This is a genomic window from Paraburkholderia yinzeri, assembly GCF_046581065.1.
Taxonomy (GTDB): Bacteria; Pseudomonadota; Gammaproteobacteria; order Burkholderiales; family Burkholderiaceae; genus Paraburkholderia.
Genome location: NZ_JBFOCJ010000003.1, coordinates 284,640 through 342,141, shown reverse-complemented (window position 1 = coordinate 342,141; position 57,502 = coordinate 284,640). Strand labels below are relative to the sequence as shown.

Genomic DNA, 57,502 nt, shown 5'->3' with positions numbered 1-57,502 from the left:
TGCGCACCTTCGCGCGCGGCGGGATCCGTTGCTGCGCCGGCGCTTCGACGCAGGCGCCCGCGCTGTCGAACTTGAGTCCGTGATACATGCAGCGGATGCAATCGCCTTCGCGGCGACCGGCCGAAAGCGGCGCGCCTCGATGACAGCAACGGTCTGCGAGCGCGATGACGCTCCCCTCTTCCTTGCGATACATGACCACCGGGATGCCGGTGATGATCCGCGAAAACAGCGCCTCCGACGCGACTTCGTGCGACCACGCGGCCACATACCACGTATTCCTGATGAACATGGATCGTCTCCTGATGGGTTGTTGGTGTCGTTGTCTGTGCGCCCTGGCGGCGAGGCGCTTGACCGCACGATAGGTTTGCCTCGATCATGCGTCAAGCTAATGGCATTAATAGATTCAATGCACGATATGCATATTCGAGATCTCGACCTGAATCTGCTGGTGGTCTTCGACGCCTTGCTGCGCGAGCGCAGCGTGACCCGCGCCGCGCAAGACATCGGCATCACGCAAGGGGCGATGAGTCACGCGCTCAACCGCCTTCGCGCGTTTTTCGAAGACCCGCTTTTCATCAAGACGCCGGACGGCATGACGCCGACCCCGAAGGGCGAGCAACTCGGCGCGACGATTTCCGAGGTCATCGCGGCGATCCGGCAAAACGTGGTGGTGGAGGCTGGCTTCGATCCGTTGACCGCGCAACGAACCTTCGTGCTGTGCATGACCGACATGGGCGAACTGGTCTTCCTGCCGCCGTTGATCCGGCGACTGAGAAAGCTGGCGCCCCGCTGCACGTTGCGGTCGGTTCAGGTTCCTCTGGAGCAGATCGAAGGCATGCTGTCGTCGGGAGAAGCGGATCTCGCGCTAGGTTCGGTACACGCGGCGCCCGAAGGGCTCTACCAGCAGCAGCTCTTCATGCATTCGTTTGTGACGCTGGTCAGCGTACGGAATCGCAAGATCGGAAAAACGCTCACGCGTGCCCAGTTCGAGTCGATGCCGCAAATCACCGTCTCATTGAGCGGACGCGCGAGTGCGGCCTATGACAGCGCGTTCGACGCCTATGGCGTGAAAAGAAACATCTACCTCACCACCCCGCACTTCCTTGCGGTACCTCACCTGATCGACGCTCAACCCGACCTGATTGCCACGGTTCCTCTTGAGCTTGGGCTGGTGTTCGCGCGGCTCGGCACCGTCAAGTTCGTGCCGCCGCCGGTCGAGCTGCCGCCATTCGCGCTGCGTCAGCTTTGGCATTCCCGCTTCAACGCCGATCCGGCCAACGTCTGGCTGCGCAGTCTCATCAAGGAGACCTTCGAGCACTATCCGGACATCCCGGAGCCGCCGTAATCGAACGAAATAGACAAAGAAAGCAAACTGTCCCGAAAATTAATAAACTGGAAGGAGCCGGTCCTGCTCAAGGGTAGCCTTCACCGGGCGAGCATTCGTCGCCCGCCGGACCCAACTTGAACCGGCAGGGACTCTCGAGGTAAGCATGATGAACAGGCGCAAGGCATGCCAGTTGGTGCTGATTCTGGCGGCGATGGCCACCAGCGGCGCAGCCGTGGCAGGAAGGGGCGGTAGCTGGAGCGGCGGCGGCTCCTATCACGGCGGAGGCTGGGGCGGCGGGGATTACCATGGCGGCTGGGGTGGCGGCTATTACCACGGTGGGTATTACCACGGCGGCTACTATCACTGGGGCGGCGGCTGGGGTTGGGGCTGGGGCGGCGGCGCCTATTTCGGCCCGGGCTTTGCCTGGGGTTACCCGGGCTGGGGCTATCCCTACTCCTGGTACGGATACGGCTCGCCGTACCCGTACTACGCCGGCTACCCTTACGGGCCCGCGCCCGTCGATGCGTACGGGTATACGTCGGGACCAACGCAATACGTCGAGCAGGCCCAGGGCGGACAGGCGGATCCGGGCGGCGGCGCGGCGCCGGACGCAAACTACTGGTATCACTGCACCAAGCCGGAAGGGTATTACCCGTACGTGAAGTCCTGCGCCCGGGGATGGCAGCGGGTGCCGTCCCGGCCGCCGGGCATCTAGGCATCGCGCGACTGAAACGGGCCGCGGCGGCCTGCGAAGATCGCCGCGCCTTTCCTCCCAGAGAGGTCCGCGATGGTCTTTCGCCAGCTCTTCGATCCCGCGTCGTCCACCTACACCTACCTGCTCGGCGACCCCGAAAGCGGCGAAGCGCTGCTGATCGATCCTGTCTACGAGCACGTGCCGCGCGACCTCGCCCTGCTGCAGGAACTGGGCCTGCGGCTACAGGCGACGCTCGACACCCACGTGCACGCCGACCACGTGACGGGGGCGTGGCGCTTGCGGCAACGTTGCGGTAGCGCAATCGCGCTTGCCGAGGTGGTCGGCGCCGCGGACGTGAACCGGCCGCTGCGCCATGGCGAGCGCGTCGCTTTCGGCCGACGCCATCTGGAAGTGCGTGCAACGCCGGGGCACACGAGCGGCTGCCTGACCTATGTGCTGGACGACGAGAGCATGGCTTTCACCGGCGACAGCCTGTTGATTCGCGGCTGCGGCCGCACCGACTTCCAGGGCGGCAGTCCGCAGCAGCTATTCGCCTCCGTGCGCGAGCAGATCCTGACGCTGCCCGACACCTGCCTGCTCTACCCCGCCCACGACTATCGCGGCATCACCGTCACGAGCGTGGCCGAAGAACGGCGTTTCAATCCGCGCCTTGGCGGCGACGTGGATCTTGGCGACTTCGCGGGCTACATGAACAACCTGAATCTGCCGCACCCGAGGCAGATGGCCCTCGCCGTGCCCGCCAACCTGCGGTGCGGGAAGCCGGAAAGCGAAGCCCCCCTGGACGAAACGCCCGACTGGGCGCCGCTCACCCTGCGTTTTAGCGGCGTATGGGAAATCGAACCGATGGCGCTGCTGGAGCATGCGGCAACTCTGCAGATCGTCGACGTGCGGGAAGCGCCGGAATTCATCGATCGTCTTGGCCATCTGCCGGATGCGAAGCTGGTGCCGCTCTCGCAACTGGTGGACCGGCTCGGCGAACTCGACCGCGAACGGCCCGTCGTGGCCGTGTGCCGCTCGGGCGTCCGGTCGGCCCAGGCCAGCGTGCTGCTGACCAAGGCCGGCTTCGGCAAGGTGGCCAACCTCGCCGGCGGCATGCTGCGCTGGAAGGCGGAGGGGTTGCCCGTCGCGTCGGGCAGCGTCTGAAGGCCGGTTCGCAGCGCGTCCCCCGTCACGCGAGCGGGATGTAGATATCGGTCTGCCACTGGTCCTGCGGCGTTTCCGGAAAGACGCTCAGGTAGTGAAAGAACAACGGATGGTCCCGCAGTTCCTCGCCGCTGCCCGGCAGCCAGTCGCGATAGATCGGATAGATGGTCTCGCCGATATGGTCGGTCGAGCCCGTATGCCGAACCACCGCGCATCGGCCGCCCGGAATCGTGAGCGCGCGAACGCCCTGGTCATTCGGCGCGACCGGTTCGGCCATCTCGCCGCAAATGTCGAAGCGAAATGCCTCACCCGGCGTCGTATCGGGATTGTTGCGCGGGATACCGAAAGTCCGGCTCGACGCGAGCGGCGATTGTCCGCTCTGTTTGCGCCAGTCGATGAACTTCCGCACGCTCTCGTTGACGAGTCCGGGCGGTCCGCAGTGTTCGAGCGCGGCGACACGCGTCTCGGCAAAATCCACAATTCGCACTTGCATGGTCAGTTTCCTTGAAAGGTAGGGGACGACGAAGGTCGCACTCCAGATCTCCCAGCCCGGATGCCGCCGGAACGCGCTCGGCGCCCTGCCGAACGCACGCCGGAACGCCCGGCTGAACGCCTCGGGGCTATCGAAGCCCGCGTCCAGCGCGGCATCGAGCACGGTGCAGGGCTCGCGCGCGGCAAGCCGGCGGGCGGCTCGCCGCAGACGCAGCAGTTGCACGTAGCGTGCGACCGGTACGCCCACGTAGGCGGCAAACTGGCGATGAAAATGGAACTTCGAGAAGTTCGCCACGCGGCTCAGCGCGTCGACCGACAAGTCGCCTTCGAGATTCGTGTCGATATAAGCGAGTACGGTATCGAAACGTTTCGTGTAGGCGCGGGCGGCGTCGGTGTGAGCTTGCATGGGCTGGGTGTCTGGATCGTGCAACAGGCGCTATGGTGCCGAGGTTCGGTCGATCCCGCCTAGCCGCGCTTGCTCGATTTCCGCGCATGTCGCGTGGACGATGCCGGCTATTCGAGGCCGGCGCCACCAGCCTGCACGCGCCGCGGCTTCTCCATCACAATCGTTTCGAACAACTCATAGTTTGCCGTCGGCGTCCGATCTGCGCCCGGCGCGTGATAGTAGTTCATCGTAATGGTCGTCTTGCCGCCCGCTATGCCAGGATCGTAGTCGAACACGGCGAGGCCGTAGCCGGTGCCGGTATCGCGGCGCGCCGACCAGATCGCATCTTCCAGCGCGTCGGCCGCCGGGCGCGTATACGTGTCCGCCGTTTTGCCGGGTACCGGACGATTGGGTTTCGTGAAGACCTTCGCCTGAACCTGGCCCGTGGCGGCATCCTTGCCGTAGACGTCCAGCGGTGCGTTCGTCCCGCCCCCGCCCAGAATCAGATGAATCGTTCCCTGGCTCGTGTCGAACGTGGCATCGGCCGGCTCGGCCGCGACGACGGGTCTGGGCTGCAACGTATCGACTACGGCGCCCGTCGTTGCGTCGACACCCGCGTTACGATTGCATCCGCGCACGGGATAGCTGCGCTCGTAGTCGTGATCGTGGCCGCACAGTACCAGGTCCACGCCGTAACGATCGAACAGCGGAAGCCATGCCTCGCGGATCCCTTTGTCGGAGCCGTTGCCGGTCGACGACGAAGAGAGTGCGTCCTGATGCATCTGCACGACGATCCAGTCGATGCCCGGATCGGCCGACGCCCGCAGCAGCGTTTGTTCGAGCCAGCGGGTCTGCTCGCCATGGCTGTAGCCGCGAACGTAGAGCGAGGTGCCGGCCGCGACCGGCGGATTGCCGCTGCGGTTCGCCGGCACGAGGGGATCGGGGCCGGGCACGAAGGCGGCGGCGTCCTGGTAGATCACGTCGTCCGCATCGAGCGACACGAACAATACCGCGCCCACCTGGAAGCTGTACCAATGGCCCGGAAAGCGCGTGCCGTTGTCGGGCAGCGTGTAGCGCGTCAGGTAGGAAGCCAGGCCCTGGTCGCCGTTATGGAATTCGAGTTCGTGATTGCCGGGGCACGGCATCCACGGTCGATTCGCCGCGGAGCCCTGCACGTTGTTGCCGAAGTCGCGCCACACGGACGGTTGCGAGGTGGGGTTCAGGTTCCCGTAGCACAGGTCGCCGTTCAGCAAATGGAAGAGCGGCTTGAACTGCTCCACGGCCGCCACGGCGAACCGGCTTTGCGGGTACGACAGCACCCACTTCGTATTGGGCGTGGCGAGATCGCCGTAACTGGTCCAGCGAAAAGGCGTGCGTCCTCGCGGCGCCGTCTGGAAGTCGGCCGCGAACGGCGCGCCCTTGTTGCCGTCGTTATCCGCCGTGATCTGGTACTGGTAGCGGGTGCCCGGTTGCAGGTCGCGCAGGGCGACGTGGTAGGCGTACACCGTTTCGCCGTTGATGCCGTCCACGTAGCTTCGTTCCTGTGCGGGGTAGACCTGTGCATGCTGCCCCGTTGCGCTTGCCTGCACGCTGACGCGGGGATTGACCGCAGCGGCAGGCGACGCCCACGAAACCACCGCTTCGCGGGACGGATCGCTGCCCCAGGTCAGGTGTATCTGCTCCGGCGTCCCGTCCGGGCTCGCCTCGGCAGCGCGGCCGCTCACGGCCAGCACGCCGGTCCCGGCAGTCAGCCCGGAAGCGCCCGCGAGTTTCAGGAAACCACGGCGCGAAACGCCGGTGCGGGGGTCGCCCGGTTGATCGTTATGGGTGGCACAGCATGCATACGCGGGAGTCTTGTCCATAGTTCAATTTTAGCCATCAAGCTTCGGGGCCATCGCCACGCCCCGAATAGTTCGCATACCAAACCGTCTCGATTCGCGCTTCAACGAAACATCGCTGCGGCATGAGCCATGCCCTCACGCTCCCGCCACATACGCCCCCAAACCCGCAGCCAACGCGTCGAACGCCGCCTTGCAGCGCGGATTGCCGCGCAGATCCTCGTGCATCGTGATCCAGGTCTCGAGCGCGAACGTACAGCCCTGCGCCAGCACCCGCACGAGCCGCGGATCGCGCCGCGCAATGCCGGCCTGGCAGAAGCCGATACCGCAGCCCGCGCGGATCATCGCAAGCTGTGCGAGATCGCTGCTGCTGCGAATCGAGAACGCCTCGCGCCGCCACGCCGGAAACCCCTTCGCCGCGGCGCGCAGGAACGGCGTGGTTTCGTCGAAGCCGATCAGCGCATGATTCGCGAGATCGTCTAGCGTGTTACGGCTCGGGCTATTTGAGTTTGGGCGGGGGGTATTTGTCTCGCGTTCGTCCAGGGCGATTTCCTGAATTTCAGCGTGAGCATCGTGCGATGCGGTGGACATGAGATAGGCCGGTACTCCTCTGTTATCGTGAGACGGCTCTCACACCAGCCCACGAACGCAGAACAGCCCGGCCTATGCTTCGGATCGTACATTCCTTTCTCACGCTCGAACAGCATCTTCGCTCCATCGTCACCACGCCCCAGTCCTATCATCCCGGCCGCTGCCCGCACTGCGGCCGCACGTGCCTGTGGGCGCACGGCTTCTATGAACGCAAGGCCGACCGAAGCGTCACCGGCGCGCTCAATCCGGTGCCCGTGCCACGCTATTGCTGTGCCGCCTGCCGACGTACCTGTTCGCGCCTGCCGCTGTGCATCTGCCCGCTGCGCTGGTACGGCTGGGCGTTGCAGCAACTCGTGCTCTGCCTGATCCTCTCTGGCCTGTCGCTGCGCCGCATCGCAGCCCTGGTCGGCATCGATCGCCACACCGTGCGCCGCTGGTGGCGATGGCTCATGCGCTGCAGTGAGGACTTTGCCTTCGCCCTGCGAAGCCGCTTGCCCGAACTGGGCCGCGCAGCCGACACGGCGACCTTCTGGCGCCCCTGCTTCGCGCTCATGTCGCTGTCGCGTGCGATGGCCTGGCTTGATCTGGATGGCCTCGATGTCCCGTGATCGGCTGAACGCAATTCCACACGAGACGCACTGCCGGACGCGGTAACGGGCAACCCACAGGGTCTGCCCACTGCCGCCTGCACGGCATCAGGCGTTTCATGAGGTCTCTTCCACTTCAACGGAGACTTCATGAACGACATCGACCCCGTGGCGCTGTTCCGGCTGTCCGTGCTCGGCCCCATCGTGAGCCGCGAGCGACTCGAACGCGGCGAGCTGCTACAGCTGTTGCGTCAGCTCGCCCTCAAGGAGTACGCGATCCCGGGCTCGCGCCGGCGTCACATCAGCGAGCGCACGTTGCAGACGTGGTACTACGCCTGGCGACGCGAAGGCATCGCAGGGCTCGCCATCCGGCCGCGCACCGACACGGGTCGCTCGAAGCTGCCCGAGGTCGTGCAGGCTGCGGTGCTCGCCGCCAAACGCGAGAACCCCAGCCGCTCGGTGCGCCAGATCCGGCTGTTGCTGGAGGCCACCGGCATCGTGGCGCGCGGCACACTCTCACGCTGCGCCGTGCACCGCCTGCTCAAGTCTCACGACCTCTCGCGTATCGCCAGCCCTACAGTCGTTGCCCAGGAGAAGCGCAGCTTCGTGGCCGAGTACGCTGGCTCCATCTGGTACGGTGACGTCATGCACGGCCCGACGTTCTCGTTTGGCGGGGCGCGCCGCAAGACCTATCTCGTCTCGCTCATGGACGATGCCTCGCGCCTCGTTGCACACAGCGCCTTCTGTCTGTCCGAGACGGCCCTCGAGATCGAGGGCGTGCTCAAGCAGGCGCTCTTGCGTCGCGGAATTCCAAAGATGCTCGTCGTCGATAACGGCGCGGCCTATCGCGCCGCGAGCCTGCAGACCATCTGCGCAGACCTGGGCGTGCGTCTCGTGCATTGCCAGCCTTACCAGCCCACAAGCAAGGGCAAGCTCGAACGCTGGCACCGTACCGTACGCGAGCAGTTCCTCTCCGAACTGGACACCACACACATCCGCGAGCTGACTGACCTGAACGCGCGGCTGTGGGCGTGGCTCGAACAGGTCTACCACTGCGAGCCACACAGCGCGCTGGGCGAGAACGTGACGCCGCTCTCGCGCTACCGGCAGGACCTGCCGCGCATCCGCGCGCTCGGCTCGCTTGCCCCCAGGCTCGATGAGCTGTTCCTGCACCGCGTCGAGCGACGCGTGCGCCGCGACGGCACCGTCTCGTACGAAGGCGCCGTCTTCGAGGTGCCCTATGAACTCAGCGGCCACTACGTCGTGCTCGTCGTCGATCCGCACGCCGGTACGGTCGTGCGTGTCCAGAGCAGGCAGGGCGCTCCACTGGGCGCGGCCACCGCGCTTGATGCGCTGGCCAACAGCCGGCGCCGGCGCAGCAGGACGCCCGCCGTTGCCGCGACTGCAGCGCCCGCTGCCACAGCCAACCTCATCGAACTCGTCCATCAACATCATTACCGTCGCGAGGACTGACACATGTACCGCCAACACTTCGGCCTGCGTTGCGCGCCGCTGGACACCGACGGCACCGATCTGTGGGACGATGGCGCGCTCGCGCGCCTGTCCGAACGCTTCCAGTGGCTGCTCGACAGCCCCGGCATCGGCCTGCTCACCGGGGAGCCCGGCGTGGGCAAGACCGCCATGCTGCGCCACCTCACGCGCAACCTCAATCCGCACCGCTACCAGACCATCTATCTGTCCGAGACCGAGTTCGGGCGCATCGACCTGTACCGCTCGCTGGCCCGCGAACTCGGGCTCGAACCCAGCTACCGGCGCGCGGACCTGTGGCGCGACATCAAGCAGCGCATCACCGAGCTGGCCAACGGCAAGCAGGTCCTGCCGGTGTGGATCATCGATGAGGCGCAGAACCTGCCGCCGGAGTTCTTCCGCGACTTCCCCTCGTTCCTGAACTTCGCCTTCGACGCCCGCAGTCTCATCACCGTGTGGCTTGCCGGCCATCCGGAGCTGGCCCCGATGCTCGAGCGCAACGCTTACGCCGCGCTCTACAGCCGCATCCAGACCCGCGTGCAACTGCAGCCCGTCACCGAGCACGCCCGCTTCGCACAGCTCATCGCCCACGCGCTCAAGGCCGCCGGCTGCAACCACACGCTGATCTCCGAAACCGGGCTCGAACTGCTGCGCCAGGCTTCGCGCGGATTGCCGCGCAATGCCGGGCGTATCCTGCGCACCGCCATGCAGCTGGCTGTGCCCAAAGGGCTGAACCATCTGCCCGACGAGCTGTTGCAGCAGGCGATTGGGGAAATGCGATGAGCCGCCGCCCTCAGCAGCCAGGTCAGTCACGCACACCGTCCACGCGTATCGGGCCACGACCGCCGCCGCTACCCGCGCTCACCGACGAGGCGGCGGCCCAGATCCAGCAACTGTTGTGCGACTGGCTGCTGTGGTTCAGCAGCGCATACGCAGAGCAGATCCAGCGCAGCAGGCAACCATGGTCCGCCCCGGTGCGGCATCACATCGACGATCCGTTCTGAGCGACGGCCCCGGGCGAGCATCCCGGGGCCGTTGCTCTTGCAGCGCGCGACAACATTGCGCCGGGTGTCGATCTACGTCTCGCGTTCGACTGCGGTTCATTCATTCTCGCTGAGCGCGAGACATCCGCCACTGTCTCAACGCCAAATATCTCGCACTACAGAATACCGTTTAGATCGCGACGGAACAGTCTAGCGTGGCCGGCGTTCCATGCGCGGCGAGGTAGTCGTCGCGCGCATGCAGTCCCACTTCGACGGCGCCGATACGCCGCGCGATCAGCATCTCCTGCACCGGCCGCGTCATGCGGACCGCGATGTCCGCTTCGCGCTGCAGCAGATCCTGCAAGCGATTCGTCGCCACCAACTCGACCACGAGCCCCGGATGCTCGCGCCGCAATTGCGCGATCACGGGCGGCAGCACCTCCACACTGATCACCTCGCTCGCCGAGATCCGCACCACGCCGCGCATCTCCTCGCCCCGGCCGGACGCCGCGCGCTCCAGCGCCGCCGCGGTGCTGCGCATCGCCTCGGCGTAGCCGCGCAGCGCCGTGGCCGCTTCGGTCGGCAGCAGGCCCGTCTGCGAACGCGTGAAGAGCGGCTGGCCGAACGCCGCCTCCAGCGCCTCGACGTGCCGCCCCGCCGTCGGCTGCGTGATGCCGAGCGCGCGCGCGGCCCCCGAAAGCGAGCCTTCGGTCAGCACGGCGAGAAAAGTCCGGTAGAGCTCCCAGCTCAGGTTCGAAGTCATACATAAATGTATAGCCGATCCCTTTTGTTTGCCAATTTATTATGTGCGGCGCCCGTCGCAGAATGTCTCCGTCGAAACCATCGGAACGCAGCGGAGGATCATCATGGCAACCCCATTTTCCGAACGTCAGGGACAGCAGGACCGGTTTGCGCTCGTGCTGGGCGCCACCGGCGGGATAGGCGGCGAAGTGGCGCGCCAGTTGCGCGAGGCGGGCTGGCAGGTGCGCGCGCTGCATCGCCGGGCGGCGGAAGTCGCGAATTCCGGTGATGGCATCGACTGGCGGCAGGGCGACGCCATGGACCGCGAAGCCGTCATGCGCGCGGCGCGCGGTTGCGCCGTGATCGTCCACGCCGTGAACCCGCCCGGCTATCGCAACTGGTCGAAGCTCGTGTTGCCGATGATCGGCAACACCATCGCAGCGGCCCAGGCCGAAGGCGCAACCGTCGTCCTGCCCGGCACGGTCTATAACTACGGGCCCGAGGCGTTCCCGACGCTCACCGAAGACCAGCCGCAGCGGCCGCGCACGCGCAAGGGCGCGATCCGCGTCGAACTCGAGCGGCAATTGCAGGCGGCCGCCGCGCAAGGGGTGCGCACGATCGTCGTGCGGGCCGGCGACTTCTTCGGTCCGCATCTCACCGGCAATAACTGGTTCTCGCAAGGTATCGTGCAAGCGGGCCGGCCCGTTAGCGTCGTCCGCCTGCCCGGCCGCCCCGGCGTGGGCCATCAGTGGGCCTACGTGCCCGACGTGGCCCGCACGATGGTCGAGCTGATCGAACGACGAGCCACGCTGCCGGCGTTCGCGACGTTCCACTTCGGCGGTCACTGGGATGCCGACGGCAAGCAGATGGCGCAAGCCATCTGCCGTGTCGCGCAGCGGCACGGCGCGAAGCCGCGCCAGCGCCGCTTTCCGTGGGCGTTCGTCTACGCGGCCGCGCCGTTCGTCACGACGCTGCGCGAAATGCTGGAGATGCGCTACCTCTGGCGCGAGCCGATCCGGCTCGAGAACGCGCGGGTTGTTGCCACGCTGGGCCGCGAGCCGCACACGCCGCTGGACGTCGCGGTCGCTGCCACGCTGGCCGGGATCGGGTGCCTGAACCGCGGCGCGCAGCAGGCCGAGCCCGCCGCGCTGCACGCGAAATAAGCGAGCCAGGTCCACAAGGCCGACCCGAACCACCCGTTAGCGAATACGCGCACTCACGGCTGCGCGAGCGCCTCGCCCACTACCACGCGGTCGCGTCCGCCCAGCTTCGCGCCGTAAAGGCTCGCGTCGGCCTTCTGCAGCCAGGCGATGTGATTGGGCATGTCCTGCTCGCATTGCGCGATGCCGACGCTGATCGTGCAAGGACACGCGGCGCCGTCGTGCCCCGCCTGGTCGCGCACCGTCGCGACGAGGCGTTCGGCCACGGCGCGCGCCTCGGTGAGCGTCGCGCCGGGCAGCACCACGCCGAACTCCTCGCCGCCGTAACGGCCAATCGGGTCGCTCTCGCGGAAATGCGACTGCAGCATGGCGGCAAAGGCCTGCAGAACCGCATCGCCGGCCGGATGGCCGAGCGTGTCGTTGATGCGCTTGAAGTGATCGAGGTCGACAAGCAACAGCGACGACGCATAACGGCGCTCGCGGCAACGTTCGAATTCCGCGGACAGCTCGTGCTCCCAACTGCGCCGGTTGAGCAGCCCCGTGAGGCCATCGGTGCGGCTCAGCCGCTGGAGGGTACGGGTCTGCTCCCCGAGCTTGCGCGAAATGCGGTAGGTGGCCAACCCCAGCGCAAGCGGATAGATCACGAGAAACGGCAAACAGGCGAGGATCGTCGGCATGCTCGACATCGGCTCGAACAGGAAGCCGAGCGTCAGGATGCCGATGACGAAACCCACCAGATGGGCCAGCACGCCACGCGCGAACAACTGCACACCGCCTGCCGCGATGTTGTCCATGCTGAGCATCACGAGGATCAGCACGCACGGCAGCACGTTCATGCGCATCGCGATCACCCAGAAGCCGCCGAACGCCGCATCGATCAGAAGATTGACGCGTTCGCCACGAAACGGCACTTCGCAGGCCAGCGAGGCGCGCCGCGCAACATGCGGCCAGAGAAAACCGTGAAAGGCAAGCAGCCCCCATAGCACGAAGCCACGGTGCTGCTGCCAGAAAACGGAGGCGACACAGAGGAACCCAAGGCCAAGCCCCGCGATCCTCAGACGATAGACGCGTTCGACGAAACGCTTGCCCTTGCCGGCCATGACATTCGATGCTGCATTCATTGCAATGCGTCTTGGATGTTGTCGCTGCACCGGATGAAAAGGAGGTTAACTTCTATTGTGCCATCGGTCAGCCCTGTTTCGGCTAGTCAAATGGAATGCTGCAACCGCGGGCGGCTCATAGGGTCTCGGCAAATTCGCTGCTTATGTCAGGCATCGCGCAAAAGCCCGGTAACGCAAAAACGCGTGCGGCCTTGAACAAGCCGCACGCGTGAAAGTGAAATACAACGCGGGGCCGGACAAACCGCAGTGGATCAGGTCGCGAGAAACCTCTGCGCGAGACGGACCCAGCATGCCGCGCCCAGCGGCAACACCTGGTCGTTGAAATCGTAACCGGGGTTGTGAACCATGCAGCCGCCGAACTCGCCTTCGCCGTTGCCGAGCAGCAGGTAGCAGCCCGGCACGGCGCCCAGCATCCACGCGAAATCCTCGCTGCCGTTCAAGCCCTTCGGTGCCTGCGTGACCACGTTCTCTTCGCCCACCAGCTCCGCGCAGACCTGTTGCGCGAGCACCGTTTCTTCAGACGTATTGACCATCGGTGGGGTGAGCTGACGATAGTCGATCTGCGCCTCCACGCCATGCGCCTGCGCGGTCAACGCAACGATCTCGCGCACGCGCGCCTCCACGAGCGCGCGCGTCTCGGGCCGCGCCGCGCGCACATTCAGGCCCAGTTGGACCGACTCCGGAATCACGTTGTGCGTCGCGCCGCCGCGAATGTAGCCGATCGACACGACGGCCGTATCGTCCGGCGGCACATTGCGCGCAACCACGGTCTGCAGCGCCGCGATGAGCGCGCCCGCCGCCACGATGGGATCCTTCACGCGGTGCGGCATCGCGCCGTGGCCGCCCACGCCCTTGAGCGTCACGTCGGCCACGTCGGACGAAAGGCTCACCGACCCCGGCAGCACGCGGAACGTGCCCGCCGGCACGCCCGGCATGTTGTGCAGCGCGTAAACGGCGTCGCACGGAAAGCGTTCGAAGAGACCGTCGTCGATCATCGCCTTCGCGCCGCAGAGGTTCTCTTCGTCGGGCTGGAAAATGAGGTTCAGCGTGCCGTTGAAGTCGCGCCGGTCGGCCAGCTCCTTCGCCGCCGCGAGCAGGATCGCCGTGTGGCCGTCGTGCCCACACGCGTGCATCTTGCCGGAGGTCTGGCTCGCATAAGGCAGACCGGTGTTCTCGACGATCGGCAGCGCGTCCATGTCGGCGCGTATGCCGAGGCGCCGCTGGCCGTCGCCCACCTTGAGCTGGCCAACCACGCCGCTACGTCCAATGCCCGTATGCACCTCGTAGCCCCACTTCTCGAGCAGCATGGCGACGAGCTTCGCGGTGGCGCCCACCTCGAAGCCGAGCTCCGGCTGGGCATGGATCTGCCGGCGTATGCCGATGAAGGTCTCGGCGTCGATTTCGATTTGGGGCAGCAGCGTGGGCAACTGTCTGAATGGCATCAAAGCGGGTTCGCGCTTCATGGCAAGGTCGTCCTCCATGATCGAAGAGTTGGGGAAGGTCAGGCAACGCGGTGTTCGCGGATGCTCGCTACCGCGAGCAAAGTCACGCAACTGCACGCGACGAGATAGAGCGCGGGCGTGAGCGGATTGCCCGTTTTCGCGAGCAGCCACGTCACGAGGAATTGCGAGCTGCCGCCGAACACCGTCACGCCTACGCTGTAGATCACCGAAAGCCCGCTTGCGCGCACGCTTTTCGGCAGTATTTCCATGATGATGAGCAGCATCGGCGTCGAGCCGAGGTTGGTGGCCGCCGTCATGATCACCGCCAGCAGCAGCACCAGCGGCACGCTCGGAAAGTGCGTCATCAGCCAGAACGCCGGAACGACGAAGGCGATGTTGAAGAAGATCGCCGCCATCACGATGGGCTTGCGGCGCGCGAAACGGTCCGCCAGCCGCCCCGAAGCGAGCGACGCCACGAGCATCGTGAGCCCGGTCGCGCAGCCCGCGAGCAGCGAGAGCGACGGCGGCATCTTCAGCACGCGGATCATGTAGGTGGGCATGAAGAACACCACGAGGTACATCCCCACCGTGCCCGCGGTCACCGAGAGAATGCCTTGCAGCAGTTTCGTTCCATGCTCGCGCATCAGCGTGCCGAGCGGGCTCGGCACGTCGGGCGCGGCCTCGTGCGTTTCGTCGAGCTTCGAGCGGATGTAGAGGCCCACGGGCGCGATGGCGAGGCCCGCGAGGAACGGCAGGCGCCAGCCCCAGCTTTCGAGCGCGGCGGGCGTGAGAAAGGCGTACAGGAGCGCGCCCGTGAAGGCGCCGAGGAGCGCGGCGATGCCCTGGCTGCCCAGTTGCCAGCTCACGCGAAAGCCGCGCCGGCCCACGGCGCCCGACTCCATCAGCATGGCCGTGGCCGCCCCCACCTCGCCGCCCAGCGAGAAGCCCTGCAACAGGCGCCCCGCGAGAATCACGAACGAGCCGAGCACGCCCGCCTGCGCGTAAGTGGGCGCGAAAGCGATGCACAGCGTGCCGCCCACCATCAGCGCGATGGTCAGCGTCATCGCGGCCTTGCGGCCGCGCCGGTCCGCGTAGCTGCCGATCACGAAGGCGCCGAGCGGACGCATGACGAAGCCGATGCCGAAGGTCGCTACCGCGAGCAGCAGCGAACCATAGGGATTGTCCGAGGGAAAGAAGAGCCGGCCGATCAGGATGGCGAAGAAGCTGTAGACCGTGAAGTCGTACATTTCGAGCGCGTTGCCGATCGAGCAGGCCGCGATGAGCCGGAACTGGCTCGCGCGCGAGGCGGCGGGCGCGGCTACGCCGGCGAGGCGCGGGGAGCCGGCTTCGTCGGCGGCCGTGAGCGTGACGTCATTCATGGCGGATCTCCGCAGGACGGTGTGAACGAAGCGGGCCGGACCGCGCCCTTCGCCTTCGTAGATAAACTGCTTTGGGTAACACATCGCCGGCGCAGAGGAACACCGACCGGATCGAGTTTCAACCCAGCTTCACTTTTGAAAGAAGTGACAAATTTTCATCGCGATAACTGAATGGAATCACTAGCGCGAGAACGACGGCGAATGATGATTTCACAGTCGAGCCACCACGAGCCGGTCGTCAGCTTCTGCTTAACCGGCAACGCCCCTGACAATATTTGACCTTCCTGGGTGCGAGGTATTGATACGATCACCTGGCAACAGGAATCGTCTGGTCATTTCGAAAATCAATAAAAATAATTTTGACCCCATTTATTTCAAAAAGGCCGTTCTTTCTCTCCGCACCGCCCTATTCCTTTCTCTCCGGATATCCGGGAATACCGTCGCGGATCCGGCGTGATAAAAGCAGGCATTACCCCCAAGGCTCGCGCCTTATTCATCAGAAAAACCGTCTGAAACCTGCCGGGAGCGTGAATGATGCGAAACCAGAAAGAGGATTTCCGGTTTCTGGCGGAGAACAGCGCCGACATGGTGTGCCGGGTAGGGTTCGACCTCGTGATGCACTATGCGTCGCCGTCGTGCGAGCGGATTCTCGGCTGGAAACCCGAGGAGATGGTGGGAAAGGGCCCGGACGCCTTTGTCTTTCCGGAAGATTTGCCCACGGTAGCCGCCGCCCACGAGCGGCTCATGCGGGACGGCGTCGATCCCGTGCCGACGGAAGTTCGCATGCAAAGAAAGGATGGAAGCTACGCATGGATGGAGGTCAACGCGCGCAGGGTGCAGGGTGACGGCGGCGCTTCGGGCATCGTCCTCGTCATGCGCGACATTTCCCGGCGCAAGCTGGACGAGGCGGAGAGCAAGGGCATCCTGCCGATCTCCGGCAAGAAATACGCCGTGCCCCTGGCATCACGCAGCGAACACGGACTCGCGCAACACGATGACGATTTGCCCTTCCGCAAGGCATTTCTGATGACCCCGATTCCCATGGTCATCGCTACGTTCGCCGGCTTCACGATCATCGACGTCAACGACGCGTTCATCGCCGCGACCGGTTACGCCCATGACGAACTCCGGGGACGCGGGGCGTCGGAAGTCCGGCTGCTCGACGATCGCACCTGCCGGCATATCGCGACGACGCTTCGCCAATCCCGTAGCCTCAGGAAAATGGAAATCCGGCTCCGCACGCGCGAGGACGCTCACATGGATTGCCTCCTGTCGATCGAGACCGCGACCGTCGACGGCCAGCAATGCGTTCTCGCCGTGTTTCAGGACGTGTCCGAACGCAAGCGTTCCGAAGCCGAACTCATGGAGGCAATCGAGAGCGTCATGAAGGACATGAGCTGGTTTAGCCAGGCGGTCATCGAGAAACTGGCTCAACTGCGTCAGCCGCGCCGCGTGGCCGGCCCGGAAGCGGAACTGTCCGATCTTACGCCGCGCGAACTCGAGGTGCTTGGCCTGATGTGCGAGGGGCGGACCGACGAGGACATTTCCGGCGCGCTCGGGCTATCACGCAATACCGTCCGCAATCACGTCTCGCGGATATACACGAAGATCGGCGTCCACCGGCGAGCCGGCGCGATAGTCTGGGCACGAGCCCGCGGTGTATTGGAGTACGAATTACCTAAAAGGCGCGCACGCCGTGGCCGATGACCGGAAATTCGAACAGGTCCACGGCGTTTACCGAGCGAGCACCGCCTTGACACGGCCATGTCCGGCATTCGTCTCGATCTGCAGGGTTCCCCTCGATGCGGTACACAGATGATGCGCGAGCCGAAGACCGAAACCGGCATCGTGCACGGGATCGAAACCGGCCGGAAATCCGCGCCCTTTGTCTTCGACGACGACTTCCACCTGCCCTGCGTGCCACGCCAATGTCACATCGACGTCGCCGGTGCTGTATTTGACCGCGTTGGTCACCAGTTCGGCCACGATGGAGCCGAGCGATATGAGCGTCTCGCGATCGAGCACGAACGCTTCGCCGGCCGCGAGACGCAACGTGCGCAGGCTGCCGGGGTCCAGCAGCGCGCCGCGCAGGTCGCGCAGAAGGCTGGCCAGATAGTCTCTCGCGGGCTCGCCGCCACGCAGGCCGCTCCCATAAAGATGCTCGTGAATCCGCGCGACGCTGCCGATGCGGCGGGCGGCGGTATCGAGCGCATACCTCGTTTCGGCATTGCTGGACTGGCGTGACTGAAGCTGCAATGTGCAGGCGATCAGATGAAGGCTATTGCGCATGCGATGATGCAATTCCCGTATCTGAAGCGTCTGCACCGACGGTACCTCCCGTTGCGCGGCTTCCCCGGAATCCGGATCTTGAGCGGAAAGTGGTTTCATGGCGAAAGGAAAGAAGGAAGCCCGTTGTCGATGGGCGATCAGCGTGACGCAGCGCCGTCCGGCGGCCTGGCCACCGGATGCGGCCACTGTATCGCCGCCGCCCCGGCACTGAATAGATACCGGCATACCAATCGGCCTGGTTCAACCATACCGACCTGCACTGCCGGACTCTCCATGGGCGCAAGCCCCGAGCGCCGGCCCGGATTCGCACACCTGTCCTTCCGCCAGGTTCGTGACAACGATACCGGATTACCCGGTGCGTACGGCTCTGTTGCCAGGCGCGATGCTTCGCTACATTGAGCCTGTCCCCGCCGTTTCGGCAAGGGACTTTCCCCTCATCGACTGGAGAGCAATCATGGATAACGACCGGATCAAGGGCGCAGCGAAGGAGATCAAAGGCTCGATCAAGGAAGTGGCCGGCAAGGTCACAGGTAATCGGGAAACCGAGGTGGAAGGCAAAGTCGAAAAAGCGACGGGTACGGTCCAGCGCAACATCGGCGAGGCCAAGGACAAGGTCCGCGACAAGCTTGATAAGGATAACTGACGTTATCGTTCCCGGCCGCGTTGAAGATGACCCGGCCGTGGCGATATCCCTGCGTGGCCATTGCGGTCGATTCCACGGTCGCGCGCCCAGATGATAGCCGCCGAACGGCGGTTGACGCCGATCTTGCTGTAGATGGCGGCAACATAATTGCGCACCGTGTTGCGCGACAGGTGCAGCGTTTCTGCAATCTTCGAATCGTCGCTGCCCTCGCACATCAGAACGAGGACTTCGCGCTCGCGCGGGCTCAGGTCCGCGAGCGCCGCGCCTGTCTGGCCTGCGCGCGCGGGATGGCGAATCTCCGCCAGCTTTTCGATCACGGTCCGGCTGAACCACGACGTGTCCTGCATCACCGTCTCGATGGCCGCGATCAACTCCCCTTCGGAACGTTTGCGCTCCGTGATGTCCTGGAGCACGCACAACACGCAGCGCCGCTCATGGATGGTGACCGTCTCGGCAGAAACGAGACAGTCGAGCGTGTCCCCGCTCTTGGTGCACAACTGCATCTCGACATTGCGCACGCTGCCGGCCGATTCGACGTCTTGCCGAAACTGATCGAAAGCCGCGCCGTCCGCCCACAATCCCAGCGACGACGGACTCCGTGCGATCACCTCTTCTGCCTGGTAGCCGGTCACCGCAACGAATGCGTCGTTGATGTCGAGAAACAGCATGTCGTCCAGCGAGCCGACGGTCATCGGCACGGGCGCGAGACGAAAGGCCGTCGAAAAGCGCTCTTCCGTCTGCCGCAGCGCCGCTTCGACTTTCCGCCTCGGTTCGAGGTCCATAAAGGTGAAGAGCATGCAGTTCTCGTCGCCGATCTCGATCGGCTGGCCCGCCACGATCACGAACTTGCTGCCGCCGTCCGCGATGCGCAGCACGCTTTCCATTTGCGGGATCGTGCGGCCTTCGTTCAGGTAGCCGACGGCCTGATCTCTCCTGTCCGACCCGCCGAGCACGTCGAACTCATAGGCCGAGCAACCGATGACTTCGTCCCGCGCGTAGCCGGTCATCTCCAGGAAGCCCTGATTGACCTTCACGTACCGGAGGTCGGACAGCCGGCAGATCACGGCAGGCGCCGGATTGGCGTTGAAGGTTCTTTCGAAGCGCTCTTCGGCCGTGAACCGCTCCGTCACGTCCTGGATCACGAGCACCAGCGACTGCGGCTCGTCGGCGGCGTCGGTCAGCACGAGGCTGCGTATCTGGTGGACACGGCGAAACGTGTCGTCTCCGGGCTTCGTCACCTCGACGATCACGTCGTGAAACACCTCGCCCGCGAGCACGCGCGCGAGCGGATATTGCTCGGGCAGCAGCGCGTGGTTATTGCGGTATTTCAGCGAAAAGCGCTTCTGAAAGCCGGTGGCATCGCCGCCGAAATCCGCGAGCGCATCGACGCCGTGAATCGACAAGGCCGTTTCGTTGGCCCAGACGATCGAGCCGTCGGGATCGGCCAGCACGATGCCCTCGGTGAGTCCGGCCACGATCTGCTGCAACTGCCGCCGGTCGACCTGCGGCCTGGTGGAAGCGGAATCCATCGCGTATCCCCGTTGTTTTGCAGGCCGTACCGGCAGCCGCCCACTCCGCTCATCATGAATGCAAAGCCTCGCAAAGAACAGAGCGAATTGCACAATCTCGCCTGGTAATTTTGTCATGGGTGAGAGATGACGGCCGCCTGTTCGCCTCACGGGAACGGAAACTAGTCCTTTTTTCACCGGTCGTGTAGTGCGAACCGGTCTTTCATCCGCCGGGGCAGTGAAATAAATTCTGACGAATATCGCCTTGCCGCCCGGAAAGAGCATGTTCTGCAAATTTCATATTTCAAGGCCCAGAGTGGTAGAGAAACTGGGGGTGGTCTCTTTTGCGATCATGGACGACCTGGTGCTGAGAGTGGGAACCGTATCGTTCCAGGTCCTGCTCTCGCTCGATCCCGATCGGACTCCCGAAGAATCGTTCGTCCTGAACATGGGGAAGATTCGACATGCGGCCTACCTTGCGTCCCGGAAGACCGCGCAGCCAGCTTTCGTCGACGTGGACCTGGAATGTTTCGCCACGCTTTTGCCCATGCCGTGACCTTGCCGGCAGCACGGGAATACATGCGGAAAGCAGGCAATTACTGCAGGCTTCGATCCATCAGCGCCATGGCCGGCGCTCGCGAGTCCCGCGCCACGCGGCTACGCGACGGCGGCATCGCCAGTCCGTTGCGCGGATCGCCGCGGAACTGCTCGATGGCGAAGTCGATAAAGCACCGCACCTTCATGGTCAGATACCGGCGCCCCGGATAGACGATCGAGATGTCGTGCATGCCGCCGTCCACGTCGTAGCGGTCGAGCACGGCCTGCAGGCTGCCGCGCGCGATGTCGTCGGCAACGAGCGGTTGCGGCAGCAGCGCAATCCCCAGCCCTGCAAGCGCGGCGGCGCGCACGGTGGCGTGACTGCTTGCCGTGAGCGGACCGTGGGCGTGGATGCGCTGCGAGCATCGCGCGTCGCTGAACTCCCACGTGCGCGGGTTATGCGCGACCGATAGCAGTTCGTGCGCCGCAAGATCGGCCGGCGCACGCGGCACGCCGCGTCGCCCGAGATAGGCGGGCGCCGCCACCACGACCTCTTTCACCGGCGTGAGCTTGCGGCAGACGAGCGTTGCGTTGACCTGTTGCCGGTCCGTTGCGAAGCACACGTCGAATCCCCCTTCTATCAGGTCGATCTGCGTGTCGTAGACCGTCACGTCGAAATTCACGCGTGGATTCGCCTCGCGATATGCGCCGAGGAGCGGCGTCAGCCCGCCATTCGCGAACAACGACGGCGCGGCAATGCGCAATATGCCGCCTGGGTCGCGCGTGGCGCGCACGAGGTCCGACTCCACTTCGTCGAGCTTTTCGATCACCACGCGGCAGCCATCCAGATAGAGGCGCCCTGCATCGGTCAAGGAAAGCCGGCGCGTCGTGCGGTTCAGGAGGCGCATGTTCAGATGCGCCTCGAGCATGCCGACGCTGCGCGTGACAGCCCCGGAGGACATGCCAAGCTGCTTGCCCGCGAGCGTGAAGCTGCCCAGGTCGACGACGCGCGCGAACACGCGCATGGCTCGTAGCTGGTCCATGTTAAGTGGCCGTAGTGAAAGGAATGGCACGGCTTCTGCAACGCATGGCGAATACGGAAGCTGGCAGCGATTATCGCCCTCGGTCACGGGTCCGTGCTTTAAGCTGGCGGCCTCGCGAGATTAAGGAAAATTTAGGGTGGCCGGCCATCCGCCGGCCACCCGCCGGCCCACCATGAGGCGCGCCACAGAGCATGCCGGTCACCCCGGTGCTACGCTTGTCTGCCTGCAACGACGGCGTAATAGGTTTTCGGTATTCCGTCATTGGGGAAAATCAATTTTCCCCAATGACCGCGTTCCCATAACATGGGTTGCCTGTTCTCCCCGCCCGCAGGCCTCATGCACTGTGGGCGTATCGATGTAACCAACCACGATCCTGCGAGAGAGTCATGTCATCCGAACCCAAGTGCCCGTTCCCCGGCCATACCACGCCTGCCACCCACACCAGCGGCGGCGGCACGACCAATCGGGACTGGTGGCCCAACCAGTTGCGTGTCGATCTCCTGAGCCAGCACTCCGAGAAATCGGACCCGCTCGGCAACAAGTTCAACTATCGCGAAGCTTTCAGCAAGCTTGACTACGAGGCCCTCAAGGCCGATCTGCGCAAGCTGATGACCGACTCCCAGGCGTGGTGGCCGGCCGACTTCGGCCACTACGGTCCTCAATTCATCCGCATGGCCTGGCATGCCGCCGGCACCTACCGCACCGGCGACGGCCGCGGCGGCGCAGGGCGCGGACAGCAGCGCTTCGCCCCGCTGAACTCGTGGCCCGACAATGTCAACATCGACAAATCGCGCCGCCTGCTGTGGCCGATCAAGCAGAAATACGGCCAGCAGATTTCCTGGGGCGATCTGATGATCCTGACCGGCAACGTTGCGCTCGAAACCATGGGCTTTCGCACGTTCGGCTTCGCCGGCGGCCGCGAAGACAGTTGGGAGCCGGACAACGACGTCTACTGGGGCGCCGAAAAAGAATGGCTTGCCGCCAGCAGCCAGCCCAACAGCCGCTACTCCGGCGACCGCGATCTCGAGAATCCGCTGGGCGCCGTGCAGATGGGCCTCATTTACGTGAATCCGGAAGGCCCGGACGGCAACGGCGACCCGCTTTCCGCCGCGCGCGACATTCGCGAGACCTTCGCCCGCATGGCGATGGACGACGAGGAAACGGTCGCGTTGATCGCCGGCGGCCATACCTTCGGCAAAACGCACGGCGCCGGCGCGGCGAGCCACGTGGGCGCCCCCGTCGAAGCCGCCCCGCTCGAAGCCCAGGGCCTGGGCTGGTCCAGCAGCTACAAGTCCGGCAAGGGTGTCGACGCCATCGGCAGCGGCCTCGAAGTCACCTGGACCCAGACGCCCGCACAATGGAGCAACTTCTTCTTCGAGAATCTGTTCAAGTACGAATGGGTCCAGGAAAAGAGCCCGGCCGGCGCGATCCAGTGGGTAGCGAAAGACGCCGACGCCGTCATCCCGGGGCCGGCCCCCGATGCACCGAAGCGCAAGCCCACGATGTTGACGACCGATCTGTCGCTGCGCGTCGATCCCGCCTACGAAAAGATTTCGCGCCGTTTTCTCGAACAGCCGCAGGCATTCGCCGAAGCCTTCGCGCGTGCCTGGTTCAAGCTGACCCATCGCGACATGGGACCGAAGGCCCGCTACCTCGGTCCGGAGGTGCCCGCGCAAGACCTGATCTGGCAAGATCCGCTGCCCAAGGCGACGCACGCGCCCAGCGCGTCGGACCTCGCCGCGCTCAAGGAAGCGATTCGCGCTTCCGGCCTCCCGGCTTCCGATCTGGTCGCCGTGGCCTGGGCCTCGGCCTCGACCTTCCGCGGCTCCGACAAGCGCGGCGGCGCCAACGGCGCTCGCGTCCGCCTCGCGCCGCAGAAGGACTGGGAGGTCAACCAGCCTGTCGCCGATACGCTCGCCAAACTGGAGGCCATCCAGAAGGCCTCGGGCAAGGCATCGCTCGCCGACGTGATCGTGCTGGCCGGCAGCGTAGGCATTGAAATGGCCGCGAAGGCCGCAGGCGTCGATGTGACCGTGCCGTTCGCAGCGGGCCGCGTGGACGCCTCGTCCGAGCAGACCGACGTGCCCTCGTTCGCAGCGCTCGAGCCCATTGCGGATGGCTTCCGCAACTATCTCAAGGGCAAGTACGCCGTGCCGGCCGAAGCCCTGCTGATCGACAAGGCCCAGTTGCTGACGCTGACCGCGCCCGAACTCACGGCGCTGATCGGTGGCCTGCGCGCCATCAACATCAACGCGGACGGAAGCTCGCACGGTGTCTTCACCAGCACGCCGGGTGCGCTCACCAACGACTTCTTCGTGAACCTGCTCGACATGGGCACGGAATGGAAGGCGGCCGGCGACATCTACGAAGGCTACGACCGCAAGACGGGACAGCCGAAGTGGACCGGCACCCGCGTGGATCTGGTGTTCGGCTCGAACGCCATCCTGCGCGCGCTCGCCGAAGTCTATGCGAGCGCCGACGGCAACGCGAAGTTCGTGAGCGACTTCGTGGCGGCCTGGGTCAAGGTGATGAATCTCGACCGCTTCGATCTGCGCTAAACCGCGGCGGCGGCGGGCGGCCGAAAGTCAGGGCCGCCCGCTGCGTTTTATCGCTGTGGTGGTTCACCATGATGTTCTGCAAAAATCGTGTGGCAGTCCCAAGCGAATGGCGGGTAACCTCAATCTGGCCGGCAGCGCCACGCCCAACTCCTTGCAGGCCCTTGCCGCGAACACGTCCTTGAACAGGACCGTTTGCGGCGCGACCACGTAGAATGCGACGACAATCTATTCGCAAGCCGGCCCACCAGGGCAACTACGTACGCCCCTGCAAGGAACGCACGGATGAAACTGCACCAACTGCGTGTTCTGCTCGCGCTCGCGCAGCACGGCAGCATGCACGAGGCCTCGCGCAGCCTGCATATCTCGCAGCCCGCGCTCTCCAAGGCCGTGGCCGAACTGGAGCGCGAGCTGGGCGTCACGCTGATGTCGCGCTCGGTGCGCGGCGTGAGCCTCACGAACTACGGGCGCGTACTCGCCAAGCGCGCAAACGTGGTCGAGCAGGAGCTGCGGCACGCGCTGGAAGACATCGAAGCCATGCGCGGCCACGCGGAGGCCCAGCTCAATATCGGCTTTTCGGCCGTCGCATCGAGCGGCCCGCTGCCTGAAGCAATCGCGGAGTTTCGCCTGCGCTATCCCGCCGTCGCGCTACGCGCCTACGAAATGCGGCCCCAGCAGATACTGGAGGGCCTGCGCGAAGGCCACCTCGACCTCGCCCTGATCTCCACGAACAGTGGCCCCGGCACGAACGCGTTCCAGTGGGAGCCGCTCTTCTCGGTGGGCATGGTGATCGCTGCGCGGCCCGGCCATCCGCTTGGCCGCGTCACGAGCCTGCGTTCGCTGCTGGAGGCCGACTGGCTCACGCTCGATCCGCTCGACGACCCCGGCAGCCCGCTCGCGAGCCTCATGCGGCTGCATCGCCTCGACATGCCGAGACGCATCGTGCAAAGCGCATCGAATCTGCTCGGTCTGCAGTTGGCCACCTGCACCGACCTGATCAGCATGTGGTCGGACTTCGTGTTCTACGGCACGGGCGGGCCGCTCATGCTCAATCGCACCACGCTCAAGCCCATTCCTATCCGCGACGAGCTGCCCGACTTCCATGTGTACATGGTGTACCGCTCGACCGACCTGATGACGCAGGCCTGCACCGAATTCAGCAAGGAAGTGCGCCATCGCAGCCGCACGATGGTGTCGCCGCGCGCCGCCGCGGGCGCCGCAAGGCATTCGAAAAGTTGAGACGCCGAGGCATCCCTGTCACGACGTGACGTTAAAAATCACCTTGCGCCAAACGACGCCTCGCCATAGTCTGTTACAAGGAGTTCGACCTCGACGTCAACCCGCGCGGCCCTTCCCCACAGCCGCGCCCAGCACAGGAGACTTGCAATGCCATGCTCCCGCCGGCGCTTTATCGCCATCGCTGCGGCACTTGCTTCCACCCCGGTCTTCATCGAAGAAGCGCGCGCCGACGCCGCCCCGGTATCGGAAAGCGATCCCACCGCCCAGGCGCTCGGGTACAAATCCAATGCATCGCAGGTCGACAAGGCGAAGTACGCCAAGTATCAGGCCGGGCAGTCCTGCTCGAACTGCCAGCTCTGGCAAGGCAAGGCCGGGGCGCCCAACGGCCCCTGCCCGATGTTCGGCGGCAAGCTCGTCAATAGCGGCGGATGGTGCAGCGCCTACGTGAAGAAGGCCTGATACGCGAACGGTAGCGCAACGCCCATTGCTTCGGATTCCGATGCAATGGGCGTAGTTCCTATGCACCTCACCCGTTACTTACGGGTGGGCTCTCCGTCGATCTGTAGCTCTTTATACCCTGTCTGGGGGTCGAGGGCGCGCGAGAAACGATGCTCGGGGAGCAGGACGAGCAGTAGCTCGGCCGTGGTCCGCACGCGGCAGCCGTGCGCCACATGGCCGCCCGATACCTGGCCGTGCGCGTCGGCAACGGACATGTGCAGGTGCGCGCCGTCGGGCGACACCGAGCCCGCAACGGTCAGTATTTCCAGATCGCCGCGCAGCTCGCAGGCAGACTCGGCGCCGGCGTAGCGTAGCTGCGCGACGCTAAGGCTCCCGATGCCCTGCACCACGAAGGCGGCGCTCACGCCGCGCTCGCGCAAGGCGGTTTCAACCGCGGCGCGCAGGTCTTCGCCGGGAGACAGTCGCAGGGGACAGGCTTGCATGGCAGACCACCCTGTACGCGATCAAACCAGCGGATTGATGTATGCCGTCTTGACGACCGTGTAGAACTCGCGCGCATAGCTGCCCTGCTCGCGCGGGCCATAGCTCGAACCCTTGCGCCCGCCGAACGGCACGTGATAGTCCACGCCCGCCGTCGCCGTGTTCACCATCACCATGCCCGCCTGCGCGTGCCGGCGAAAATGCGTCGCGTATTTCAGCGAAGTCGTACAGATGCCCGCCGAAAGACCGAACTCCGTATCGTTCGCCACCGCGAGCGCCTCGTCGTAATCCTTCACCTTGATCACGGAAGCCACCGGGCCGAACACCTCCTCGCGGTTGATGCGCATCGCCGGCGTGGTTCCGGTAACGAGCGCCGGCGCGAGGAAATAGCCCTGCGCCGCATGCGCCACGCGTTCGCCGCCGAACACTTCGCCGCCCTCTTCCCGCGCGATGTCGAGATAGCGCTCATCCTGTGCGAGTTGCCGGTCGTCGACCACCGGGCCGATCTGCGTGGCCGCCTCCAGCGCGTCGCCCACCACGAGCTGACGCATGCGGGCCTGCATTGCCGCGACGAAGCGATCGTAAATGCCTTCGGTCACGATCAGGCGGCTCGACGCCGTGCAGCGCTGCCCGGTCGAATAGAACGCGCCGTTGATGCACGCGTCCACCGCAACATCGAGATTCGCGTCGTCGAGCACCACCATCGGGTTCTTGCCGCCCATCTCGAGCTGGAACTTCTTGCCGAGCTGCACGCACTTCGCGCCAATCGCCCGGCCCGTCGCCACCGACCCCGTGAAGCTGATCGCGTCCACCTCGCGCGACTCGACGAGCGCCTCGCCCACCACGGAACCGCGCCCCATCACGAGATTGATGACGCCGGCCGGCGCGCCCGCCTCCGCGATAATGCGCACGAGCTCCCAGCACGAAGCCGGCACGAGGTCGGCGGGCTTGATGACGACGCAATTACCGTAGGCGAGCGCCGGCGCGATCTTCCACGCGGGAATCGCGATCGGGAAATTCCACGGCGTAATGAGCCCGATCACGCCCAGCGGTTCGCGCGTGACCTCCACGGTCATGCCGGGCCGCACCGAGGGCAGGATCTCGCCGTTCAGGCGCAGCGCCTCGCCCGCGAAGAACTTGAAGATCTGCCCCGCGCGCCCCACTTCGCCGATGCCTTCGGCGAGCGTCTTGCCCTCTTCGCGCGCGAGCAGGCGGCCTAGCTCGGCCTTGCGTTCGAGTATCAGCGTACCGGCGCGGTCGAGCACGTCGAAGCGCTGCTGCGGCGTCGAGTTGGACCACTGCGGAAACGCGGCGCGGGCCGCGCCGATCGCGTGATGGACCTGGGCCGCGTCGGCCTGCGCGAACTCGCCGATCACGTCGTCCAGATTCGACGGATTGACGTTGCGCGACACCTGCGTGCTTTCCACCCAGTTGCCCGCAATGAAATTAGCGAACTGGCTCATCGCCTACCTCCTGAATCCTGAAGTCTGTTCATGCAAGACGCGCGCTCAGTGCGCCCCCATTAGCCCGCGCGCCGCGAGGTTCCGGTAGAGCGCGCGCACGCCGAAGGTCCACGGCGCCACGTCCGTGCACCGCTTCACGGTGTTCACGAGCGCGCCCAGCTCCGGCGCCGAAATCGTCACCACGTCGCCCAGATGATGCGTGAAGCCCGCACCGGGCGCATCGCGATCGAGGATCGGCGAGAACATCGTGCCGAGGAACAGCATGAAGCCGTCCGGGTACTGGTGATGTGCGCCGCAGGTCTGCGCGACGAGATCGGCCGGATCGCGGCTGATCTCGCGCATGTGGCTCACGCCGTCGAGCACGAAGCCGTCGTCGGCGCCTTCCACGCGCAGAGAAACGCTGGTCGCGCGCACCGAATCGAGCGTGAAGCGGCCGTCGAAGAGCCGCACGAACGGGCCAATTGCGCACGAGGCATTGTTGTCCTTGCACTTGCCGAGCAGCAGCGCCGACCGGCCTTCGATGTCGCGCAGATTCACGTCGTTGCCGAGCGTCGCGCCGACGATCCCGCCGCTTGCGTTCACCGCAAGCACGATTTCAGGCTCGGGGTTGTTCCAGACCGATGCGGGCAAGAGTCCGATCTCCGCGCCGAAGCCCACGGCCGACATGGGCTGCGACTTCGAGAAAACCTCCGCATCGGGCCCGATGCCGACTTCCAGATACTGCGACCAGGCCCCCCGCCGCTGCAATTCCTCTTTCAGACGCATGGCCGCATCGGAGCCAGGCTTGATCTTAGAAAGATCGGCGCCGATCAGCTCGCTGATCGTCTCGCGCACCGCGCGCGCCTTCGCGGGGTCGCCGCCCGCCTGCTCTTCGATCACGCGCTCGACGAGGCTCACGGCGAACGTGACGCCGCACGCCTTGATCGCCTGCACGTCGCAGGGTGCGAGCAGCACCGGGCCGGTCGCGTCGCCGGTTGCCGCCGCGACGAGCGCCTCCGCGCGGCCGAGCGATTCGCCCGGCGCATGACGGGCGACGTCGAGCAGGTCGGGCCGGTCGAACAGATCGGCCGTGGTGGGCACGACGGCGGTGATGTCGAAAACTTCGCCGCGCCGCACCGCGACGACGCTTGGGCCGGCCTGCGCACCGTCACGGCGCCAGACGCGGCCCACCAGCACCGCGTCGTCGAGATCGACGGGCAAACAGGCGGAAGAAGAAAGTGTGGTCATATCGGGTTCCTAGTGGGAATGGCGCGGCTCGCCGCGCTCGGCGATCACCTTCAGATAGAGCGTAGCCGGTTCGAGGCAGCCGCCGGTCGAAAGCTGCCCGACGAACTGCCGGTACAGCTCCTGCCACGGCGTTTGCGACGGGGGCACGCCGAACGTCGCGGCTTCGCGGCGGCGTTCCAGTTCGTCCTCCGGAATCAAGACGTCGACCTTGCGCGCGTTCAGATCCACGCGGATGCGGTCGTTCGTGCGCAGCAGCGCGAGGCCGCCGCCCACCGCCGCCTCGGGCGACATGTTCAGGATCGAAGGGCTCGCGGACGTGCCGCTCTGGCGCCCGTCGCCCATGCACGGCAGCGAGTCGATGCCCTGTTTGACGAGCTCCGCGGGCGGCGCCATGTTCACCACTTCCGCGCTGCCCGGGTAGCCCACCGTACCGCAGCCGCGGATTACCAGTATGCAGTGCTCATCGATTTCGAGTGCGGGGTCGTTGATGCGCGCGCGGTAATTCTCGGGGCCGTCGAACACGATCGCCCGCGCTTCGAAGACGTTTTCCGCGCCGGGCTCGCTCAGGTAGGTGCGCTGAAACGCCTCCCCGACCACCGACATCTTCATGATCGCGCTGTCGAAGAAGTTGCCCGAGAGCACCATGAATCCGGCGCCGTGCTTGAGCGGCTCGTCGTGCGGGCGGATCACGTCGCGATCGGCTTGCGGCGCCGCGGTTGCAATGTCCGCAATCGTGCGGCCCGACACCGTGGGGCAATCGCGATGCAGCAGCCCCGCTTCGTCGAGCTGGCGCAGAATCGCCGGCACGCCACCCGCGCGGTGAAAGCTCTCGCCCAGATACTCGCCGGCCGGCATGCAGTTCGCGAGCAGCGGCACCTGCTCGCCCACGCGCTGCCAGTCCGCGAGGCTCAGATCGACGCCCATGTGACGCGCAATGGCGATCAGGTGCGGTGGGCAGTTCGTCGACGCACCGAGCGCCGAAGCCACCACGATGGCGTTCTCGAACGCCGCGTGCGTCATGATCTGCGACGGGCGCACGTCTTCGCGCACGAGGTCCACGATGCGCTTGCCGGTCGTATAGGCCATTTGCCCGCGCTCGCGATAGGCTGCGGGAATGCTCGCGCAGCCCGGCAGCGACATGCCGAGCGCCTCGGCGATGCAGTTCATCGAGAGCGCCGTGCCCATCGTGTTGCAGTGCCCGATCGAAGGCGACGACGCCGTCGTGAGCTGCATGAAGCCTTCGTAATCGATCTCGCCGGTCGCCAGCAAATTGCGCGCATGCCAGATCACGGTGCCGGAGCCCACGCGCTTGCCCTCGTGCCAGCCGTCGAGCATCGGGCCACCCGAGAGCACGATCGCGGGCAGGTCCACGGTCGCCGCCGCCATCAGGCAGGCCGGCGTGGTCTTGTCGCAACCCGTGGTCAGCACCACGCCGTCTAGCGGGAAGCCGTGCAGGATTTCGACGAGCCCGAGATACGCGAGGTTACGGTCGAGCGCCGCGGTAGGCCGGCGGCTCTGCTCGGCCAGCGGATGCACGGGGAACTCCATCGGAATGCCGCCCGCATCGCGTATGCCCGCCTTCACACGCTCCGCGAGCGCAATGTGATGACGATTGCACGGCGCGAGATCGCTGCCGGTCTGCGCGATGCCGATGATCGGGCGGCCCGATTGCAGCTCTTCGCGCGTGAGGCCATAGTTCATGAAGCGCTCGACGTAGAGCGCCGTCATGTCGGCATGGGACGGATCGTCGAACCACTCCTGGCTGCGCAGCCTGCGCGGGGTTTGTGTCATGTCTCCTTCTCCTGTTCCTTTCGTCCTGCCCCGGTACGATTCGATGCGACTCGACACGATTCGTTACCGGTAACATATTTCGATGTTAGCACGGCTTCACGTGGCGTACCAAGCGTCGAGCTAAAGCGCTACCGCGCGCGTCCTCATGCGTTCTTACGCGCTTTCGCGCGGCACCACGGCGTACTCGATGCGGACCTTTTCGGGCACGCGCATGAACGACAGCGGCTCGCCAGCCGCTTCGCGCTCGCGCGCATCGAGCGCCGCGAGCAACGACTCGCCGGTGCGCAGGCCGATACCGAGCGCGTCGACGGAGACCGTCGTGATGGTCGGATGGCAGCAGGTGGCGACCTCGAAGTTGCCGAAGCCCGCAATCGCAATGTCGTCCGGCACCGCGAAACCGCGCCGCTGGCACTCCATGATCGCCCCGAAAGCCGACATGTCGCTTACGCACATCACGGCCTCGGTGTCGGGCCACTGCGCGAGCAGTTCGGCGATGGCGGGACCGCCGTGGCTCATCGTCACCGGCGCCTCGCCCAGTCTCACGACGCGCGGCGCCCCGAGACCCAGCGCCTTGACCTCCTGCTGATAGCCCTTGAGACGCTCGATGCCGCGCCGGTCGAGTTCGCCCGCGCCCGCGATAAAGCCGATGCGGCGGTATCCTTTGCCCGCCAGGTAACGCACCATCTCGCGCGTAGCCTTCGCATTCGAGAAGCCCACCACGCGATCGACAGGATCGCTGGGCCAGTCCCACATCTCGACGACGGGCACGTCGGCGCGCTCCAGCAGCGCGCGCGTCGCCTCCGTGTGTTGCGCCCCCGTCAGCGCGATCGCGCGCGGCTGGTAGCGCAGCAACTGGCGCACGAGGCGTTCCTCGCGTTCGAGCGAGTAATCGGTATCGCCGATCAGGAGTTGCAGGCCGTGCGGCTCCAGCGCAGTGGTGAGGCCTTGCACCGTGTCCGAGAAGTTCGAGCTCGACAGCGACGGCACGAGCACCGCGACGAACTCCGAACGCCCCGAGGAAAGCGCGCCGGCCGCCGCGTCGGCCACGTAGCCGAGTTCCTCGATGGCGCGCTGAACGCGTTCGCGTGTCGCCGCCGATGCGCTTCGCCCGGCCAGCACGCGCGAAACGGTCATCTTCGAGACGCCCGCCATGCGGGCCACGTCGGACATGCGGGGTGGAGTGGACTTGCTGGCGGCGGCGGGTTTGGCCATCGATCAGGGGGACGGAGGAATTGGGAATAATCGTATGATAGCTGCAAGCTAGGGCTTGGCGCGCCTTGTGGGGGGTGCTGCCGCGGGGCGCTTGTTCGCAGTTTTTGCTGTTTTGGCGTTTCCTTGTTTTCGTGGTGGTGTGCCAGGGTTGCCCCTGTGCGGGGCGGCACCTACTTTCTTTGCCGCGGCAAAGAAAGTAGGCAAAGAAAGCCGCTCACCCCGCCAGTGTGACGCCGTCCGCCACTCGCCATCGTGGGTAGTGGTTCCGGGGCGTCTGCCATCACTGGCCGTTAGCCGGAGTGACAAGGCGCTCATCCTTCCGGCGGCGCTGCGCGCGCCGAAGGGCATAACTTAAACCAGCGGTATGCACACCGAAATGCCCCGCAGCAAGGCCGGTTTCCCTTGCAGACCTGTCTGCGGCGCGCGTAGCGCGCAGCAGGAGGTATGAGCCCTTTGTCACTAACGTGGAGGGTGCGGGGTGACAGACGCTCCGGAGCCACTGGCTATTGTGGTGCGGGGTGAATGGTGGCTGGCATTAGCGGTGTGAGCGGCTTTCTTTGCCTACTTTCTTTGCCGCGGCAAAGAAAGTAGGTGCCGCCCCGCACAGGGGCAACCCTGGCAGACCACCACGAACACAAGGAAAGGCCAAAACAGCAAGCCCCTCCACAAATCACAATTTCAAAACACTCTTAGACCGCTTTAGCGGCCCAAAGCCACCCTGCACAGCGCCTGCGGCTGCCCCGCCACAGGGGCACGAAACGAGAATAGCCCCCCAGCCAGCGGCTCACGCACCAACATTCCGGTGTCCAGCCCCTTACGCGCCGTGGTCGCGTAGACCGTGCGCAAATCATCCCCGCCGAAGGCAAGCTTGGTCACATTCGAACAAGCAAACACCACCCGCCCCACGCGCGCGCCGTCCGGCGCATAACGCTCGATCCGGCCGCCGCCAAACGAGGCGCTCCACACATACCCCTGCGAATCCACCGCAAGCCCGTCCGGATAACCAGGCTCCGCATGCGCAGCAAACAACCTGCGTCCCGTAAGCTCGCCATCGCCGGCCACGTCGAACGCGTAGATCGCCCGCTCCAACGTATCGACGTGATATAGCGTGCGGCCATCGGGCGACATGGCCGGCCCATTCGTGATGACGTATCCACGATCCTGCACGCTCATCGCCCCATTGAAATCGACGCGATAAAGAACACCGCTATGAGACGTCTCCGCGTCATCCATCGAGCCGAACCAGAGACGGCCCTGCGCGTCGACATAACCATCGTTCAGGCGATTGCCGGGCCGCTCCGTTTCCACCGGCGCGGCCAGCACGAAGCTACCCTCCTCGGGCATAAAGCGATGCAGGCCGCCCTGCAGGCCCGCCAGCATCGAACCATCCTCATGCGGCACCACGAAGCCCGGCTGCGCCGGCGCGCTCCAACTCTGCCGCGCCCCCGTATCGACGTTGAAACGATGTACCTGGCACCGCTTGATATCGACGAAGTAGACCGAACGCTCGCGCGCCACCCAGACCGGCCCCTCGCCCAGTTGCGCGCCGGCCTCCCACACGCAGACGGGTGTGATCGCATTCATTCGCCGTACCAACCCGCATCCACGAAGTAATCGCGGCCCGTGCAGCGGGCAGCATCGTCCGAGGCGAGGAACAGTACCATGCGTGCAACGTGCTCGGGATCGATGCGCTCGTGCAGGCACTGCTGCGCCATGATGCGCGCCTCGCTTTCGCTGGACTGCCACAACTGCATCTGGCGCGGCGTGCGCACCGCGCCGGGAATGACGCAGTTCACGCGGATCCCGTAGTCGCCCAGATCGCGGGCAAGCCCGCGCGTGAGCCCTTCGATAGCGGCCTTCGCCGTCATGTAAACCGAGAGCCGCGGCGAAGCGAGATGCCACGAAATCGAGCCGAGATTGATGATCGAGCCGCCGCCAAGCTGGCGCATGCCTTCGGCCACCGCCTGCGCGCAGAAGAAGTGATGACGCAGGTTGACGGCCATGCGGTCGTCCCAGTAGCTCGCTTTCACGTCGCGCACGTCGTGACGGTCGTCGTTGGCCGCGTTGTTCACGAGCACCTGCACGGGTCCCGCCGCGCTCGCGATATCGGCGAAGCAGGTTTCGAGCTGTGCAATGTCACGCAGGTCGCAGCGCCGGTAGACCGGTGCGTGCTTCGCCTCGCGCAGCGAATGCGCGAGGGACGCCGAGGCGTCGTCGGCTACGTCGAGGAAGAACACGCGGGCGCCCTGCGCCGCGAACGCCTCGACCATGGCGGCACCAATGCCCGTGCCGCCGCCCGTCACCACCACCACCTTGTCGAAAAGGCTCGGGTAAATCGCGTAAGACATGGTTGCTTCTGTTCCTGAGTTCGAAAGTAAAAAGGAATTCGGCCAGGGGGCGCTGCCTCAGATCACCTGGACGTCGCTCACCATACGCCAGTCGCGCTCCAGCGTGCGAGTCGCATTGCCGGTCACCGCAAGCGTCGCGTTCAGATGGATGTCGCGGCTCGAACTGCCGATCATCAGATCGAAGTCGCCAGGCTCCACGATACGCTCGCCGCGTCCGTCGGTGAAATTGAGCATGTCCACCGGCAGGCGCACGCGCACGCGTGCCTTCTGGTGCGCCTCCACCGTGACCCGCGCGAAGGCCTTGAGCTCCTTCACGGGGCGCGACGTCGAGGCAAGCCGATCGCGCACGTACACCTGCACGACCTCGTCGCCGGACCGCTCGCCCATGTTTTCGAGCGTGAAGCTGAATTCGAACGTGCCGTCTTCGATCGGTGCGTCCGCCACGGCCAGTTGCAGATCCCCGTAGCTGAAGCGCGTATAGCCCAGCCCGAAGCCGAACGGATAGCGCGAGCCGAAGTGCCACGCAATCGGCGTCCCCGCGCTCTTGAGCCGATGATTGTAGACGTAGGGCACGGCGCCCGCGCTCGTCGGGACCGAAAGCGGCAAACGGCCGCCGAAGTTCGCCTGACCGGTCAGCAATTCGGCCAGCGCCTCGGCGCCGCGCTCGCCCGGCGCGAAGGCCATCGCCTGAGCGGCAAGACGCTCTTCCTGCCCGCCGAGGTTATAAGGACGGCCGCCCGTCATCACGACCACAGTGGGCGTGCCGGTGGCGATCACCGCGTCGACAAGGGCCTGCTGCACGCCCGGCAACGCGAGGCTGTCCGTGTCCGACCCTTCGCCGACGGTGCCCGACTGAAACAGTCCGGCGAGGTCGCCCACGAACACGATGGCCACATCGGCGCCGCGTGCGGCCTGCGCCGCTGCCGCGATGCGCGAGGTATCGCCGCTGAGCAGTTCGTCGTGAGTACTGAGCTTCTCCGTGCCCGGCGTCACGTCGCCGGGGAACACCGGCGCGCCCGCGCGACGCTCTTCGATAATGGCGCAGCCCTTCTCGTACACCACCTGCGCTTCGCCGAGCGTCTCGCGCAGCGCCTGCAGCGGGGTTTTCATGGAAGAGGTCGACTGCTCGCCGCTATTGATGAGGTGCACCGGGAAGCTATAGCCCGCGAGCAAGGCGAGCGGATCGTCGGCGGTCGGTCCGATCACCGCAACCTTCTGCCGGCCATCGTTGGCGAGCGGCAGAACGCCTTCGTTGCGCAGCAGCACGACCGACTGGCGTGCAACTTCCTGCGCGACATCGCTCGCCTCGGCACTGCTCAGGTTCACGCGTTCTGGATCGGTGTACGGATGCTCGAAGAGACCGATATCGAACTTCACGCGCAGCACGCGTGTTACGGCCGCGTCAATAGTCGCCTCGCTGATCTCGCCGCGCGCTAGCGCTTCCTTCAGGTGCAGCGCGCACTCGTGCCCCGGGAGTTCGACGTCGAGTCCGGCATTGAACGACTGGGCCGCCGCCTCGGCGGCATCGCGCGCCACGCCGTGATGCGTATAGAGCAGGTTGACGGCGGCATAGTCCGCCACGATCAGGCCGTCGAATCCCCATTTGTCGCGCAACACGCCCTGCAGCAGTTCGCGGTTCGTGTGGCACGGCACGCCGTCGATGTCGTGATAGGCCGGCATCACCGAGCCCGCGTGAGCGAGCTTGACCGCCATCTCGAAGGGCAGCATGAAAGTGTCGTTGAGCTCGCGCGGCCCGACATGAACCGGCGCGTGATTGCGCGCGCCTTCGCTCGCCGAATGGGCGACGAAGTGCTTGAGCGTCGCGACGAGGTCGCGGCGCTCGCCCTGCAGCCCTTGCACGTAGTGGCAGGCCATCACGCCCACGAGGTACGGGTCCTCGCCGAACGTTTCCTCCGTGCGGCCCCAACGCGGGTCGCGCGAAACGTCGAGCACGGGCGCGAGCCCCTGATGACAGCCGATCGAGCGCGCCTGCTCGCCGATCACCTCGCCCACGCGGCCGATCAGCGCCGGATTCCACGTTGCCGCGTAATTCAGCGGCGAGGGGAACAGCGTGGCGTCCTTGATCATCAGGCCGACGAGGCACTCTTCGTGCGCCATCACCGGGATGCCCAGACGCGTGCCCTCCACCATCTGGCGCTGCAGCGCGTTCAGCGCCTTCACGCCCTCCTTCGGGTCCACGGTATGGGTGCCAAGCGGCCGCGTGACCTGCCCGAGACCGTGACGCAGCAGCGTTTCGAGCGGCACGCCCGTGTCGCGCTGGGCGAAGTCCTCGCTGCGCCATTCGTGACGGCCGTCTTCGCGAAGCTTCAGCCATACGGCGTGCAGTTGCGCAATCTTCTCGTCCAGCGTCATGCGCGCAAGCAGGTCGGCTACACGAGCCTCGGTCGGTGCGTCGGGCCGACGGTAAACCGGGGTCTCGCTGGTGTGTTGAAGCGACATCCATTCACTCCTGACAATTGGGTTCGCAGGCAGCCGGGAGGCGCCTATACGATTAGCATTACTGATTGAAAGATCACGACGCCCGCTCTGCGGCGGACCCCGGAAAACTCAGGCGAGACGCTTCAATGCCGCTTCAATGCCGCTTCAATGCCGCTTCAACGCGATATCGCGGTCGTCGAACACGTGGCACGCCTCGGCCGGCAACGCGAGACTGACCGTATCGCCGTAGCTCAGCGTGCTGTCGCCCGCAATCTTCGCGATCAACGCCCCCGCGTCATGAGCCAAAGGCTCCGCGTGCACGTAACTGTGTTCGCCCATGCGCTCGACCAGCTTCACGCGGCAAGCCAGCGTCTGCTCGTTGCCTGCGTCCACCGCCAGGCGCAGATGCTCGGGGCGCACGCCAAGCGTCACCTTCATACCCACGCTCGCGCCGGCCGCATCCACGCGGGCACGCACGCGCTCGCCGCTTGCCAGCGCGATCACCACGCCGCCTTCGTCGGCTGCGGCCACGGTTCCCGCGAGGAAGTTCATCTTAGGGGAGCCGATGAAGCCGGCAACGAAGCGGCTCCTCGGATGGTGGTACAGATCGAGCGGCGCGCCCACCTGGGCAATGCTGCCGTGCCGTTCCATGTTCGCGCCGGTCTGCAGCAGCACGATGCGGTCGGCCAGCGCCATCGCCTCCACCTGGTCGTGCGTGACGTACACGGCGCTGGCTTCGCGGAACTCGCGATGCAGCCGCGCGATCTCCGTGCGCGTCTGCACGCGCAAAGCCGCGTCGAGGTTAGAGAGCGGCTCGTCGAAGAGGAACACACCCGGCTCGCGCACGATCGCGCGTCCGATCGCCACGCGTTGACGTTGGCCGCCCGACAGCGCGGCCGGACGCCGTTCGAGCAGCGCATCGAGCTGCAGCGCCGCGGCGGCGCGCCGGACCTTCTCGTCGATCAGCGACTTGTCCATCTTCGCCTGGCGCAGGCCGAACGCCATGTTTTCGTAGACGCTCATGTGCGGATAGAGCGCGTAGTTCTGGAACACCATCGCGACGCGGCGCTTCGCGGGCAGAACGTCGTTCATCCGTTGCCCGTCGATATGCAGCTCGCCACCCGTGATCGATTCGAGGCCCGCGATCATGCGCAGCAGCGTGGACTTGCCGCAGCCGGAGGGCCCCAGAAAGACGCAGAACTCGTTCTTGCCGATTTCGAGGTTCGCGTCGCGGATCACCGCGTGGCCATTCGCATAGGCCTTCTGTACGTTCGTGAGGGAAATGCTTGCCATGTCGTGTTATGCGAAGTTCGGTAGGCGGGCCGCATGGCCGCGCGGTTTCGTCTCGTGCGCTCGATGCCCTTGCGCGTCAGCCCTTCAGCGATCCGGCCATCATGCCCTTGATCACGCGCTCCTGGCCGAACGCGTAAGCGACGATCAGCGGCAGCGAGGTCAGCGTGACCACCGCCAGCATCGCGGGCACGTTGGACGAGTACTGCCCCTGGAAATCCCAGATGGCGAGCGGCAGCGTGCGATGCTCGGGCGTGGACGTCAGCATGTAGGCGAAGATGAACTCGTTCCACAGGCCAATGCCGTTGTAGATCGCCACAGTGGCGAGCCCCGGCCCCGAGAGCGGCAGGAAGATGCGCCAGAAAATGCTGAACGGACCGCAGCCGTCGAGCTCCGCCGCCTCTTCCAGCTCGCGCGGAATCTGCCGCATGAACTCGGAGAGGATGAAAATCGACACCGGCAGACTGAGCGCAACATAGGGGCCAATCAGCGCGAACGGCGTGTCGTAGAGTCCCAGATTGCGCGTGAGCAGATAGATCGGCACCAGCGTGGCGTGCAGCGGCACGATCATGCCCGCCACCACGAGCCCGAAGAGCATCTTGTTCAGCGCGAACTTCATGCGCGCGAAGGCATACGCGGCCATCGCGCTCACCAGCACGATCAGGACCACGGAAACGCCCACCACGAACACGCTGTTGCGGAAGTACGTGAAATACGGCCCTTCGAGCACCGCGGCGTAATTGCCGAAGTACAGGTGCGCGGGCGGCGCCCAGACTGGCGACGAATACGTCTCGTCCTGGGTCTTGAGGCTCGTTGCGACCACGAAAAGAAACGGCAGCGTGGTGACGGCCAGCCAGATCAAGGCCAGCAGCGGCACGCCCATGCGCAGGTTCGGAATGCGAAGTGCTTTCGTCGTCATGGCTCACACCTCGGTTGCGTAGCGGCGCGTGAAACGCAGCGACACCGCGGCGACCGCACAGACGATGATGAACATCGCCGAGCCGATCGTGCTGCCGTAGCCGAGCTGAAACGAGCTGAACACGGTGCGGTACATATAAGTGGCCATCAGTTCCGACGAACCCTCCGGCCCGCCTCCCGTCATCACATAGATGAGATCGAAGTAACGCAGCGAACCGAGCACGGAGAGCAGCACGGCGGTACGCACGGTGCCCTGCAGATGCGGCAACTTGATGCGCCAGAAGAGGGTCCATTCGGAGGCGCCGTCGAGCCGCGCGGCCTCGTTGACCTCGGCGGGCATCGACGAAAGGCCGGCAAGGAACAGGATCATGTAGAACGGCGTGTTCTGCCAGCAGATCACGGCAATCGTGGAGGCGAGCGAGAGATGCGGGTCGCCGAGCCAGTCCTGCGCAAGCGCGTCGAACCCGAGCGCGCGCAGCCCGACATTGAGCGGGCCGAAGTTCGGATCGTAGACGTTCTTGAACAGCACGCCGATCGCCACGCTCGACATGAGCAGCGGCAGGAAGTAGAGAATCTTGAGCAGGCGCGAACCGCGCCCGGCCTTTTCGAGCAGCACCGCCAGCGCAAGCGCAATGGGCAGCTCGACGACGATCGACGTCACGGCGAGAATCACGTTGTTCGCGAACGCCTGCCAGAACACGGTATCGTGTGCGAGATGGACCCAGTTCGAGAGCCCCACGTAGCGGGCGTTGCTGCCCAGGCCGTTCCAGTCGAGCAGCGAAAGCCGCAGGCTGGAGATGAGCGGATAGAGCAGGAACACCGCGAGCAGCGCAATCGCGGGCGCAAGAAACACGGCGGCGACGAGCCCTTGCGTGGAGATGCGCAGACGGCGTTCGGGTACGGCGGAAAGGACGATGTTCACGAGCTTGTCTGCCTGCCGGCGCTTTTTACGGCGCCGGCAGGACTTTCCTGTGGGACGGTCTCTGTCTCTGTCGATCAGCTACCCGCTTTCGCGGCGGCTTCCATCTGCTGCGCGGCGGCCTCAGGCGTCACCGAAAGACCGAACAGCGACTGCGTGGTGTCCTTGTGCAGTTCGCCAAGGGCCGGCGGCAGGGCCTGGTCATACCAGAGCTGGACGTTCGGCGCGTCCACGATCAGGGTCTGCAGACGCTTGAGGAACGGATCGTCGATCTGGATGTTCTTGACCGGCGGAATCTTGTGATCGCCCACGCGCGCCTGCATCGACTGATCGTCGGTCAGGGCCTGGATCAGCTTGAACGCCTTCTCCGGATACTTGCACTCGGTCGAGACGCTCAGGAAGCCGTCTCCCACCGTGCCGATCACGTCGCGCGGATCGCCCTTGCCGCCCGGCACGCTCGGGAACGGGAAAAAGTCGAGCTTCTTCGAGAACGCCGGGTCTTCGTTCGCGATCGTGGACGCTTCCCAGCCGCCCATCAGCTCCATCGCCGCACGGCCCGAATACAGCAGGCGACGCGAGGCGCCCACGTCGTAATCGAGACCGTTATAGCCCTGTGCGAATGCGCCCGCCTTCACGAGCTGCTGGATATACTTGCCCGCCTCGACGAACGCCGGATCGCCAAAGCCCTTGCCGGTGCCGGCCACCGCGTCGCGCACGACCTGCGGGCCGCCGATGCGGTCGACGAGATACATGTAGTACATCGAACCAGTCCACTTGTTCTTGTTGGCCAGCGCGAACGGCGCCACGCCATGCGACGTGAGCACCTTCACCACGTGCATCAGATCGTCCCAGGTCCTGGGCGGCGTCAGGCCATATTGCTGGAAGAGTTCCTTGTTGTAGAAGATCACCGCCGCCGAGGCGTTTTCGGCCGCGACGCCATAGGTCTTGCCGTCGAACGTCACCGCGCTCCAGGAGGCCGGCAGGAAGCGATCGCGGTAAGACGGGTCCTTCTGCAGATACGGCGTGAGGTCGACCACCTGACCGGACTTCACGTACTCATGCAGCGGGCCGCCGCCCCACGTGGCGAACACGCACGGCGGCTGGTTGGCGCCGAACGCGACTTTCAGCTTGGTCTTGTAGGCATCGTTCAGGATGTGCGAGTTCTCGACCTTGTAGCCCGGGTTCGCCTTCTCGAAACGATCGGATGCGTCCCGCAGGATCTTGCTCGACGACACATTGGTCTGCTGGTCCCACGTCGTGATCACCTTCGCATCCTGCGCATGGACCACGCCGCCCAAGGTCAGCGATGAAAGCAGCGCCGCCGCGCCCATCGCCTTCTTCGATACCACCGCATACGCCATCTGATGTCTCCTGTCGTTCGTGTTGTGAGTTAATCAACGTTAGGAACGTTAGCCTTAACGTTATGGAATGGTAGTTATATCGTTCTGCCATCGCCAGAGGGGGTTAACCCGCGACCATGCTCTGTTTCCCACAAACGCCCGCCCTGGTGGCTGGCTGTCCCTGCAATAAGGCTGCAAGGCTGGCTGCGAAGCCGATTGAAGCGAGGCCGGTTGCCCGCCATTCTGGTTCTGTTAGAATACCCGCCGACATAACGATATCGCTAACGGCCCAAGGCCGGCGCTAACTTACTTACCAACAAGCTCGTCACGGCATGACCAAGCAAAACCCCACGCTGGCAGACGTCGCGCGACTGGCTGGCGTTTCGCAGATGACCGCGTCGCGCGCGCTGAACGGACGCCCCGGCGTTTCGCGCGAAACGCGCGACGAAGTGGTACGCATTGCGTCCGACATCGGCTATGTCGTCAACCGCACCGCGCAAAAGCTCTCGGGCGGCCAGAACGGCATCATCGGCATCATTACGCCCACGCTCGACACGCAGTTCGCCAGCGAACTGATACTCGGCGCGGGACGCGCGGCGCGTGCGGCGGGTTGCGAGGTGCTGGTCTATACCGTCTCCGACGACAGCCGCTCGCACCCGGAAGTGCTCAAGCTCGTGCGCCAGTTCTCCGATGGCCTGATCGCGATCCTGCCGCGCGAGACGATGTGCCTCGATTCGCTCGCCGCCGCCAGCGTGCCCGTCGTCGTCGTGGATCAGCGCGGCACGTTGAACCGTTTTCCTTCGGTCTCCGTAGATAACTATGGCGGTGCCTGCATGGCGGTGGAGCATCTGGTCGAGCTCGGGCACAAGCGCATCGCGTTCCTGGGCGGCGACGAAGCGATCGAAGGCGTGCGCGACCGCCAGCGCGGCTATCACGACACGCTGGCCCGGCACGGGCTGCCGCACGACCCCGAACTGATCGTCACCGGCGATCTTTCGCAGATCACCGCATTCGAAGTGGCCTCCGGCCTGCTCGACCAGCCCAATCCGCCCACCGCCGTCTTCACGGCCAACGACCAGAGCGCGTTCGGTGTCATCGCCGCCGCGCGCGAGGCGGGGCTGCGCGTTCCGAAGGACATTTCCGTGATCGGCTTCGACGACATTCCGATGGCCGAGCAGTTTCACCCGCCGCTGACGACCGTACGCCAGCCCTTCCAGCAGATGGCAAGTTCCGCGGTCAATACGCTGCTCGCGCAGATCAGCGGCCTCGACACGACGTCGCAACGCACGACGTTTCCTGCCGAACTCGTCGTGCGCAATTCCACCGGCCCTGCGCCGTTCGGTCAGCGGCAGACGGCTGCCGCGCGCAAGACCCGCGCCGGCTGACCCGGCGCCGCTCGCGAACGCGCTGGCCATCCCGCCACCCCGGCGGGAACGCGACCGGCTCAGCGCGACTCCGGATTGAAGTGAATGATGGCCTCACGCAGCGCCGCGATGGGCTGCTTGCGGCGGGCTGCATAGCGCCGGATCTCGATCGTGGGCTGCCCGTGGTCCGTGACGATCAGGCTTTCCCCCAAGGTCTCCACCTGCCTGAACAGTTCGCAAGCCTTCGTTTTGAACACCGCCTTCGATACCCGTCGCTCCACTTTCTATCTCCTGTCCCTTTTCCGTATTACGCGCCTGCGGCCTTGTCAGACCAGCGTTTTGTTATCGGTAACGCGACGATATCACACGGTGCTCTTTCGACAAAATTTTCAAGCTGAGGGAGAACCCCGAAGCCGCTTCGGCTTGCACCAAGCTGATACGCCATCATCAGCATAACTGATCATTTCCGAAGACCTCCGGCGATATCGCTCCGCACCGCTCCGGCACCCTGCCCCATGCGTGTTGTCTGCCTGCAACAGGCCTTGTGCAGTTCTTGCCACATCACGCTGGCCTGAGCCCTGCTTCGCCCGACCGCGCTCGCCTTCGGCAGGCTTTAACCGAGGCACGCGAAACGACGTCCTTTACCTCCCGGAAGAAAGCGACCAGACGATGTGACCAGACTGAAACCGCGCGGCGTTACACGCGCCTGGCAAGCGGATTTTCGTCAGCGTTTTCCTGATCCATCAAAGTAGCAGTCCTTGAGACCTGGCTGTCTAGAATCTCGCTCGAAACGCTCACGAGCGCTTTCACATCCTGCGTGACAAAAACAGACTTTCGACCATGGACGAGACAACGAGCTACAGGTTCAACATGAAAAAAAGCATCATCGCTCTTTCCCTGCTCGCGTTGACCGCGGGCGCTCATGCCCAGAGCAGCGTGACGCTGTATGGCCGCATCGACAACGGCCTCGTCTACCGCACCGGCGTTCCGGGCGGCAATGTGTTCGGCGCGCAAAGCGGCGGCTGGGGCGAGTCGTGGTGGGGCCTGCTGGGCTCCGAAGACCTCGGCGGCGGCAGCAAGGCCATCTTCCAGCTGGAAAGCGGCTTTAGCGCAATGACCGGCAACGTGCAGAACGGCAGTCTCTTTGGCCGTCATGCCACGGTCGGTCTGAGCAACGACCGTTTCGGCACCTTCAAGCTCGGCAACATCGGCGCCGGCGAGATCTCGCAGGACAGCTGGGACATCGACCCGCAACTGATGCAGCAGTACGCGATCGCGACGCTCGTGCGCGGACGCAACTGGGCGCAAGCCGGCAACGGTGCCGAGTACACGTCGCCGTCGATGGGCGGGCTGACCCTCAAGGGCCAGTACGAGCTCACCAACAGCCCGTCGTGGAACAGCGCACCCGGCTGTAGCGCGTCGAGTTCGAGCCCGTGCGGCAGCGGTCCCGCCCAGGTGGGCGGCGGCCAGGGGCGCGCCGACGGCTTCAAGGCGATGTACACGGGCGGCAGCTTCGAACTGCTTGCGATCTACGACGAAACGCGCGACACCAACGGCAAGTTCGACAACGTCTACCAGTACTCGCGCTCGGCCATGGCCGGCGGCAACCTGACGTGGGGTCCGCTCAAGGCCTTCGTCGGCTACCAGCATCTGGCCGCGCCCGATGGCTCGTACGGCAGCTACGGCGTGACGCCGGGCACCCTGCCGGGCGGCGCAACGCCGGTCACGGCCGTGGACCACGAATGGCTCGGTCTCGCCTGGCAGGCCAACGCCGCCGTGGCGCTCACGGGCGCGGTGTACCACGCCAACGCGAACAACGGCAACGGCAACGCGACGATGTACACGCTGGCCGGCACCTATAACCTCTCGAAGCGCACGTTCCTCTACACCGAACTCGCCTACGTGGAGAACAGCAAGACGTCGAACGTGGGTCTCGGCAACGGCTACGCCGATCCGTACGGCCCGAACACCAACCAGGGCGGCACGAGCCAGACGCCGAACTACGGCAGCGGCCAGTTCGGCGCGATCGCGGGCATCATGACGCAGTTCTGAGGCCCGGCATCACCGGCATGCCGCGCGCGATGTGCGGCATGCCGTCTGCTTCACTTTCTCCGCAGTACCTTCATTTCAACCCGGCACGACCGCGATCCCTACTTGCGGTCTGCCGGTCTTTTTTCCGTCACCCGGCACCCCGCACGCCGATCACCAGACCGTTTCCACGTAAGCCAAGGCCCCGATCTGCGCCTCGGGCGTCACGAGCGCGCAGCCATGCGTGTAAGCGGTTGCGGCAATCAGGCGCTGATGCGAACTCAGCTCCGAAGAGGTCGAAGCCGCGCGAACCGCTATCGCCGTGCTCACGGGTATCGTGCGCACGCCTTCGATCGCCACCAGCGCCGACAGCCAGCTACGCGTGTCCATGGCCAGCGCGAGCCGGCCGTCTTCCACGAACTGCGCCACATCCAGCAGCGTGATCGTCGAAATGAGGATGTCGCCGCCGTTCAACTCGGTTTCGATGGCGTTGCGCGCCGCCTCGCCCAGGTCCTCTCTCCCGCTCAACCAGTAGACGAGGGCCAGGGTGTCGAGCGCGATCACGTGATCACCCCGCCGTCCGGTGGAACACGGGTGGGCAGGCCGAATGCGGCCTTGGGGCTCTTCTCGTTCATCGCGAATCTCCAAACCTTCCAGATTTTGTTTTGCCACGTCCATCCTGTGCCGGGACATGGTCTCAGGCGGTAAATGTTAGCGATAACGTCCGGCGATGTCATGCGAGGGAATTCCCGGTCCTGGTGCATCCGCGCGGCTTGCCGCCCGGCGCCAGCCGTGCTAATTTAGTTACCGGTAACAAACCGGCACGGAAACCGGCTGCACGTCTCCGTGATGCCGCAAGACGCGGAAGACACACAGAGAAGAAGGAGACACCCCCGTGACAACGCTCAGCCAGGCCGCTGCTTCCCCTGCCGTCATAGACGAAGCGGAGGAGCAGCTCTACCGCAAGGTATTGCGCCGCATCCTGCCGTTGCTGCTGCTCTGCTACGTCGTGGCCTATCTGGACCGCGTCAATGTGGGCTTCGCGAAGCTGCAGATGCTCGACTCGCTCGGCATGAGCGATGGCGTTTATGCCGTGGGCGCCAGCATCTTCTTCTGGGGTTACTTCTTCTTCGAGATTCCCAGCAACCTGCTGCTGCACCGCTACGGCGCACGCTTCTGGATCGCGCGCATCATGGTGACCTGGGGGATCGTCTCGTCGTCGCTGGCATTCATCGCGCCGCTCGCGCGGTTCTTCCATGTCGAAGCCTCGACGATGTTCTATCTCCTCCGGTTTCTGCTGGGCGCCTGCGAGGCGGGCTTCTTCCCGGGCATCATCCTCTACATGAACTACTGGTTCCCGGCGCGTCGCCAGAGCGTCGCGATGTCGGGATTCCTGATCGCCATTCCTGTGAGCTTGACGCTTGGCGGCGTCGTCTCGGGCTGGCTGATGGAAAACATCCACGGTCTCTTCGGCATGAGCGGCTGGCAGTGGATGCTGCTGCTGGAAGGCGTGCCGTCCATTCTCGTCGCCGTGATCGTGCTGCTCACGATGGGCGACGGCATCGCGTCCGCAAAGTGGCTCACAGCGGCCGAAAAGACGCTGCTGCAACGAAACCTGGAACAGGAAGGCACGAAGAAGGCGCACAGCATGGCCGCCGGGCTGAAGAGCCCGCAGGTGTGGCTCCTCACCTTCATCCTGCTGACCTTCAACACCGGCTTCTATGGCCTCGCGTTCTGGCTGCCGTCCATCATCCGCGCTTCCGGCGTGACGAGCCCGCTGCACATCGGCCTCCTGACCGCCATTCCCTACCTCAGCGCCGTGGTCGCGATGATCTGGAACGCCTCGCATTCGCGCAAGACCGGCGAGCGGCGGCTGCACGCGGCCGTTCCCGCGTTCATCGGCGGCGTCGGATTGATGCTGAGCGCCTTTTTCGCCCACAACGTCCCGCTTTCGATCGCATTCCTTACGATTTCCACCTGCGCGATTCTGGGGCTCATGCCGATTTACTGGACGTTCCCTGGCCAGATACTCTCCGGCACGGCCGCCGCCGCAGGCATCGCCCTCATCAATTCGGTCGGCAATCTCTCCGGCTTCACGGGCTCGATGATCACCAGCGTGGCAAAGGACCTGACCGGCGACATCAACAACGGCACCTACGCGCTCGGCGCCTGCCTGCTCGTGAGCTGCGTCCTGATCCTCTCGATTCCGAAGGCCATGCTGAACCGCGAGTCGTCCGATCGCGGTCAGGCGCAGTAACGCAAGCGTAACGGCGCGGTCCGCCTACTCCCCGATCCACGACCCGCGCAGATCGCTTTCGTGCAGCAGTTGCAGCAGCGTTCCGGCGGGACGGCTCAACCGCTTCGCCGCGAGCACGATGAACTCCACGTCGGGCAGCGCGGGCAGGCTCGCCGCGTTGACGGGCGGCACGAGTCCGCGCGCCGAGAGGTATTGCGGCCGCACGGTAATGCCAAGGCCGCCGCGCGCCGCCGCAATACAGCCGGCGTGGCTGCTGCTCGTGCACACCACCTGCCAGCGGAAATCCGTCTGCGCAAGCATGTCGAGCACGACGGCGCGCGTCACGCTGGGCTCGGCCACGAGTATCAGCGGCAGCGGCTGTGTCAGGTCCACCAGCGTACCCGTGCGCGCGAGCCACTCCAGCCGCCCGGTGAAGAGCGGCACGCCGCGCTTGTCGCCCAGGCGCCGCTTGCCCACCATCAGATCGATCGCGCCGGCGTCCAGCAGGTCATAGAGCTTGCCGGTCATGCCGATGGTGATCTCCAGTTCCACATCGGGATGCGCGTTGCGAAAGGCCGCGAGCACGGTCGGCAGCGGGCCGAGGGCGACGTCGTCGGACGAGCCCAGACGCACGCGCCCCTTGAGCCGCGGCGCGCGGAACTGCGCCTCCGCACGGTTGATGGCCTGCAGGATCGCGCTCGCGTGCGCGAGCATGGCCTCGCCGTCGGGCGTCATGGCGAGCGAGTGGGTGTCCCGCACGAACAGCCGCCGGCCAACCGCGTGTTCGAGACGGCGGACATGGTCGCTGACGCTCGACTGCGTGAGGCCGAGCTGGCGCCCCGCCTCGGTAAAGCTGTGACAGGCGGCAACGGTCGCGAAGGTCTTGAGCCAGGTGGGATTGAGCATAAGGCATTGTTATCGGTAAAGCCGATGACAGTCAACGTCGCCAGTGGGGTTCCCGATTGCCCCCAATGACAATATGATTGACGGGTCCCGACAAGTGCGCAAAGGGTTGAATCGCGCGCACGCCATGCGCCGCCAACCCACGCCCGCCCCGGGCGATGGCGCCCCACCCGTACCGATGAACAAGGATTCAAGCCATACCGCGTTGCTGTGGATCGTCGCCGCCGGCTTTTTCATGCAGGCGCTCGATACCACCATCGTCAATACCGCCCTGCCGTCCATTGCGCACAGCCTGGGCGTGAAGCCGCTCATGATGCAGCCGGCCATCGTCGCCTACACGCTGACCATGGCCATGCTCACGCCCGCCTCCGGCTGGCTCGCCGACCGTTTCGGCACGCGCCGCGTCTATTTCGCAGCCATTCTGATTTTCGTGCTCGGCTCGCTGTGCTGCGCGAGTTCCCATACGCTCGGGCAACTGGTGGTCGCGCGCGTGCTTCAAGGCGTGGGCGGGTCGATGCTGCTGCCCATCGGCCGGCTTGCCGTGCTGCGCGCCGTGAGCGGCGAGCAGTACGTTTCGGCGCTCGCGATGATTTCGGTGGCGGGCCAGGCCGGTCCGATCGTCGGGCCGACGCTGGGCGGCTGGTTCGTCGAGGCCTTTTCCTGGCACTGGATTTTTCTCATCAACGTGCCGATCGGCGCGGTCGGCCTGATCGCGGTGCTGCGCTACCTGCCGCGCGCGGCGGGCACGGCCGCGCCGCCGTTCGACGTGGCTGGCTGCGCGCTGCTCTCGCTGTGCATGATCGCGTTTTCGCTCGCCGTGGACGTGCCCATGCATTCGCATCGCGCCGCGTGGTCCGTCGCGCTCTTCGTGCTGGGACTCGCCACCGCGCTCGCCTATGTGCCCTATGCGCGGCGCCGCGCGAATCCGCTCTTCAAGCTCGCGCTCTTTCGCGAGCCGAATTTCAGCGTCGGCCTGATCGGCAATCTCGTGTGCCGGATCGGTTCGAGCGCGGTGCCGTTTCTCGTACCGCTCCTCATGCAGCTCGAACTCGGCTACACGCCGCTGCACTCCGGCCTGATGATGCTGCCCGCCGCGCTCGCCGGCGCGCTCGCCAAGCGCTGGATCGCGCCGCTGATCCGCCGCTACGGCTACGACCTGTTCCTGCTCGTGAACACGCTCATTGTCGGCGGATCGATCGTTGCGTTCGCACTGATCTCGCGCGGCACGCCGCTCGCCGTGCAAATGGCGGTGCTGGCCGTGTTCGGCGCGGCCAATTCGATGCAGTTCGCCGCCATGAACAGCATCACGCTCAAGGGGCTCTCGCACGAAGACGCCGGCAGCGGCAACAGCCTCTTTTCGATGGTGCAGATGCTGGCCATGGGGCTGGGCGTCTCGATTGGCGGCGCGCTCGTCACGCTGTTCGCCGATCAGTGGGGCACGATCACGGCGGGGTTCCGCATGAGCTTCGCCTGCGTTGGGGCCATCACGCTGCTCTCCGCGCTGATCTTCCGCCGCATCGACGAGAGCCCGGCTGCCGGCGCCGCCGTGAAGACGGCGGCTGCGGGCGGCCGCTAGCGGCCACACGGGCGCCGGCCTCCGCCGGCGCCGGAATCCGCGCCAAACGCGGCCCCAATTCCGTCCCCGCCTCCGTATTTTCCCCGACTCTTCACCGCGACAAGGCAAAATAGCGGTTTTGGGCCCGCACCGGGCCCTCCCCATTCCTGCCGGCCCCCGGGCGCATCGCGCCCGCTCGGGGCTGGCTCAGGCCCGCTCGCCGTACACGCGAGCCTTGAGGAGCAGTTTTTCATGACCGACTCGAATCTGTCTTTCGCCGGCCGGCTTGCCGTTGCCGTCGGATCGTTTTTTGCCATTCTCGGCGACGGCAAGCTCGCCGCGAACGTGCGCCGCCTGCGCAACGGCGAGGCGGCCCCCGTCGCCCCGGCCGCCCAACCTCACGCACCCGCGGCCGCTCCCGTGACCGCGCCGCCGGCCGCCCCCGCGGCCCCTGCTGCGCCCGTCATCGCGGCGGCGAGCCCGGATTCCGCGCTGCAGTTGCTCGGCCTGCTCCAGCGCAACGCGCGCTTCGTCGATTTCGTCGAAGAGGATATCGCCGGCTATTCGGACGCCGATATCGGCGCCGCCGCGCGCCTCGTCCACGAGGGTTGCCGCTCGACGCTGCGCGAGCACTTCACGATCCGCCCTGTGCGCGACGAAGCCGAAGGCAGCCGCGTCACGCTGCCCGAAGGCTTCGACGCCACGGCCGTGCGCCTCACCGGCAACGTAGTCGGCACGGCGCCGTTTACCGGCAACATTGCGCACCGCGGCTGGCGCGTGGCCGACGTGAAGCTGCCGAAGCTCGTCAAGACCCACGACGTCACCGTGATCGCGCCGGCGGAGGTGGAGCTATGAGCGAGTCCCGCTACTGCATCGGCATCGACCTCGGCACCACGCACTCGGCGCTCTCGTATGTCGATCTCGCCGCCAGCGACGGCGAAAAGACGAACCAGGGCGTGCTGCCCATTGCGCAGCTCACCGCGCCCGGCACGCTCGAAACGCCGAATCTGCTGCCGTCGTTCCTTTACCTGCCGCATTCGGGCGAGCTCACGCCCGGCGACCTCACGCTGCCCTGGACCGCGAGCCGCGACTACGCGGTGGGTGAACTCGCACGCAGCCGCGGCGCGGGCACGCCCATCCGCCTCGTCTCCAGCGCCAAGAGTTGGCTCTGCCATCCGGGCGTGGATCGCCGCGCCGCCATTCTGCCGAACGACGCGCCGCCCGAAGTCACGCGCGTCTCGCCGCTAGAAAGCTCCGTGCGCTATCTCACGCACCTGCGCGAAGCGTGGGATCACGCTCACCCGGAAGCGCCTTTCGTCGATCAGGACATCACCGTCACGATCCCGGCCTCGTTCGACCCGGCCGCACGCGAATTGACCGCCGAAGCCGCGCAGGCGGCCGGCTATGTCCGCATGACGCTGCTGGAGGAGCCGCAGGCCGCGCTCTATAGCTGGATCCAGAAGAGCGGCGGCGTCTGGCGCAAGGAGGTCAAGGTCGGCGACATCATCCTCGTGGTGGACGTGGGCGGCGGCACGACCGACCTCTCGCTGATCGCCGTGGTCGAGCGCGAGGGCAATCTCGAACTGCATCGTGTGGCCGTGGGCGATCACATCCTGCTCGGCGGCGACAACATGGATCTCGCGCTCGCCCACGTGGTCGCGCGCAAGCTCGCGGCGCAGGGTACGCAAGCCGATCCGTGGCAACTGCGCGCCCTGACCTACGCCTGCCGCGCGGCCAAGGAAACGCTGCTCAACGACCAAAGCGCGGACGCGGTGCCCCTCGTCGTGCCGAGCCGCGGCTCGAAGCTGATCGGCGGATCGATCCGCACCGAACTCACGCGCGCCGAACTCACGCAAACGATCCTCGAAGGCTTCTTCCCGGTCGTCGACGCCGCGGCGCGGCCCGTGAGCCGCGCGCGCGCGGGCCTCACGCAACTGGGCTTGCCGTACGCACAGGACGCGGGCATCACGCGCCATCTGGCGGCCTTCCTCGGCAAGCAGGTGGGCGCGCTCGCCAACCTGGCGGGCCTCGCCACTTCGGTGCCTGAAGGCGCGAGCTTCCTGCACCCCACGGCCGTCCTTTTCAACGGCGGCGTGTTCAAGTCCGAACTGCTCGCGAGCCGCATTCTCGACGTGCTCAACGGCTGGCTCGCCGCCGAAGGCGCTGCGCCCGCGCGCCTCCTGGGCGGCGCCGACCTCGACCTCGCGGTCGCGCGCGGCGCGGCCTACTACGGCTACGTGAAGCGCGGCAAGGGCGTGCGCATTCGCGGCGGCACGGCGCGCGCCTACTACGTGGCGATCGAGTCGGCCATGCCGGCCGTGCCGGGTCTGGAACCGCCCGTCTCCGCGCTGTGCGTCGCGCCCTTCGGCATGGAGGAAGGCACCGACGCGGCCCTGCCCCCGCAGGAGTTCGGCCTCGTCGTGGGCGAACCCGTGCATTTCCGCTTCTTCGGTTCGTCGGTACGTCGCCAGGACCAGGTGGGCACGATGCTCGATTACTGGTCGCCCGAAGAGCTGCAGGAGCTCGAGGAAATTCAGGCCACGCTGCCGACCGAAGGCCGCACGCCCGGTGACGTCGTGCCCGTGCGCCTGCACGCGCGCGTGACCGAAGCGGGCACGCTCGAACTCGAAGCGGTGCCGTCGGGCAGCAGCGAGCGCTGGAAAGTCGAGTTCGACGTACGCGGCGGCGCCTGAAGCCCATGAAGCCGTACCTCGTCGGCATCGACCTGGGAACGAGCAACACGGTCGTGGCTTACGTCGAGGCCGGCGGCGAGCAGATCCGCGTCTTCGACGTCGATCAGCTCGTGGCCGCGGGAGAGGTAGGCACGGCGCCGCTCCTGCCTTCCGCACGCTATCACCCGGCTCCCGGCGAGCTCTCCCCGCAGAGCACGGAGTTGCCTTGGAGTCCTGAGGAATCCGCGCAATCCGGGGCCGTGCCGCCCGCGGTGATCGGCCGCTTCGCGCGCGTACTGGGCGCGCAGGTGCCCGGGCGGCTCGTCAGCAGTGCGAAGAGCTGGCTCTCGCATACCGCCGTGGACCGTCTCGCGCCGATCCTGCCATGGGGCGCCGCGGACGACGTCGCCAAGGTCTCGCCCGTTGCCGCGAGCGCGAGCTACCTCGCGCAGGTGCGCGCCGCATGGAACCGGCGCTTTCCGCACGCGCCGCTCGAAGCCCAGGACGTGGTGCTCACGGTGCCCGCGTCCTTCGACGACGGCGCGCGCGCGCTCACGCTGGAGGCCGCACGGCTCGCCGGCCTGCCCGCGCTGCGCCTGCTGGAAGAGCCGCAGGCCGCGTTCTACGACTGGCTGTTCCACCATCGCGCGACGCTCGACACCGAGCTGGCCGGCACGAAGCTCGTGCTCGTCTGCGACGTGGGCGGCGGCACGACCGACCTCACGCTCATCAAGGTGGCGCTCGAACACGGCGAGCCGAAGCTCACGCGCATCGGCGTGGGCAACCATCTGATGCTGGGCGGCGACAACATGGATCTCGCGCTTGCCCATCTCGTCGAGTCGCGACTTGCCGCGCAGCCGGGCGAGGCGCGTCTTTCGGCGGCCGCGCTCTCGCAGCTCGTCGAACGCTGTCGCGCCGCCAAGGAGCAGTTGCTCGACGCAGCGGCGCCCGCCAGCGTGCCGGTCACGCTGCTCGGTTCGGGCTCGCGCCTGGTCGGTGGCGCCCGGACGGCCCAGCTCGCCCGCGAGGAAGTCGAACAGGTCGTCGTGGACGGCTTCTTCCCGAAGGGCGAAGCGAGCGATCTCCCGCGCCGCGCGCGAGCGGCGCTCGTGGAGTTCGGTCTGCCCTATGCCGCCGACCCGGCCGTTACGCGGCACGTCGCGGCTTTCCTGAACCGTTTCGCCGCGCAGTCTCGCGAAGCGTTCGGCGAGACGCAAGACAAAGCGCAAGACGAAGCACAAGCGCTTCCGGTGCCCGATACCTTGCTGCTGAACGGCGGCGTGTTCCGCGCGCGCGCCCTTTCCGGGCGGCTGGCCGAAACGCTCGGCGGCTGGCGCGGGCAACCGCTCAAGGTGCTCAACAACGATCAGCCCGACATTGCCGTCGCGCGCGGCGCGGTGGCCTACGCGCTCGCCCGCGCGGGGCAGGCGCCGCGCATCGGCGGCGGCTCGCCGCGCAGCTATTTCCTCGTGCTCGACGAAGCGGGACCGGCGCAGCGCGGCGTCTGCCTGCTGCCGCGCGGCACCGAGGAAGCGCACGAAGTGCATCTGGACGAGCGCGTCTTCGCGCTGCGCCTTGGGCATCCGGTCCAGTTTCACCTCGTCTCCACCGTGGCCGACACGGCATGGCGCCCCGGCGAGATCGCCGATATTGGGACGACCGAGTTCGTGCGTCTGCCACCGCTCGCGACCGTGGTGCCGCAGGAAGGCGCGGACGGCGCGCGCGAACGCGAGGTCAAGCTCATGACGTCGCTCTCGGAACTGGGCACGCTGGAAGTGCACTGCATCGCCACCGACGATCCTGCGCAGCGCTGGCTGCTGGAATTCCAGCTCAGGCGCGAAAACCCCGCAAGCGAAACCGAAGCTGCGACACGCCATCCCGCGCTCGACGCCGCGATCGCCCTGATCGACCGCGTGTTCGGGCCGCCTTCCGCGAAGGGCGACCCCAAGGACGTGAAACGCCTGCGCCAGCAGCTCGAACAGTGCCTCGGCCCGCGCGAGAACTGGGATGGCCCGCTGCTGCGCGAACTATTCGGAGTCCTCTGGGAACGCGCGGGGCGGCGCCGACGCTCGGCCGATCACGAGCGCCTCTGGCTGAACCTCGCGGGCTTTTGCGTGCGCCCCGGCTTCGGCTATCCGCTCGACGAATGGCGCGTGGAGCAGCTATGGACGCTCTTCGACGACGGCATCCAGCACGTCAACGACGGCCAGGTCTGGTCCGAATGGTGGACCCTCTGGCGCCGCGCGGCCGGCGGTCTGCCCGATGCGGCCCAGCAGCAGGTGCTCGAAGCCATGAACTGGCTCGAAGAGGCCGCCGCGTCGAAACGCAACAAGCTGCCCTTCGACGCGGCGAAGCTCGGTCAGGCCGACATGGTCCGCCTCTATGCGTCGCTCGAACACATCGCGGTCGAGCGCAAGATAGCGATCGCGGAACGCGTGCTCGAACGGCTCGCGCAACCCTCGGGAAACCCGCAGAACTGGTGGGCCGTGGGACGCATCGGCGCGCGCCTGCCGTTCTACGGCAGCGCGCACGGCGTGGTGCCGCCCGACGTGGCGGCGCGCTGGCTCGAAGCGATACTCGCGCACAACTGGCGCAAGGTGGAGCCGGCCATGTTCGCCTCCGTGCAGATTGCCCGTATGACCGGCGACCGCTCGCGCGACCTGGCCGATCCGCTGCGCGAGGAAATCGTGCGGCGACTCGCGGCGGCCAGCGCACCGCCCGCGTGGATCGCCATGGTTCGCGAAGTAGTCGCGCTCGATCACGCCGATACGGGCCGCATCTTCGGCGAGTCGCTGCCCGCGGGGTTGACGTTGATCGGCGGGTAGAACACGACTACGAGACAGCGGCGCGATGGATGCGCCGCCCGCTGGCAGCCCCTATGCCCCGCTCGCCCCGCCCGCCTCTCTCGCCCGCAACTCGGCCAGCCCGGCCCGCTGCCGCCCCGCTGCGTCGAAGTTCCCCTCGGCTAGCCAGGTCGCGAAAGCACGCTTGAGCGGCGGCCACTCCGCATCGACGATCGAGTGCCACGCCGTATCGCGATTGCGTCCCTTGTAGACGATCGCCTGGCGGAAGATCCCCTCGAAGGTGAAGCCCAGCCGCGCGGCCGTCGTGCGCGAAGGCACGTTGCAGCTATCACATTTCCACTCGTAGCGCCGGTAGCCGAGCGTATCGAAGACATAGGCCATCAGCAGAAACTGCGCCTCGGTCGAAACGGGCGTGCGCTTGAGCAACGGCGAGAACGTCACGTGACCCACTTCGATCACGCCATTGGCCGGATCCTGCCGCATCAGCGCCAGGCTGCCCACGGCGCGGCCCGTCTTGAGATCGATCACCGCATAGTGACGCGGATCCGTGCTGTGCGCCGCGGCCTCGATGTAGCGGCGAAAATCCTCCGCCTGCTCGAACGGCCCGACGCCGAGATAGGTCCAGTCGCGGCGGTCGGGCGCGTTGCCCCAGGCGAGGAAGAGATCGTTGGCGTGGCGCGCGGCGTCGAGCGGCTCGATGCGGCACCGCGTGCCCGTGAGCACGACGGCTTCGGGCCGCGCGCGCGGCGTCCAGCCGTCAACCGGTTCGCCTATGGGTTGCCCGTATTCGTTGAGGCGCTGAGTCACGGATTGCTCCAGCAAAGGTGATGGGATGATGTGCTAGATTACGCTTTTCGTGGCTCCTGTAGAGGATCCACTAACGACAATTCTGATAGTGCCACGGCCCGCGCTTCAGACACTAGCCCGCCCATGACCGACGACACCCCCGACCCGCTGGTGGACTTCCTGCTCGAAACACCGCTCGCGCGCGATCGCGAGGGCGAGTCCCTCCAGCGGCAACTGCTCCATCGCATCCGCAACGGCATCCTCGAAGGGCGCCTGCCTTCGGGCTGCCGTCTGCCCGGTTCGCGCGCGCTGGCCGCCGCGATCGGCGTTTCGCGCAACAGCGTGACGGCGGCCTACGAACTGCTGAGCGCCGAAGGCTATATCGAACTGAGCCGGCAGGGCACCCGCGTGGCCGCGCTGGCGCGACCGAGATCCGCGCGCCGCGCGAGCCGCACCGCCCCGGCGCCGGCAATCGCCACGCGCGGCGCGCAAGTTCGCCAGAGCTGGCAAAACGGCGCGGACACGCTCGCTTTCCGCCCGGGCGTGCCCGCGCTGGGCCGCTTCCCGCTCGGCGTCTGGAAGCGCTGCCTCGACCGCGCCATCGCGCACGGTGGCGCGCTCACGCTGGGCTACGGCACGCCCCAGGGCGACATGGCGCTGCGGGTGGCCATCCTGCGCCATCTGGCCGTGGCGCGCGGCGTGCGCGCGGAACCGGAACAGGTCGTCATCACCGAAGGCGCGCAGGAAGCGCTCGCGCTGTGCGTTCGGCTCCTGACCAATCCCGGCGACACGGCATGGGTCGAAGACCCCGGCTATCGCGGCGCGCAAACGGCGTTTCAGTGCGGCGATCTGAACGTGCGGCCGGTGCGCGTGGATGCCGACGGCCTGCAAGCCAACGCCGAAGCCTGGGCCAACGACCCACCGCGCCTCATCTACTGCACGCCCTCGCACCAGTACCCGACGGGTGCAGTACTGCCCGCGCCGCGCCGACTCGAACTGATCGACAAGGCACTGGCGCACGGCGCATGGATCGTCGAAGACGACTACGACAGCGAATTCCGCCGCTCGGGCGAACTCGTGGGCGCGATGCAGGGCCTCGTGCCGCACGCGCCGGTGCTCTATGTGGGCACCTTCAGCAAGACGCTGTTCCCCGCGCTGCGCATCGGCTTTCTCGTGCTGCCCGAGGCGCTGGCGGCTCGCGCGCAGCCGTTGTTCGACGAACTCCTGCGCGGGGGCCATCGCCACGAGCAACTGGCGTTGGCCGAGTTCATCGAAAGCGGCCAGTTCAGCCGGCACCTCGGGCGCATGCGCCGGCTCTACCGCGGCCGCCGCGACCTGCTGCAGGCGGCCCTGGCCGCTCATCTGGACATACCGCACACCATGACGGGCGGAGACAGCGGCATGCACCTCGCCGTCCGCCTGCCCGGCGTCTTTCCGGACGAGCGAATCGCGGCGGCAGCGCGCGAGTACGAGATGGCGCCGGCGCCGCTCTCGCGTTTCGCACTACGCCCCACGCCAGACGACAATGGCCTCGTGCTCGGCTACGGCAACACCTCGGAGTCGCTTTACGTGCCGCTCGTGCAACGGCTCGCGCAGGTGATCCGGTCGAACAAAAAGAGGCGCTGAAAGAAGTCTCTGCAACACCGGCGCCCCCGCGATCGTGCAGTCCGAGCGCAGCCCCGCGACAATCTCGCTAACATGGTGGATTGCCTCGCGAATCGTTCGCGCGCTGCTGCCGCGCACGGTTCTGGTGCAGTACGGGCCAGGGGCGGCGGCATCCGGTTGTCGCCGTCGGCAACATGGCTCGCGAAAGCGTCCCGATCTCAAACAGGAGAACAACAAGATGGCATTGAGCAAGACGATGTTGGCAGTAGCCGTTCTGGCCGCAGGTGTGGCGACCAGCAGTGCTGATGCGCAGGTCGCCGGAACGCAGCCGCTCAGCGTGACCGTCGAGCAGTCGCAGGCGCTCCTCGAAGGCTGGAGCGTGAAGAAAAGCGTGCTCGGCAAAGCCGTGTACAACGACAGCAACGTCAAGGTGGGCGTGGTCCGCGACCTGATCATC

The 57,502-nt window shown here is 66.0% G+C and carries 47 protein-coding genes and 3 pseudogenes (2 of these 50 only partly in view); 23 read left to right on the top strand and 27 right to left on the bottom strand.

The window, feature by feature from the left end:
- Positions 1-289: the beginning of an aromatic ring-hydroxylating dioxygenase subunit alpha gene (locus WJ542_RS28330; protein ID WP_411192869.1), read on the bottom strand. Its footprint begins 761 nt before the window's first position; 289 of the gene's 1,050 nt are visible here — the first part of the coding sequence; the start codon lies at positions 287-289; its stop codon lies off the left edge, out of view.
- 99 nt (positions 290-388) lie between these two features.
- On the opposite strand from WJ542_RS28330, the gene WJ542_RS28325 reads away from it, so the two are divergent.
- The 3 genes from WJ542_RS28325 to WJ542_RS28315 all read left to right on the top strand — a co-directional run bounded on the left by WJ542_RS28325 (position 389) and on the right by WJ542_RS28315 (position 3,185).
- Positions 389-1,345: a LysR family transcriptional regulator gene (locus tag WJ542_RS28325; protein ID WP_411193526.1), complete on the top strand. Its 957-nt coding sequence runs from the start codon at positions 389-391 to the stop codon at positions 1,343-1,345.
- 214 nt (positions 1,346-1,559) lie between these two features.
- Positions 1,560-2,042: a hypothetical protein gene (locus tag WJ542_RS28320; protein ID WP_411192868.1), complete on the top strand. Its 483-nt coding sequence runs from the start codon at positions 1,560-1,562 to the stop codon at positions 2,040-2,042.
- A 72-nt stretch (positions 2,043-2,114) separates the two neighbouring features.
- On the top strand, positions 2,115-3,185 hold the full coding sequence (locus WJ542_RS28315) for an MBL fold metallo-hydrolase (RefSeq protein ID WP_411192867.1): 1,071 nt from the start codon (positions 2,115-2,117) through the stop codon (positions 3,183-3,185).
- 25 nt (positions 3,186-3,210) lie between these two features.
- On the opposite strand, the gene WJ542_RS28310 is transcribed toward WJ542_RS28315, so the two are convergent.
- The 3 genes and pseudogenes from WJ542_RS28310 to WJ542_RS28300 form a co-directional block, all read right to left on the bottom strand.
- The gene (locus WJ542_RS28310) at positions 3,211-4,083 is read right to left on the bottom strand and encodes an AraC family transcriptional regulator (RefSeq protein ID WP_411192866.1); all 873 of its coding nucleotides are present in this window, start codon (positions 4,081-4,083) and stop codon (positions 3,211-3,213) included.
- A gap of 107 nt (positions 4,084-4,190) precedes the next feature.
- Positions 4,191-5,924 (bottom strand): purple acid phosphatase family protein, encoded by a 1,734-nt coding sequence (locus WJ542_RS28305; protein ID WP_411192865.1) that lies wholly within the window; start codon positions 5,922-5,924, stop codon positions 4,191-4,193.
- A 114-nt stretch (positions 5,925-6,038) separates the two neighbouring features.
- Positions 6,039-6,389, bottom strand: a pseudogene (locus WJ542_RS28300) (LysR substrate-binding domain-containing protein); the annotation flags it as partial.
- Between the two features lie 176 nt (positions 6,390-6,565).
- Between WJ542_RS28300 and WJ542_RS28295 the strand changes: the two are divergent.
- From WJ542_RS28295 to WJ542_RS28280, 4 genes are all read left to right on the top strand, one after another.
- Positions 6,566-7,099 (top strand): DUF6431 domain-containing protein, encoded by a 534-nt coding sequence (locus WJ542_RS28295; RefSeq protein ID WP_411188275.1) that lies wholly within the window; start codon positions 6,566-6,568, stop codon positions 7,097-7,099.
- A 129-nt stretch (positions 7,100-7,228) separates the two neighbouring features.
- The gene (locus WJ542_RS28290) at positions 7,229-8,551 is read left to right on the top strand and encodes a DDE-type integrase/transposase/recombinase (protein WP_411188276.1); all 1,323 of its coding nucleotides are present in this window, start codon (positions 7,229-7,231) and stop codon (positions 8,549-8,551) included.
- A gap of 3 nt (positions 8,552-8,554) precedes the next feature.
- On the top strand, positions 8,555-9,349 hold the full coding sequence (locus tag WJ542_RS28285) for an ExeA family protein (protein WP_411188277.1): 795 nt from the start codon (positions 8,555-8,557) through the stop codon (positions 9,347-9,349).
- Positions 9,346-9,570, top strand: coding sequence for a hypothetical protein (locus WJ542_RS28280; protein WP_411188278.1), 225 nt, complete (start codon positions 9,346-9,348; stop codon positions 9,568-9,570). The genes WJ542_RS28285 and WJ542_RS28280 overlap by 4 nt, the downstream gene beginning before the upstream one ends.
- Before the next feature lie 187 nt (positions 9,571-9,757).
- On the opposite strand, the pseudogene WJ542_RS28275 reads toward WJ542_RS28280, so the two are convergent.
- A pseudogene (locus WJ542_RS28275) lies at positions 9,758-10,312 on the bottom strand (LysR family transcriptional regulator); the annotation flags it as partial.
- A gap of 103 nt (positions 10,313-10,415) precedes the next feature.
- Here WJ542_RS28275 and WJ542_RS28270 point away from each other — a divergent pair.
- Positions 10,416-11,453 (top strand): NAD-dependent epimerase/dehydratase family protein, encoded by a 1,038-nt coding sequence (locus WJ542_RS28270; RefSeq protein ID WP_411192864.1) that lies wholly within the window; start codon positions 10,416-10,418, stop codon positions 11,451-11,453.
- Between the two features lie 53 nt (positions 11,454-11,506).
- Here WJ542_RS28270 and WJ542_RS28265 read toward each other — a convergent pair whose 3' ends face one another.
- The 3 genes from WJ542_RS28265 to WJ542_RS28255 all read right to left on the bottom strand — a co-directional run bounded on the left by WJ542_RS28265 (position 11,507) and on the right by WJ542_RS28255 (position 15,392).
- Complete coding sequence (locus WJ542_RS28265) at positions 11,507-12,571, bottom strand: diguanylate cyclase (protein WP_411192863.1); 1,065 nt, start codon at positions 12,569-12,571, stop codon at positions 11,507-11,509.
- Between the two features lie 251 nt (positions 12,572-12,822).
- Complete coding sequence (locus WJ542_RS28260; RefSeq protein ID WP_411192862.1) at positions 12,823-14,034, bottom strand: M20 aminoacylase family protein; 1,212 nt, start codon at positions 14,032-14,034, stop codon at positions 12,823-12,825.
- A 38-nt stretch (positions 14,035-14,072) separates the two neighbouring features.
- On the bottom strand, positions 14,073-15,392 hold the full coding sequence (locus tag WJ542_RS28255) for an MFS transporter (protein ID WP_411192861.1): 1,320 nt from the start codon (positions 15,390-15,392) through the stop codon (positions 14,073-14,075).
- 531 nt (positions 15,393-15,923) lie between these two features.
- On the opposite strand from WJ542_RS28255, the gene WJ542_RS28250 reads away from it, so the two are divergent.
- Positions 15,924-17,099: a PAS domain S-box protein gene (locus WJ542_RS28250; RefSeq protein WP_411192860.1), complete on the top strand. Its 1,176-nt coding sequence runs from the start codon at positions 15,924-15,926 to the stop codon at positions 17,097-17,099.
- Between the two features lie 27 nt (positions 17,100-17,126).
- Here the strand turns inward: WJ542_RS28250 and WJ542_RS28245 are convergent, their stop codons facing one another.
- The gene (locus tag WJ542_RS28245) at positions 17,127-17,867 is read right to left on the bottom strand and encodes a sensor histidine kinase (RefSeq protein ID WP_411192859.1); all 741 of its coding nucleotides are present in this window, start codon (positions 17,865-17,867) and stop codon (positions 17,127-17,129) included.
- Between the two features lie 268 nt (positions 17,868-18,135).
- On the opposite strand from WJ542_RS28245, the gene WJ542_RS28240 reads away from it, so the two are divergent.
- Positions 18,136-18,324 (top strand): CsbD family protein, encoded by a 189-nt coding sequence (locus tag WJ542_RS28240; RefSeq protein ID WP_411192858.1) that lies wholly within the window; start codon positions 18,136-18,138, stop codon positions 18,322-18,324.
- A gap of 2 nt (positions 18,325-18,326) precedes the next feature.
- On the opposite strand, the gene WJ542_RS28235 is transcribed toward WJ542_RS28240, so the two are convergent.
- Entirely contained in the window at positions 18,327-19,853 is a 1,527-nt protein-coding gene (locus WJ542_RS28235) for a PAS domain S-box protein (RefSeq protein ID WP_411192857.1), read from the bottom strand.
- 262 nt (positions 19,854-20,115) lie between these two features.
- Between WJ542_RS28235 and WJ542_RS28230 the strand changes: the two genes are divergently transcribed.
- The gene (locus WJ542_RS28230; RefSeq protein ID WP_411192856.1) at positions 20,116-20,388 is read left to right on the top strand and encodes a hypothetical protein; all 273 of its coding nucleotides are present in this window, start codon (positions 20,116-20,118) and stop codon (positions 20,386-20,388) included.
- Between the two features lie 40 nt (positions 20,389-20,428).
- On the opposite strand, the gene WJ542_RS28225 is transcribed toward WJ542_RS28230, so the two are convergent.
- Complete coding sequence (locus WJ542_RS28225) at positions 20,429-21,412, bottom strand: LysR family transcriptional regulator (RefSeq protein ID WP_411192855.1); 984 nt, start codon at positions 21,410-21,412, stop codon at positions 20,429-20,431.
- A gap of 386 nt (positions 21,413-21,798) precedes the next feature.
- On the opposite strand from WJ542_RS28225, the gene katG reads away from it, so the two are divergent.
- The 3 genes from katG (at position 21,799) to WJ542_RS28210 (ending at position 25,665) form a co-directional block, all read left to right on the top strand.
- Positions 21,799-23,970: a catalase/peroxidase HPI gene (gene katG, locus WJ542_RS28220; protein ID WP_411192854.1), complete on the top strand. Its 2,172-nt coding sequence runs from the start codon at positions 21,799-21,801 to the stop codon at positions 23,968-23,970.
- A 282-nt stretch (positions 23,971-24,252) separates the two neighbouring features.
- Positions 24,253-25,206 (top strand): LysR family transcriptional regulator, encoded by a 954-nt coding sequence (locus WJ542_RS28215; protein WP_411192853.1) that lies wholly within the window; start codon positions 24,253-24,255, stop codon positions 25,204-25,206.
- Between the two features lie 147 nt (positions 25,207-25,353).
- Positions 25,354-25,665 carry a high-potential iron-sulfur protein gene (locus tag WJ542_RS28210; RefSeq protein ID WP_027797736.1) on the top strand — a complete coding sequence of 104 codons (312 nt, stop codon included), beginning with the start codon at positions 25,354-25,356 and terminating at the stop codon, positions 25,663-25,665.
- A gap of 74 nt (positions 25,666-25,739) precedes the next feature.
- Here the strand turns inward: WJ542_RS28210 and WJ542_RS28205 are convergent, their stop codons facing one another.
- From WJ542_RS28205 to WJ542_RS28150, 12 genes are all read right to left on the bottom strand, one after another.
- Positions 25,740-26,147 (bottom strand): PPC domain-containing DNA-binding protein, encoded by a 408-nt coding sequence (locus WJ542_RS28205; RefSeq protein ID WP_411192852.1) that lies wholly within the window; start codon positions 26,145-26,147, stop codon positions 25,740-25,742.
- A gap of 21 nt (positions 26,148-26,168) precedes the next feature.
- Entirely contained in the window at positions 26,169-27,608 is a 1,440-nt protein-coding gene (locus WJ542_RS28200; protein WP_411192851.1) for an aldehyde dehydrogenase family protein, read from the bottom strand.
- A 45-nt stretch (positions 27,609-27,653) separates the two neighbouring features.
- A complete protein-coding gene (locus WJ542_RS28195) occupies positions 27,654-28,835 on the bottom strand; it encodes a fumarylacetoacetate hydrolase family protein (protein ID WP_411192850.1) in 1,182 nt (393 codons plus the stop codon).
- 9 nt (positions 28,836-28,844) lie between these two features.
- On the bottom strand, positions 28,845-30,626 hold the full coding sequence (locus WJ542_RS28190) for an IlvD/Edd family dehydratase (protein ID WP_411192849.1): 1,782 nt from the start codon (positions 30,624-30,626) through the stop codon (positions 28,845-28,847).
- Between the two features lie 153 nt (positions 30,627-30,779).
- A complete protein-coding gene (locus tag WJ542_RS28185; RefSeq protein WP_411192848.1) occupies positions 30,780-31,796 on the bottom strand; it encodes a LacI family DNA-binding transcriptional regulator in 1,017 nt (338 codons plus the stop codon).
- A gap of 741 nt (positions 31,797-32,537) precedes the next feature.
- Entirely contained in the window at positions 32,538-33,422 is an 885-nt protein-coding gene (locus WJ542_RS28180; protein WP_411192847.1) for an SMP-30/gluconolactonase/LRE family protein, read from the bottom strand.
- Positions 33,419-34,186 carry a D-xylose 1-dehydrogenase gene (gene xylB / locus WJ542_RS28175; RefSeq protein ID WP_411192846.1) on the bottom strand — a complete coding sequence of 256 codons (768 nt, stop codon included), beginning with the start codon at positions 34,184-34,186 and terminating at the stop codon, positions 33,419-33,421. The genes WJ542_RS28180 and xylB overlap by 4 nt, the downstream gene beginning before the upstream one ends.
- Before the next feature lie 57 nt (positions 34,187-34,243).
- Entirely contained in the window at positions 34,244-36,646 is a 2,403-nt protein-coding gene (locus WJ542_RS28170; protein WP_411192845.1) for a glycoside hydrolase family 3 N-terminal domain-containing protein, read from the bottom strand.
- 144 nt (positions 36,647-36,790) lie between these two features.
- A complete protein-coding gene (locus WJ542_RS28165) occupies positions 36,791-37,918 on the bottom strand; it encodes an ABC transporter ATP-binding protein (RefSeq protein ID WP_411192844.1) in 1,128 nt (375 codons plus the stop codon).
- 76 nt (positions 37,919-37,994) lie between these two features.
- Positions 37,995-38,834 (bottom strand): carbohydrate ABC transporter permease, encoded by an 840-nt coding sequence (locus tag WJ542_RS28160; protein WP_411192843.1) that lies wholly within the window; start codon positions 38,832-38,834, stop codon positions 37,995-37,997.
- A 3-nt stretch (positions 38,835-38,837) separates the two neighbouring features.
- The gene (locus tag WJ542_RS28155; protein ID WP_411192842.1) at positions 38,838-39,755 is read right to left on the bottom strand and encodes a carbohydrate ABC transporter permease; all 918 of its coding nucleotides are present in this window, start codon (positions 39,753-39,755) and stop codon (positions 38,838-38,840) included.
- Between the two features lie 74 nt (positions 39,756-39,829).
- Positions 39,830-41,113: an extracellular solute-binding protein gene (locus tag WJ542_RS28150; RefSeq protein WP_411192841.1), complete on the bottom strand. Its 1,284-nt coding sequence runs from the start codon at positions 41,111-41,113 to the stop codon at positions 39,830-39,832.
- Positions 41,114-41,424: 311 nt separating this feature from the next.
- Between WJ542_RS28150 and WJ542_RS28145 the strand changes: the two genes are divergently transcribed.
- Positions 41,425-42,477 carry a LacI family DNA-binding transcriptional regulator gene (locus WJ542_RS28145; RefSeq protein ID WP_411192840.1) on the top strand — a complete coding sequence of 351 codons (1,053 nt, stop codon included), beginning with the start codon at positions 41,425-41,427 and terminating at the stop codon, positions 42,475-42,477.
- Positions 42,478-42,536: 59 nt separating this feature from the next.
- On the opposite strand, the gene WJ542_RS28140 is transcribed toward WJ542_RS28145, so the two are convergent.
- Positions 42,537-42,737 (bottom strand): type II toxin-antitoxin system Phd/YefM family antitoxin, encoded by a 201-nt coding sequence (locus WJ542_RS28140; protein WP_411192839.1) that lies wholly within the window; start codon positions 42,735-42,737, stop codon positions 42,537-42,539.
- 589 nt (positions 42,738-43,326) lie between these two features.
- Here WJ542_RS28140 and WJ542_RS28135 point away from each other — a divergent pair.
- The gene (locus tag WJ542_RS28135) at positions 43,327-44,508 is read left to right on the top strand and encodes a porin (RefSeq protein ID WP_411192838.1); all 1,182 of its coding nucleotides are present in this window, start codon (positions 43,327-43,329) and stop codon (positions 44,506-44,508) included.
- A 150-nt stretch (positions 44,509-44,658) separates the two neighbouring features.
- Here WJ542_RS28135 and WJ542_RS28130 read toward each other — a convergent pair whose 3' ends face one another.
- The gene (locus WJ542_RS28130) at positions 44,659-45,048 is read right to left on the bottom strand and encodes a type II toxin-antitoxin system VapC family toxin (RefSeq protein ID WP_411192837.1); all 390 of its coding nucleotides are present in this window, start codon (positions 45,046-45,048) and stop codon (positions 44,659-44,661) included.
- 331 nt (positions 45,049-45,379) lie between these two features.
- On the opposite strand from WJ542_RS28130, the gene WJ542_RS28125 reads away from it, so the two are divergent.
- Positions 45,380-46,741 (top strand): MFS transporter, encoded by a 1,362-nt coding sequence (locus WJ542_RS28125; protein WP_411192836.1) that lies wholly within the window; start codon positions 45,380-45,382, stop codon positions 46,739-46,741.
- A 24-nt stretch (positions 46,742-46,765) separates the two neighbouring features.
- Here the strand turns inward: WJ542_RS28125 and WJ542_RS28120 are convergent, their stop codons facing one another.
- On the bottom strand, positions 46,766-47,626 hold the full coding sequence (locus tag WJ542_RS28120; RefSeq protein ID WP_411192835.1) for a LysR family transcriptional regulator: 861 nt from the start codon (positions 47,624-47,626) through the stop codon (positions 46,766-46,768).
- A gap of 175 nt (positions 47,627-47,801) precedes the next feature.
- On the opposite strand from WJ542_RS28120, the gene mdtD reads away from it, so the two are divergent.
- The 4 genes from mdtD to WJ542_RS28100 all read left to right on the top strand — a co-directional run bounded on the left by mdtD (position 47,802) and on the right by WJ542_RS28100 (position 54,675).
- On the top strand, positions 47,802-49,199 hold the full coding sequence (mdtD, locus tag WJ542_RS28115; RefSeq protein WP_411192834.1) for a multidrug transporter subunit MdtD: 1,398 nt from the start codon (positions 47,802-47,804) through the stop codon (positions 49,197-49,199).
- A gap of 231 nt (positions 49,200-49,430) precedes the next feature.
- Positions 49,431-50,033, top strand: a complete 603-nt coding sequence (locus WJ542_RS28110) for a DUF2760 domain-containing protein (protein WP_411192833.1) — start codon at positions 49,431-49,433, stop codon at positions 50,031-50,033.
- Positions 50,030-51,871 (top strand): Hsp70 family protein, encoded by a 1,842-nt coding sequence (locus WJ542_RS28105; protein ID WP_411192832.1) that lies wholly within the window; start codon positions 50,030-50,032, stop codon positions 51,869-51,871. The genes WJ542_RS28110 and WJ542_RS28105 overlap by 4 nt, the downstream gene beginning before the upstream one ends.
- 5 nt (positions 51,872-51,876) lie before the next feature.
- Complete coding sequence (locus tag WJ542_RS28100; RefSeq protein ID WP_411192831.1) at positions 51,877-54,675, top strand: Hsp70 family protein; 2,799 nt, start codon at positions 51,877-51,879, stop codon at positions 54,673-54,675.
- 54 nt (positions 54,676-54,729) lie between these two features.
- Here WJ542_RS28100 and WJ542_RS28095 read toward each other — a convergent pair.
- Positions 54,730-55,461 (bottom strand): annotated as a pseudogene (locus WJ542_RS28095) (GNAT family N-acetyltransferase); the annotation flags it as partial.
- Positions 55,462-55,584: 123 nt separating this feature from the next.
- Here WJ542_RS28095 and pdxR point away from each other — a divergent pair.
- Together pdxR and WJ542_RS28085 are read left to right on the top strand one after the other, a co-directional pair.
- On the top strand, positions 55,585-57,066 hold the full coding sequence (pdxR, locus tag WJ542_RS28090; protein WP_411192830.1) for a MocR-like pyridoxine biosynthesis transcription factor PdxR: 1,482 nt from the start codon (positions 55,585-55,587) through the stop codon (positions 57,064-57,066).
- A 217-nt stretch (positions 57,067-57,283) separates the two neighbouring features.
- Positions 57,284-57,502, top strand: partial view of a PRC-barrel domain-containing protein gene (locus WJ542_RS28085; protein ID WP_411192829.1) — the beginning only. 222 nt of this gene lie beyond the right edge of the window; the window shows 219 of its 441 coding nt (coding positions 1-219); the start codon lies at positions 57,284-57,286; the stop codon falls past the right edge of the window.

Coding starts and splice junctions, on each gene's coding strand:
- WJ542_RS28200 (WP_411192851.1), bottom strand. CDS start 27,608: ATGAGCCAGTTCGCTAATTTCATTGCGGGCAACTGGGTGGAAAGCACG.
- WJ542_RS28120 (WP_411192835.1), bottom strand. CDS start 47,626: ATGCTCAATCCCACCTGGCTCAAGACCTTCGCGACCGTTGCCGCCTGT.
- mdtD (WP_411192834.1), top strand. CDS start 47,802: ATGAACAAGGATTCAAGCCATACCGCGTTGCTGTGGATCGTCGCCGCC.
- WJ542_RS28110 (WP_411192833.1), top strand. CDS start 49,431: ATGACCGACTCGAATCTGTCTTTCGCCGGCCGGCTTGCCGTTGCCGTC.
- WJ542_RS28235 (WP_411192857.1), bottom strand. CDS start 19,853: ATGGATTCCGCTTCCACCAGGCCGCAGGTCGACCGGCGGCAGTTGCAG.
- WJ542_RS28260 (WP_411192862.1), bottom strand. CDS start 14,034: ATGAAGCGCGAACCCGCTTTGATGCCATTCAGACAGTTGCCCACGCTG.
- katG (WP_411192854.1), top strand. CDS start 21,799: ATGTCATCCGAACCCAAGTGCCCGTTCCCCGGCCATACCACGCCTGCC.
- WJ542_RS28195 (WP_411192850.1), bottom strand. CDS start 28,835: ATGACCACACTTTCTTCTTCCGCCTGTTTGCCCGTCGATCTCGACGAC.
- WJ542_RS28310 (WP_411192866.1), bottom strand. CDS start 4,083: ATGCAAGCTCACACCGACGCCGCCCGCGCCTACACGAAACGTTTCGAT.
- WJ542_RS28105 (WP_411192832.1), top strand. CDS start 50,030: ATGAGCGAGTCCCGCTACTGCATCGGCATCGACCTCGGCACCACGCAC.
- WJ542_RS28285 (WP_411188277.1), top strand. CDS start 8,555: ATGTACCGCCAACACTTCGGCCTGCGTTGCGCGCCGCTGGACACCGAC.
- xylB (WP_411192846.1), bottom strand. CDS start 34,186: ATGTCTTACGCGATTTACCCGAGCCTTTTCGACAAGGTGGTGGTGGTG.
- WJ542_RS28150 (WP_411192841.1), bottom strand. CDS start 41,113: ATGGCGTATGCGGTGGTATCGAAGAAGGCGATGGGCGCGGCGGCGCTG.
- WJ542_RS28290 (WP_411188276.1), top strand. CDS start 7,229: ATGAACGACATCGACCCCGTGGCGCTGTTCCGGCTGTCCGTGCTCGGC.
- WJ542_RS28230 (WP_411192856.1), top strand. CDS start 20,116: ATGTTCTGCAAATTTCATATTTCAAGGCCCAGAGTGGTAGAGAAACTG.
- pdxR (WP_411192830.1), top strand. CDS start 55,585: ATGACCGACGACACCCCCGACCCGCTGGTGGACTTCCTGCTCGAAACA.
- WJ542_RS28250 (WP_411192860.1), top strand. CDS start 15,924: ATGATGCGAAACCAGAAAGAGGATTTCCGGTTTCTGGCGGAGAACAGC.
- WJ542_RS28325 (WP_411193526.1), top strand. CDS start 389: ATGGCATTAATAGATTCAATGCACGATATGCATATTCGAGATCTCGAC.
- WJ542_RS28240 (WP_411192858.1), top strand. CDS start 18,136: ATGGATAACGACCGGATCAAGGGCGCAGCGAAGGAGATCAAAGGCTCG.
- WJ542_RS28185 (WP_411192848.1), bottom strand. CDS start 31,796: ATGTCCGACGTGGCCCGCATGGCGGGCGTCTCGAAGATGACCGTTTCG.
- WJ542_RS28280 (WP_411188278.1), top strand. CDS start 9,346: ATGAGCCGCCGCCCTCAGCAGCCAGGTCAGTCACGCACACCGTCCACG.
- WJ542_RS28295 (WP_411188275.1), top strand. CDS start 6,566: ATGCTTCGGATCGTACATTCCTTTCTCACGCTCGAACAGCATCTTCGC.
- WJ542_RS28145 (WP_411192840.1), top strand. CDS start 41,425: ATGACCAAGCAAAACCCCACGCTGGCAGACGTCGCGCGACTGGCTGGC.
- WJ542_RS28315 (WP_411192867.1), top strand. CDS start 2,115: ATGGTCTTTCGCCAGCTCTTCGATCCCGCGTCGTCCACCTACACCTAC.
- WJ542_RS28210 (WP_027797736.1), top strand. CDS start 25,354: ATGCCATGCTCCCGCCGGCGCTTTATCGCCATCGCTGCGGCACTTGCT.
- WJ542_RS28215 (WP_411192853.1), top strand. CDS start 24,253: ATGAAACTGCACCAACTGCGTGTTCTGCTCGCGCTCGCGCAGCACGGC.
- WJ542_RS28170 (WP_411192845.1), bottom strand. CDS start 36,646: ATGTCGCTTCAACACACCAGCGAGACCCCGGTTTACCGTCGGCCCGAC.
- WJ542_RS28270 (WP_411192864.1), top strand. CDS start 10,416: ATGGCAACCCCATTTTCCGAACGTCAGGGACAGCAGGACCGGTTTGCG.
- WJ542_RS28265 (WP_411192863.1), bottom strand. CDS start 12,571: ATGAATGCAGCATCGAATGTCATGGCCGGCAAGGGCAAGCGTTTCGTC.
- WJ542_RS28160 (WP_411192843.1), bottom strand. CDS start 38,834: ATGACGACGAAAGCACTTCGCATTCCGAACCTGCGCATGGGCGTGCCG.
- WJ542_RS28135 (WP_411192838.1), top strand. CDS start 43,327: ATGAAAAAAAGCATCATCGCTCTTTCCCTGCTCGCGTTGACCGCGGGC.
- WJ542_RS28205 (WP_411192852.1), bottom strand. CDS start 26,147: ATGCAAGCCTGTCCCCTGCGACTGTCTCCCGGCGAAGACCTGCGCGCC.
- WJ542_RS28305 (WP_411192865.1), bottom strand. CDS start 5,924: ATGGACAAGACTCCCGCGTATGCATGCTGTGCCACCCATAACGATCAA.
- WJ542_RS28225 (WP_411192855.1), bottom strand. CDS start 21,412: ATGGACCAGCTACGAGCCATGCGCGTGTTCGCGCGCGTCGTCGACCTG.
- WJ542_RS28190 (WP_411192849.1), bottom strand. CDS start 30,626: ATGACACAAACCCCGCGCAGGCTGCGCAGCCAGGAGTGGTTCGACGAT.
- WJ542_RS28255 (WP_411192861.1), bottom strand. CDS start 15,392: ATGAATGACGTCACGCTCACGGCCGCCGACGAAGCCGGCTCCCCGCGC.
- WJ542_RS28180 (WP_411192847.1), bottom strand. CDS start 33,422: ATGAATGCGATCACACCCGTCTGCGTGTGGGAGGCCGGCGCGCAACTG.
- WJ542_RS28100 (WP_411192831.1), top strand. CDS start 51,877: ATGAAGCCGTACCTCGTCGGCATCGACCTGGGAACGAGCAACACGGTC.
- WJ542_RS28165 (WP_411192844.1), bottom strand. CDS start 37,918: ATGGCAAGCATTTCCCTCACGAACGTACAGAAGGCCTATGCGAATGGC.